Here is a 56633-nt window from a genome sequence, read left to right as displayed (position 1 = left end):
GATCACCAGCGCGTCCGCGTCCTCCACCCCCGCGAAGCCATCCCCCAGCGCGGCGGAGACGAAGCCTTCGCGGAGCGCCGCATCCACCGCCGCGCGGTCGCGGTCGTGCCCGAGCACGCGCACACCGAGGGCGGCCAGGTCGCGCGCCACCGATCCCCCGATCAGCCCCAATCCCGCAACGGCGACCGTCCGGATCGAGCCCGGGTCCGTAAACGCCGGGTCCTCGCCGCTCACCGAAGGCAACCGGGCTGGCCGTGCACCGTCACCCCTCCTCCATCTGCGCGCGGCGGGAGAGCCCGATCAGGTGCCAGAAGATGTAGCGCACGTCCTCGTCGCCCAGCCCCGCCTCGCGCGCCAGCTCGCCCGCGCGGCGCACGACGGCGGCCTCGCGCGCCGGGTCCAGCGTCGGCAGCCCCAGCTCGTGCTTGGCGATCCCCACCTCGCGCGCCAACCGCACCCGTTCGGCGATCAGGCCGATGATGGAGCGGTCGATCTGCTCGATCTGCACCCGCAGCTCGCCGAGCCGTTCCGCCGCGGGCGGGGCGTCCTGCGCCATCACGCCGCCTCCCGCAGCGCCGCGGCGCCGGGGAGCGGCAGCTCGCGCCCGGCCGCGAGCGCGAATGGCCGCAGGCCGTGCATCATCCGCCCGAACGCGTTGAGCGTGAGCGACTGGTCGCCATCCGACAGCGCGCCCTGGGGGTCGGGGTGCACTTCAATGATCAGCCCGTCGGCGCCCGCCGCCACGGCCGCGAAGGCCAGCGGCGCGACGAGATCCGCGCGGCCACCGGCGTGGCTGGGGTCGACCACCACGGGCAGGTGCGTCTCGGCCTTGAGCACGGGGATCGCGGCCACGTCCAGCGTGTTGCGGGTGATGGTCTCGAAGGTGCGGATGCCGCGCTCGCACAGGATCACGTCGCGGTTCCCCTGCGCCATCACGTACTCGGCCGCCATCAGCAGCTCCTTCACCGTGGCCGAAAGTCCGCGCTTGAGCAGCACGGGCCGCTGCACGCGGCCCAGCTCGGAGAGGAGCGCGAAGTTCTGCATGTTGCGCGCGCCCACCTGCAGCACGTCGGCGTGCTCGGCCACCAGCTCCACCTGGCGCGTGTCCATCACCTCCGTCACCACCGGCAGCCCCGTCTCGGCGCGCACCTCGGCCAGCATCCGGAGCGCCGCCTCGCCCAGCCCCTGGAAGGCGTAGGGACTAGTGCGCGGCTTGAAGGCGCCGCCGCGCAGCAGCCCCGCGCCGGCGTCGCGCACGGCGTACGCGGTCTCGCGCAGCATCTCGCGTCCTTCCACCGAGCACGGCCCCGCGATCACCGCCAGCCGCCGCCCGCCGATCGCCGCGGCGGCGCGGTCGCCTACGCGCACCACCGACGGGTCGGCGGCGAACTCGCGCGCCGCCAGCTTGTACGGCTTCATGATCGGCGTCACCGACTCCACGCCGGGAAGCGAAAGAAGCGCGGCCTCCTGGACCAGCGCTTCGTCTCCGATACAGCCGATGATGGTGCGGCGCTCGCCGCGCGACACGTGCGTGCGCATCCCGAGCGTCTCGATGCGCTCGCGGATGTGGTCCAGCTCCGCGTCGGTCACGTTCGGACGGGTGACGATGATCATGTGGTTCTTCTCCTGCAGGGGGACGGGTGCTGCGGCATGGGGGAGAAAGCGAAGAGGGCCCCCGAAGCCGCTCGGGAGCCCTCCGTGATCGCCTTCGGTGGCGGCCGCTCAGCCGCGCGCGACGAATCCCGGACTCCCGTTACAGGGCCGGTAATAGAAGTAGAAGCGGCTGAAGCGCGCGGCGTCGAGGCTCATGGGTTCAACGGTAACCCCGCCGTCCGGAAACGCGCAACCCCCCTCGTCAAGATTTCGTCGTGAAGTCACAGTTCGCCCCACACGGACCGGCCGAAGCGGGACGGGGAAGTGGCGCGCGCGGCCGCGTCGCGTCGATGTATGAAATGCCGATCTGGTGCGCATCGTCACCACTCGCCCGCGCCCTGTCCTGATCGTGGCGGAGGCGGCATTATCCCGCTTTCGATCTCCTGTCCAACAGCTCCGGCGAAGATGCCCGAACCCCTGATCCTGAGCTGGAGCGGCGGCAAGGACAGCGCGCTGGCGCTGGACGCGCTGCGAGCCTGCGGCGCGTACGATCCCATCGTGCTGCTCACCAGCGTCACGGGCGGGTACGAGCGCATCGCCATCCACGGCGTGCGCCGCGGGCTGCTGCGCGCGCAGGCCGACGCGCTGGGGCTGCCGCTGCACGAGTTCGAGCTGCGCCCCGCCTGCTCCAACGACGAATACGAGGCCGCGCTCGCCGCCGCGCTGGGTGACGTGCGTGGCCGCTTCGGCGCGACGCGCATCGCGTTCGGCGACCTGTTCCTGGAGGACGTGCGCCGGTACCGCGAGGAGCGCGTCACCCCCCTCGGCTTCGAGCCGCTCTTCCCGCTGTGGGGACGCGACACCGCCGCGCTCGCCCGCGAGTTCGTGGCCCGCGGCTTCCAGGCGCGGCTCGTCTGCGTCGACACCACGCAGCTGGACGCGTCGTTCGCCGGGCGCGCGTACGACGCCGCGCTCCTGGCCGATCTCCCCGCGACCGTGGACCCCTGCGGCGAGAAGGGCGAGTTCCACACCTTCGTCACCCACGGCCCGGGCTTCCGCTCCCCCGTCGCCTGCGACATCGGCGAGGTGGTGATTCGGGACGGCCGCTTCGCGTACTGCGATCTCCTTCCCGCGCGCGAGCCAACCATGCGCTGATTGGCCGCGAGTGCAGCGAGCCTCCGTCCCTCCCCCGCGCTGTTCGGGGGAGGGACCGGCGCGAAGCGCCAGGGTGGGGGCTCGCGGGCGCGGCCGTCGGGACGTGAGCGGAGATGGGAAAACGGGCGGGAGATGAAACCAAGCTCCGCGCGCGGCGGTATCTCAGCCGGGCCGGGACCAGCCTGGCCCGCCTCTCTCCATCCCCGTCCCGGGAGCCGCACCATGAAGAAGCTCGCCCTGAAGCTGGAGGAGCTGTCCGTCACCTCGTTCGCCACCACCGGAGTGCCGAGGCTCCGTGGTACCGTCGTGGGCAACGACGCCACGCGTGGGAACACCTGCGCGGACACCTGCGGGTTCAGCTGCGCGCCCACGTGCGAGATCAGCTGCGTGGCGAGCTGCATCTCCACCTGCGACGTGAATCCGTGCGTGCCGTTCACGATGGATCCCTGCTGACCGATCGCCTTTCCGATGGCACGAAGGGCCTCCCCGCGGGAGGCCCTTTCGCGTTCACGCCGGCCGAAGAAGCGCGGTCCGCGCTGCGACGGAGTCATGCGCGGATGTTGCATCTCCCCCGCCGTTCGCGGTTTCTGCGTTGCAACGACGACAGGGGGAGGACGGGATGGAGAGGCTGGACGACGCGGGGCTCGACCTGCTGTTCCGCGAGGCGCGCACGCACTACAGCTGGCTGGACCGGCCGGTGGACGACGACACGCTGCGCGCGCTGTACGACCTGGTGAAGTGGGGCCCCACCGCGGCCAACTCCGGCCCCGCGCGCTTCGTGTTCCTCCGCACGCCGGCGGCGAAGGAGCGCCTGCGCCCCGCGCTCGCCCCGGCGAACGTCGACAAGACGCTGACGGCGCCGGTGACGGTCATCGTCGCCTACGACCTCCTCTTCTACCACAAGCTGATCAAGACCTTCCCGCACAACCCGGGGATGGCGAACCTCTACGCCAACAATCCGCAGCTGGTGGAGACCACGGCGCGGCGCAACTCGTCGCTGCAGGGCGCCTACCTGATCATCGCGGCGCGAGCGCTGGGGCTGGACTGCGGGCCGATGTCGGGGTTCGACAACGCCAGGGTCGACGAGGAGTTCTTCGGCGCGGGGAAGGAATGCGAGGGGTGCGACCAGGAGTTCTTTCCCCAGGGCCACGTGAAGTCCAACTTCCTGGTGAACCTGGGCCACGGCGACCCGGAGAAGCTCTTTCCGCGCCTCCCGCGGCTCGCGTTCGAGGAAGCCTGCACGCTCATGTAGCGCGTCGCCGCGGCCCATTCCACCCGCACCCGGACCGCATGCCCGTCGTCGAGAGCTCCGCGGAGATCCGCGCCCCGCGCGAGGCGCTGTTCGCGCTGACGCAGGACTACTACATCCGGCTGGAATGGGACCCGTTCCTGCGCGGCCTCCGCTTCCTGGACGGCGCCACCGGGCCGGCGCCGGGCGTGCGCGTGTGGGTGCGCGCGAAGAACGGGCTGAGCATGCTGGTGGAGTACGTCACCGTCGTCCCGCCCGAGCGCGTGGCGGTGAAGCTGGTGCGCGGCCCGTTCTTCTTCGAGAGCTTCGCCGGCGCATGGATCTTCCACGAGGCCGGAGAGGGGCGCACGCGGGTGACCTTCCGCTACAGCTTCCGCACGCGCTGGCGCGTCCTCCGCCCGCTGCTCGACCGCGCCATCTCCGCCATCTTCACCCGCGACATCGCCGCGCGCGTCCGCGCCCTGAAGCACGCGGCAGAAGAGACGGACATCCTCGGCCGCATCGCCCAGCCCTGCTGATTATCTAAAAGGAATGCCTCACGCGGAGACGCGGAGGCGCGGAGAACTCAGCGCCGGCGCTGAGTTCTCCGCGTCCGATTCCAGAATGGCTCCGCAGGCTCCCCGCCCGACTCGATACGGACATTAAACATATTGCGCGGAGTCGGCCGAATGCCCAGATTGCCCATGGGCGCGTGATCGACGTGCCATCCCGCCTCGTCTTCCTCTCCTGCCCGCACTCAGCCAACCTCTCGACACCCGGGTCCGAACCATGGCTCTCGTCACCTGCCGCGTCTGCCAGCGGCAAGTCTCCGACGCCGCGCACGTGTGCGTGCATTGCGGCAGCGCGTTGTGGGCGCCCGCCGCGCCGCCGCGCGAAACTCCCGCTCCCTGGCCGGCGCACCCCGGTGCGGCGGTCGCGCTCGAATCGCCCTATCTCGCGCCGCCGGCCGCCGTGGCGGAGGACGAGCTGCACCCGCTGGCCATCCACAAGCTGGTGCTGCTCTCCATCTTCACCCTCGGGCTGTACGAGCTCTACTGGTTCTATCGGAACTGGAAGCGGGTCCGCGCGCGGACCGGCGAGGACATCAGCCCGTTCTGGCGTGCGTTCTTCGCGCCGTTGTGGGCCTACTCGATGTTCGAGGAGGTCGACCGCCAGGCGCTCGCCCAGCAGATGGAGGTGGGGTGGAGCAGCATCGCGCTCGGGGCCGCCTATTTCCTCCTTTCGGCCGCGTGGCGGCTCCCCGATCCGTGGTCGCTGATCACGTTCGTGGGCTTCCTCCCGCTCCTCCCCGTCCAGGCGAGCATCAACGCGATGGCCGCGCGCCGGGGCGTCCGTGCCGACGACTCCTTCGACGGGCGGCACTACGCCGCGTTCGCGGTGGGCAGCCTTCTCCTCCTCCTGGCGGTGGCCGGCACGCTCCTGCCGCAGTGAGCCCGCGCGGGGCGATCACCGGATCCACACCTGAACGCTCGAGGGGGCCCGCGGTCGCAGGCCCCCTCTGCCGTCGTCCAGTCTTCGCGCGACGCTCACGCCGGCCGGTACACGCCCCACACCTCGCGCAGGGCGTCGCTGATCTCGCCCAGGGTGACCATTGCCTTCACGGCGTCGATGATGTGCGGCATCAGGTTGTCGGTGCCGCGCGCGGCGGCGCGGATGGCGTCCAGCCGCGCGCGCACCTCGGCATCGTCGCGCACCCGCTTGATCTCCGCCAGCTGCGCCTTCTGTGACGCCTCCAGCGCGGTGAAGTCCGGCTGGCCCAGGTCGACCGGCTCCTCGTCGGCGGACTGAAACTTGTTGACGCCGACGACGACCCGGTCGCCGCGCTCGATGGAGATCTGGTGCTCGTACGCGGCGCGGTGGATCTCCTCCTGCATGTAGGCGATGGCCTCGGCCGCGCCGCCCATCTCCTCGATCTTCTCGAGATATTCCCGCGCCTGGGTCTCCACCGCGGTGGTCAGCGACTCCACGAAATAGCTGCCGGCGAGCGGGTCGACCGTATCCCCCACCCCGCTCTCGTACGCCAGCACCTGCTGCGTGCGCAGCGCCAGCGTGGCCGCCTGCGCGGTGGGCAGCGCCAGCGCCTCGTCGTAGCCGTTGGTGTGCAGGCTCTGCGTGCCCCCCAGGACGGCCGCGAGCGCCTGCACGGTGACCCGAACGACGTTGTTCAGGGGCTGCTGCGCCTGCAGGGTCACGCCGCCCGTCTGCGTGTGGAAGCGCAGCTTCGCCGCGTCGTCGCCCGCGCCGAAGCGCTCGCGCATCAGCCGCGCCCACAGCCGGCGCGCGGCGCGGAACTTGGCGACCTCCTCGAACAGGTCGTTGTGGCTGGCGAAGAAGAAGGACAGCCGCGGCGCGAAGCGGTCGACGTCGAGCCCCGCGTCCAGCGCGCGGCGCACGTACTCGAGCCCGTCGGCGAAGGTGAACGCGATCTCCTGCGCCGCGGTCGCCCCCGCCTCGCGGATGTGGTAGCCGGAGATGGAGATGGTATTCCACTTCGGCACCTCCGCGTTGCAGAACGCGAAGATGTCGGTGATCAGGCGGAGCGACGGCTCGACGGGATAGATGTACGTCCCGCGGGCGATGTACTCCTTGAGGATGTCGTTCTGGATGGTCCCGCTGATCCGGTCGCGCGGGATCCCGCGCTCGTCGGCCACGGCGATGTAGAAGGCCAGGAGGATGGCCGCCGTGGCGTTGATGGTCATCGACGTGCTGACCTTGTCCAGCGGGATGCCGTCCAGCAGCCTGCGCATGTCCGCCAGCGAGTCGATAGCCACGCCGACGCGGCCCACCTCGCCCATCGCCATCGACGCGTCGGAGTCGTACCCCATCTGCGTCGGCAGGTCGAACGCGGTGGAGAGCCCCGTCTGCCCCGCCTGCAGCAGCAGCTTGAAGCGCGCGTTGGTCTCCTCGGCCGTGCCGAAGCCCGCATACTGGCGCATGGTCCAGAAGCGCCCGCGGTACATGGTCGGCTGGATGCCGCGTGTGAACGGGAACTCGCCGGGATACCCGAGGTCACGCGGATAATCGAGCCCGGCGACGTCTTCCGGCGCGTACAGCCGGTCGATCTCCACCCCGCTGGTGGAAACGAACGCCTCGCGCCGCTCCGGGTGCCTGGCCAGCGCGGGCGCCACCGCGCGTGCCTCCCACGCCTGCTTGCCGTTCGCGGCCGCGCCGGTGCTGCCGCCGTCCTCGCCGATGTTCGCCGCCGCCAGTGTATCGCTCATCGCCAGTACGAAAGTACAAGAGTCTCGAAGTACGGAACTGCGTCAGGGCGGCAAACATAACGCCGACGGACGCGCGCGGCATCCGAGCGCGCCGGGATGTTCAGGACGAATTGCCGAGGACGACGCCGATGTCCTCCCACACCATCCAGTGGCGGTTCAGCTCCACCGCTCCCTGGCGCCGGTAGAACGGCCGCGCGGCATCGTCGCCCACGTCCACGCAGATGCGGCGGGCCCCGTGCTCGACGAACCAGGCCGCCAGCAGCGCCAGCAGTCTAGACCCCACGCCGGCGCGACGGTAATCGGGAACGACGTAGATCCACTGCAGCTCGCCCTGGCATCCCAGCCGGCGCGTCAGGTGCCCGGCGATGTAGCCGGCCGGCGCATCCTCCGCCTCGGCCATCCACAGCACGCGGAGGGGCAGCGCCTGCTGCGGATGATGCTCGCCGGCCAGGTACGCCAGCATCCGCGGGTCGCCGCCAGCCTCGCACCGACGCGGAAGCCCGACCAGCCGCGGCACGTCCACCAGACCCGCCTCGCGGTAGAGAATCCCGGTCACGTGCTCTCCTTGCGCGTAGGGCGAACACAGGGCCGAGCGCTGCGTTCGTCATCCGTGGAAGCAAAACAGCTCCCTGTGGTACATGTTCTCGCGCTGTTCCCAAGCGGAGCGGCGGCGATCGAAATAACGCCGACGGACGCGTGGCATCCGTCGGCGGAACTCTCGATCGACGCAACCAGCCGCGGACGGGCGCGTCAGAGCGGGAGGAAGGACGCGGCTAGGGACGCACGCAGGGCGTACACGGCGAACAGCCAGACCACGCTGTGCCCCACGAGGAGCGGAAGCGCGCCCCACTCCCGCGTCCGCCGTGGCCGGTAGCCCACCAGCCTGCGCCCGCGGAGATACCGGCCGGACTCGGAGAAGCCCAGCGCAGCCTCGATCTGCGCCAGGTCCGTGCAGCGCTCGGCGCGCGCCCGCGCGGCCAGGAGCAGGTACAGGGTCGCGAACGCGCCGAACAGGAGCATGGCGGTCACGAGCACGCCATGGACGCGCGCCGGCACCGGCTTCTGGAGAAGGAATCCGGGGGCCAGCAGCATGGCGCCGGCCGAGGCCAGCGAGCCCCTGAACAGGCGGTCCTCCCAGCGGGCGATGCTCTCCCGCGCCGCGTTGTGGGCGGCGATCAGCACGTGGGCCTTCTTCTCGTCGCGGAGCGTGAGCGTGGTGACGGGCGGCGCGGCCCGCTTCCGTGCCCGCCGTGCGTACGTGCCGGAGCGCGCGATCCCGGTGAACCGGAGCACAGCCGGCAGCCGCCGCGCCGAACGCGTCGCCCATCGCACCCGCGTTCCGATCGCCAGCCGCCACGGTGGCGGCGCCTCGGGGAAGAGGATGGCGGTGGAAGCCTGCCCGATTCCGCTCGGCGAACCCGGCGCCAGCTCGGCGAGAAGCAATTCAACCGCCTGGCGGGAAGATTCAGCCGCTTCGCCGGGAGACTCGGTCGCTTCGCGGGGAGATGCGTTCCCGTCGGGCGCGCCCGGAGCCGGCCCGGCGGAGAGGACGACCGTGCCGCTGGGACGGTTGGAGCTCGAGCGCCGCGTGCGTGCCATGGATCGCCTCCCGGATGATGGGTGTCCGCAGAAGGATGGTCCATTCATGCGTTTGCGCCCGGTTCAGGTCAAAAGATATCCAGACGGGCTACCCTGACGGGCGCCGGTGCATGAAGGTTGGGCCGCCATACAGCAGAAGGCGCGCCGCTGGAAGCACACCGCTGCCGACTCCTCCGCGACGGAATCTTCGGAAACATCCTCCACGCGCATCAGACGCGAACAGGCCCGGCGACTGGCCGGGCCTGCGCATCGCTCGCTGCCGGCGGGCGTCAGCTCGCCACGCCGCCGCCGCTCACCCGCACGAGGCGGGGCCGGTGAGCTCGATGCAGGGGCAGTCGCGCGTGCGCCCGGTCGGCGCGAACTCGAATGCGTTCACCGTCCCCTGCGCCTGCTCGATCTCCATCTCGAACGACTCGACCGCCAGCTCGCTCATGCTCAGCTTCACCTTCTCCATGGAGCCTCTCCCTGTGGCATCCGTTCTCGCGCCGTCCCCGAGTGGGCGGCGACGCTCGGAGAATAGCACCTGTTGCAGTTCAGGGGAACCGCTCCGGACTGCTTCTAATCAACCGTTTATGAAACGATCGGGCTACCGCACCGTCACGCGGAAGCGCGCCGAATCGGCCGGCGGCGTGGTCTCTCCCGGGCGCAGGTAGGCGAGGGCGACCACACCGTTACCGGGACCGTCCGAACGGAAGACCCAGCGCTCGGTGCCTCCGGCGCCGTCGCGGTCGCGGTCTAGGCGCGGGATGGTGTAGTCCTTCGAGACTAGGCGCAGCCGGCCGAGCGCGGCCGAATCCGCCAGCACCCACTCGTAGCCCGTGCTGTGGTTCGCCTTCAGCGCAAGCGTGAACTCGCTCCCCGCGCGCACCTCGACCGGCTGCGCAGGATCGTCGAAGCTCGCGCGGCGGTCAGCGCGAGCACAGCCGCCAGGAGGATGGGATGGATTCGGGTCATGATCGAGAAGGATGTAGGAAATCAACCATCGTGGCGCAGCATCATAGTTTTAGGACAGGAAGACTCAAAGCCTCACGATCACGCGCTCGAAGCGATGGGTCTCTAGCAGCGGCTGATTCTTCCGCGAGATGTTGATCCCCCACTCCGGTTCGCTCTTCAACCCCTCATAATCACGGCTGACGAGGAGTTGGTTCGGTGCGAGCCACGCCGTGATCGGGATCAGGTACAGTTCAGGCTCTGAGTCCTGATGCAGTACCACGACGGCTACCAACCGGTGCGGCGCGATTGGAAACTTCTCTTTGGGGATGAAGATGTAGTTGTAGCCTCGAACAGACTTCACTTGAACGTCGTAGAACTGTCCGCCGTCACGCCTCACAACGAAATCCACGCAGCGGTCGTCAACCTCCGAGGTGTACACCTCAAAGCCGTACAACGTGAATTCCATCTTAGCCGGTGCTCTGGTTCGACTCCAGCGCGATGTCGAACTCCGCCCCGCGCGCCATCTCGATCGGCATCGACGGGTCGCTGAAGGACTCGCGCGCCGTGCACCCGAACGCCGCCAGGAGTGCCACCGAGCCAGCCACGAAGCCGATACGTTGCATGATCGCAGGAGGGATGAGCCGTTGAAGTCCGCGAAGGCGGACTGTGTGTCGTTGTAGCCGCGAGTTCACTCGCATTGTTCCGCCTCTCCCAACCAACGCACCTGCATCACCCCTCCGCGAACCTCACCGCGTGAGCAGCCCCGCATCCACCACCAGCCCCGCGCCGGTGACGAAGCGCGCGCGGTCGCTGGCGAGGAAGACGACGGCCTCGGCCACGTCCTCGGGCTCGATCCAGGGGACGGGGAGGAGGTTGCCGGCGCTGGCCTCGGCGATCTCCTCGACCGTCTTCCCCTCCAGCTCGGCAAGGCCGTCGTTCATCGGCGTGTTGACGCCGGTGGGGTGGATGGAGACGACGCGGACGCCGTGCGGCGCCAGCTCGATCGCCCAGCTCTTCGTCAGCCCGACCAGGCCGTGCTTGCTGGCGGCGTAGTGGCTCAGCCGGTTCATCCCCCGATATCCCGCCACCGACGAGTTGTTGATGATCACGCCGGACTTCTGCCCGATCATCACGGGGATGATGCGGCGCGCGACCATCCATGGCCCCTTGAGGTTGACGTTGAGCATCGCGTCCCACTCGGCCTCGGAGAGCTCGTGGGCCAGGCCGTACGCGCATATCCCCGCGTTGTTGAACAGGATGTCGATGCGCCCGAAGCGCTCGAGCGTTCCCTCCACCGCGGCGGTGATGGCCCCATCGTCGCGCACGTCGCCGGCGAAGGCGACGGCGCTGCTCCCCGCGGCCTCGCACTCGCGCACGAGCGAGTCCAGCTCCTCGCCGGTGCCCATCCCGTAGCCGGGATACGCCAGCGGCCGCGCCACGTCGAACGCGGCGATGCTCGCGCCCTCCTTCGCCAGCGCCAGCGCGGCCGCGCGCCCCTGCCCGTGCGCCGCGCCAGTGACGAACGCCACGCGCCCACCGAACTCACCCATGCGCCCCGATCCCTTCCGCCGCGGGGTGCTTCCGGTACGGCTGGAGATAGTCGTCCAGCGGCACCTGCAGCACGTTGTTGATCACGTTGGTGGCCACCATCAGCGCCCCGAACGCCGTCAGCGCCACCATCTGCTCGTCATCGAAAAACGCCGCCACGGGCGCATAAAGAGCGTCGGGGACGCGGTGCGGCGTCTGCGCCAGCGCGCGGCCGAAGGCGACGACGGCGGCCTCGCGCTCGTCCATCTCCAGCGCATCGGGGTTCTCGCCGCTGTCGACGAGGATGCGGCGGAAGAAGGTCGAGCAGATCAGGCAGTCCGTCTCGGCCGACACCGCGTGCGCGAAGAGGGTGGTCAGCCGCTCGCCCAGGAACGGCCGCACCGTGTCGCGCAGGCGGTACCAGGTCATCAGCGCGTCGAACGCCGGCACCGAGTGCAGCAGCGTGCGCTTCATGTTGGTGATGCGCGCGACCTCCAGGTGCTCGTCGTGCGCCGCGCGCGCGTCCGGCGGCATCTGCTCGTATTCCAGCGGCTCGATTCGCGGCATGCGGGTAGTGCTCGGGAGGATTCGACGATCCGGCGACGGGAGAATCTAGACCGGAGACGCACCCGACGGGAAGCGGGAGGAGATCGCCACACCTTCAGGTGTCGTGGTCTCGTCTTCCATCCCGGAGACACGAACGCCGGCGGACGCGTCTGTGCGTCCGCCGGCGCGGCCCTCTTCATCCCCCGCACCATCCCGCGCCACGCGGCTAACGCACGAAGCCGTACTCCCGCCCGGACGGGGAGATGTGGAAGATGCGGTATCCCGCGTCCCGCAGCGCGGCGACCGCCTGCTCGGTCCGCGACTTCCCGATCGTCCTGAAACGGTGATGGAACTCGACCAGGATCTGCTCCGCATGCAGCTTGCGCTCGAGCATGTCGTGCAGCACCGCGTACTCCGCGCCCTCGATGTCGAGCTTCAGCAGGTCGATCCGCTCATGGCCCAGCGACGCGCCGAGGCTCGCCAGCCGGCGGACGGGAAGCGACACGCGCTCGCCGCCCGCGTCGTTGCCGGCCAGGGTGGTGTAGTGCGTGGCCGTGGAGCGGGCGCCGAACTCCGCGGTCCCGTCATGCGCGGCAACGCCCACGGGGTGGAACACGAACCCGGGCGGAAGCCGCTGCGCGCGTACCCACTCGACGGCCACCGGCGTTGGATCGAAGGCATGCACCTGCAGCCCGAAACGGTCGATCAGCGCCAGGTCGAAGTCGATCTCCGTACCCACGCCCACCGAGTAGACGATGCTGTCGCGGCCCAGCGCGGATGCGATGATCGCCCAGGTGCCGAACTTCTCCACCCTGCAGCGGATGTCCCTGAAGTGCCGGGCCTCCTTCCCGGTGAGCTGACGGATGCGCCGCTTGACGAGCCGGACCGCGGGAGCTGTTTCGACCTTGCGCCACGACTGCCTGACCGACGAAAACGCGGGAACGTGCACCGATACCGTACCAGCCGACGAAAGTGGGTTCGCGGCACGTCACGCGCGACGTGCCCTACCGCCGCGGCGATGAGGCCGCGGAGCGGTAAAACTATTGTTTATCTGACTTCGTGGCGAGTGGCGTCGGGCAGCAGAATGTGATTCGATTCAAGATTCAATGAGGAATCGACGTATAGGATCGACCAGGTTCGATGGAATAGCGAGCGCGGGAGAAAACGAAGAAGCTCGCCGCACCGCTGGGAATGGAAGTCTCACGCGGAGACACGGAGGGCACGGAGATGTTCCTCCGCGCCTCCGCGCCTCCGCGTGAGGCCAATCTCTTGTAGATCGTCAGGCCGGGCGCAGCCGTGGCGGCTCGTGCGCGATCATCCTCGGCCGCGGCTCACGGGCGGCAGCATCGGATCGCTCCGCGTCGAACTTGGGCCAGAGGCCGAAGAACGCCGCGGACGGATCGACGCCGCCGTAAGGGTCCGCGGGCTCGCCGGGGCCGTCCATCTCAGTTCAGCCCCTCGATGTCGCGGGCGGCGCGCTCCAGGATCTCGCGGGCGCGCTGGATCCACTGCTCGTCGCCCTGGTGGCGCATCGCCGCGCGGAACGTCGACCGCCCCAGGTTGCCGAACGCGCGCCCCAGCCCGTGCATCACCGGCCCGATGAACGCGCCGAAGTCGTCCACGCGGTCGAAGATGTCGTCGATGGTGGAGCGGTTCTCCTCGAGGTACTTCCGCCCCTCGTCGGTGATCTCGAACACCTTGCGGTTCCCCTCCTCGGTCTGCGAGCGCGCGTATCCCAGGTCCTCCAGCAGCGACAGCGTGGGGTACACGGTGCCCGGGCTGGGCGAGTACGTGCCGCCGAAGCGGTCTTCCAGCTCCTTGATGATCTCGTAGCCGTGGCGCGGCTTTTCGGCCAGGAGCCTGAGGATCACGAACTTCAGGTCGCCGTGGCCGAACATGCGGCCGCGGCCGGGCCCCCCGCCCCACTGCCCGCCGGGGCCGCCCCACGGCCCCGCGCCGAACCCGAATCCCCAAGCGCCGCCGCCGCCGCGCGGGCGCGGCCCGCAGTGCCGCGGCCCGCAGTGATGCCATCCGAACATGCCGCCTCCCTCGTCTCCCGGATTGGGACAGGACTACCTCGAACGATTCAAGATATAACGCACGATATATCGGTCGTCAAGATATATCGCAAGAACTATCGCAAGATAGATCGGGAGATGGGACGTTCTTCATATTCGTCTGGCTGTTCCCCACGTCTGATCCTCGAGCTGACGTCATCCTGAGGCCGGCCAGACCGTAATCAGAGACCGCGCAATGGTTTGCAGGCCGAAGGATCTATAACCGCGTCGGCACGCGATCCGGCCGGTCGCACCAACTCTTTCTCTGGATTTGGAATTACGCTGATCAGGGGGATGAGAGTACCCGACCGGCCGCAGCACGAGTTACGTAATAGGAAATCCGGCCGGTAGATCGGTGCGTCTCGCCGAATCGCGTGCCGGATCGGCGATAGATCCTTCGGCCTGCCAACTTCTTGCGCAAACGCTGATTATGGTCTGGCCGGCCTCAGGATGACGTCAGCGTTGGATCGGTCTGGATGCATCAACAAAATTTCCAGATTTCGTATCAGTTCAGGAGATGCCGCGCGGCGTCTCCCCCGCCCTCCAGCGCGCGAAGACGCCGTACGCCGCGAGAGCGATCCCGAGCCCCAGCATCCCTCCGACGGCGGCGCGCCCCAGCCGCGGCGCGAACCCGCGCGCGAAGAGCGCGTTGATGCCGCCAGCGAGCAACGTCACCGCCGCGACGAACGCGGCGACGCGCAGCAGCCGCGCGCGCTCACCCGGGGGCATCCGCCGCGCCTCGGCGGGATGGCGGCGCAGCTCGCGGCCGATCCAGATCGCCACGATCGCGCAGCCCACGACGGAGCTGATGTGCTGCAGCACCGAAAACCACGGCAGCCACCAGAGTCCGAATGCCGGCCGCTCCAGCGCCGGAATCAGCGCGACCGCCCAGCCACCGGGATGCGTGAAGCCGTCCCACAGGATGTGCGTGGCCGCGCCGATCAGCGCCGCGAACACCGCCAGCGGGAGCACGTCCGAGTGTCGCCCGGGCGGCGGCGCCTCTGCCGCGCGGCGGAGCGCGGGTGGCAGCAACTGCGTCAGCGCCGGCCGGATCAGCGCGCGCCAGACCGCCCACAGCACGAGGGTGGCGGGAAGGCAGAAGACGACGAGGCCCGCGGGCGTGTGGCCGAACTTGCCGCGAGCCTCCAGGTGCAGCACGTACTCCAGGTCCGGCGCCCACGTGCCGATCACCAGCGCCGCCAGCGGCAGCCGCGGCATGGCGCGATGGAGCGGCCAGGCCGCGGCGGCGTGTGCGGGCGTGACGGGCATCTGCGTGGCGGAGAACGAAGAAGGGCGCCGGTCCGGCGCCCTCGCGTCAGGCAGAAGTCACGCCATCGCAGGCTTACGCGATCGGTGTGGATGGCTGGAGAATATATGTCGCAGAGGCGCGTGGGTGCGGCGTGATCGAAGTCCGCGAAGGCGGACTGTGTGTTTTTGTAGCCGCGACTTCAGTCGCATCCCCCCCGCGCCATCCCTGCCCGCATCAACCGTCACGCAGATGCGACCGCATCGCCGATCCCCTGTCCCTGTCCCCCTGCTACTCGAAGACGATCAGCGTCGCGCCCTTGTCCACCGTCTGGCGCTCCTGGACCAGCACCTTGGCGACGACGCCGTCGGCGGGCGCCTTCAGCTCGTTCTCCATCTTCATCGCCTCGACGATGATCACGCCCTGGCCGGCCTTCACCGTCTGCCCCACCTCAACCTCGATCTTCACCACCAGCCCGGGCATCGGCGCGGCGACCACCTTCTCCACCTCGGCCTCGTCGCCGCCGGTCATCTCGCGGATGGCGCGGGTGCGCTCGTCGACCGCGTCGACCGTGAAGCGCTCGCGGCCCAGCGCGATCTGCCACCGACCGCGCCGGTCGCCGGGCTTCGCGGCGAGCGTGTGGCTGCGGCCGTCCACCGTCAGGCTGCGCACGTGGGTGCCGGGAAGCAGCGCCATCTGCGCCTCCACGGGCGTGCCGTCCACCACCGGCGTGTGGCCGGTCAGGTCCACCTCCACGGTGCGGCCGGCAATCGTCACGAAGTAGCGCATCGGCGCGGGTCGGGGTCGCGGGAGATCGGGTCGCCACGGAACGCGGCCAACCTGCCCCTCCGGTGCCGCGTCCGCAAGACCGCGGCTTCGCCAGGGTCTTCCGGCTGGCCGCGCCACGGTGAGCAGGAGCAACCCCTCGATATGCGATGAATGCGCTACGAAGCAGCCGCCAGCAGCACGACGGTTTCCACGTGCGCCGTCTGCGGGAAGAGGTCGAACGAGCGGACGGACTCGAGGCGATACGTCTCGCCGATCCGCTTCAGGTCGCGCGCCAGCGTGGCGGGGTTGCAGGAGATGTAGATCACGCGCGCGGCCGGCATCTCCGCCAGCGCCGCCGCCACCTCGGCATGCACGCCGGCGCGCGGGGGGTTGAGGACGACCAGGTCCGCCGGCAGCTCCGCGCGGATCAGCTCCTCGACGGGCCCCTCGACGAAGCGCGCGCCCTCCGGCGCCGCGCGGACGGCCTCCTCCACCGCCTGCGGGTCCAGCTCGATCCCCACCACCTGCGCGCCCGCGCGGGCGAAGCGGCGGGCGTGGAAACCGACACCGCAGTACGCGTCCACGATCCGCATCCCCGCGACGTCCCCCGCCAGGTCGGCGACGTGCGACTCCAGCAGGGCCGCCGCGCCGCGGTTCACCTGCAGGAACGCGGCACCGGAGAGCTCCACCGTCTCGTCGCCCCACGTCTCGGGCAGCCCCGGCGCGCCGGCGATCAGCTCCGGCGCCGCCTCGCCGGGGCGGTGCCAGATGGAGACGAGGCCCGGCACCGCGCCGATCAGCTCCTCCGGCCGACCGGGCGAATAGCCGCCCTCCACCAGCAGCGACACCTCGCCCGCGGCGTTCGCGCGCAGCGTCAGCCGCAGCCTCTCGCCACTCGGCAGCCGCTGCGCGTCCGGCCCCCACGCCGCCCGCAGCGCGTCCCACACGCGCGCGATCGACTCCTCCGGGAGCAGGCACGATCCGTCGAGGTCCACGATCTCGTCCGGCGCGCCGAGCGCGTGGAAGCCCGCCTCCACCCGCCCGTGCTCCGCCCGCCGCAGCGCGAAGGAGACGCGGTTGCGGTAACGGAACTCGGAGGGAGATGGCACCACCTCCGGCGGCTCCGTCGCCATCCCGCCGATGCGCGTCAGCGCGTCCGCCACGATGCGCGCCTTGGCGCGGAGCTGCGCGTCGTAGGAGACGTGCTCCAGCGTGCACCCGCCGCACCGCGCGTAGAACCGGCACGGCGGCTCGCGGCGATCGGGAGACGGCTCGACCACGCGCAGCAGCCGTCCGCGCGTCCACCTCTCCTTCCGCTCCGTCAGCGCGATCTCCGCCAGGTCCCCCGGCGCGGTGCGGTGCACGAAGGTCACGCGCCCGTCCGCCAGCCGCCCCACGCCCTCGCCGCCCGCGGCGATGGAGTCGATGCGCACCCGCTCCGATCGCGGCGGTCGGCGCGGTCCCCCGCCGCGATCGGGTCTCCGCGGCCCGCCGGGGCGGCGCTCCCTCACCGCCCTCTCCACCCCATCTGCCGCCACCCGCTCGCACCTGTCGACGGCGCGGCGCCGGACGGCTTCGCGACGGTGCGCATCTGCCGGCGCTCCTCCTCCAGCAGCGCCGCCGCCAGCGCGGCCACGCGGACATCGTCGTCCGACGGCGCGGCGGAGAGGAGACCGTCGTGCTTCTCCAGGTACCTGATGTCCAGCCGCCCCGCGCGGAAATCCGGCTCGTCCATCACCCGCAGGTGGAAGGGGACGCTGGTGTCTACGCCGTCCACGCGCAGCTCCAGCAGCGCGCGCTTCATCCGCTCCACCGCCTCGATGCGCGTGGGCGCGTACACGATCAGCTTGGCCAGCATGGGATCGTACGAAAGCCCCACCTCCACCCCCGTCGCGATCCCCCCGTCCCAGCGAACGCCCGGCCCGGAGGGCAGCGTCAGCTCGCCGATGCGGCCGGTGGAGGGGAGGAAGGAGTTGAACGGGTCCTCGGAGGTGATGCGGCACTCGATGGCGTGGCCGGTGAAGCGCACGTCATCCTGCGTCCACGGCAGCTTTTCGCCCGCGGCGATGCGGATCTGCCACTGCACCAGGTCGATCCCCGTGACCAGCTCGGTCACCGGGTGCTCCACCTGGATGCGCGTGTTCATCTCCAGGAAGTAGTAGGCGCCGTCCTGGTACAGGCACTCCACCGTTCCCGCGCCCTCGTAGCCCACCGCGCGGGCCGCGGCCACGGCCATCTGCCCCATCGCCGACCTCTCCTCGGGGGTGAGCACGGCCGACGGCGCCTCCTCGATCAGCTTCTGGTGGCGGCGCTGGATGGAGCACTCGCGCTCGCCCAGGTGCAGCGTGGTGCCGTGGCGGTCGGCCAGCAGCTGGATCTCGATGTGGCGCGGCCCCTCGAGGAACTTCTCGATGTAGACGGACCGATCGCCGAACGCCGCCTGCGCCTCGTTCCCCGCCGCCTCGAACGCGCGCTCGATCTCGTCCTCGGTCTGGACCACGCGCATCCCCTTCCCGCCCCCGCCGGCCGCCGCCTTCAGCAGCACGGGATACCCCACCTCCGCCGCCACCCGCCGCGCCTCGGCCGCGTCCCGCAGCGGCTCCGCGGTGCCGGGGACGACGGGGACGCCCGCCTCGATCATCCGGGCGCGCGCCGCCGTCTTGTCGCCCATCGCGGTAACGGCGTCGGGCGACGGGCCGATGAAGACCAGTCCCGCGTCGCGCACCGCCTGGATGAACGGCGCGCGCTCGCTGAGGAAGCCGTAGCCGGGGTGGATGGCCTGCGCGCCGGTGCGCCGGGCGACGTCGATGATGGCGTCGCCGCGCAGGTAGCTCTGCGCGCTCGGCGCCGGGCCGATGCACACCGCCTCGTCGGCGGCGAGCACGTGCGGGCTGAGGCGGTCGGCCTCGGAGTACACGGCCACCGCGCGCACGCCCAGCTCGTGCGCCGCGCGGATCACCCGCAGCGCGATCTCGCCGCGGTTGGCAACCAGGATCTTGTCGAACACGCTCGCTCCCGTCTCATGTCCGATTCGGGTGCCCAGCTGCGGCATCCATGCTGAACCCCGAACCGACGTCATCCTGAGGCCGGCCAGACCGTAATCAGCGTCTGCACAGGAGCTTGCAGGCCGAAGGATCTATCGCCGACTCAGCACGCGCTTTCGGTAAAACGCACCCGATCTCCATCCGGATTGGTCGTCATCCACCGGCCGGTTGGGAAGGCGCGCAAACTACAACCGGCCCGCGGGTTTCGCGAGCCGGCGAGGGTTCTCCGCGTCCCCTTCTCCGGAAGCTCGACCGCGATTCCGGAGCGTGGGATGAAAAGGCTTGCTCGCGCCGATGCGGACGACCTACTTGCGTGATGGCCGTCTTCCGCTCTCTCCCGGAGCGACCCGACAATGCGCCTCTGCCTTCAGTGCTACTTCGACGTCGGCGCCACCTACGGCCTCGACGACAGCTTCTTCCGCAAGAGCGCCGTCCCGGACATTCGCAAGGTGGGAATCTGGAACGCCCTCGGCGAAGGCGTGCGCTTCAACCTGGCCACGGAGCGCCCGCGCATCCTGGAGGTCTGGCGCGCGGAGGCCGTGGCCAAGGTCGAAGATCCGGACATGGAGCTCGGCTTTCTGGCCGAGTCCGCCCTCCCCGAGGAGAACGAGACTCGTCGCAAGCGCTTTCTTGCCCAAGCGCGCGCGGCGGTCGAGGACGTCGAGATCGCCCGCTGCGACGTTACCCTCTTCGCGATCGGCACCGCGTTCCTGGACCTGGAGCTCGGGCCCACGATCCCGCTCCCTTTCCTTCGCGCCGTCCACCGCTGCTTCGAATACGCGGCGTACATGCCGGCGATCTCGTCGGCGCTCGTTGCGTTCGCGCGCGAGAAGCTGGACGAGGAGGCGCGGGGCGCCGGCGGCCAGGCACTCAAACGCCTGCAGACGCTCACCCGGCGGCCGGAGCCGAAGACGCCCGCCGACGAGAGCGGGTACGAGGAGTGGCACCTGATCACCGGCTTCACGCCGGTCGCGCTGTGCATCGATCCCTCGGACCGGCCCGACGCGGTGCTCCGCGCGGTCGAGCCGCTCGCCACGCCCGGCGCGGGGGGCGAGCGCTTCGTGCCGGTGGTGTTCGAATACCACGGGACGCTGCACTACAACTGGTCGGCGTGCGTCGTCGAGCCTCGCCCGGCCGAGAACCGCATCGACGAGCCCCGCGACGAGATGGAGCGGATCCTCGAGTGCATCCGCATCGCCCACACCTTCCTGGGCACCTGCGAGGCATACGAGAACCTCGTGCTGGCGGAGACGATCGAGAAGGCGGGCGCCTTCCTGAGAGACGAGGCGGGCGGGCTCGACACCCGCGCGCTGAACCGGCTGCGCACCGTGGCGCTGGCCGTGGTGGGGCTGACCAGCTTCGCCCCCATCACCCAGTCGGGCGAGGACCAGGCCTACTTCGCGCTGTTCGAGGCGAATGCCCGGATCGCGGCGAAGCACCGCCTGATCCAGGACCGCTGCGACATCCTCTACAACGTGCAGAGCGCCGAGACCGCAGCCGAGGAGTCCGCCCGCGCCGCGCAGGACGAGCGCCAGCAGCGGCGGCTGAACGCGGTGCTGCTGGTGCTCACCAACCTCACCTTCATCAGCATCCTGGCCGATTCCTATACCTTCCTGGAAAGCGACGAGCACCACCTGATCCCGAGCATGACCACGCGGTCGCTCGTGCTGGTGGGCGTGGTGGTGGCCCTGCTGGGCGTGTTCGCCGGGCTGCAGCTCCTTTTCCGTTCCGGACGCGCACGCTGATTCCCTGCCCCGGCATCCTCCCCCGGCTTTGAGTACACGGCCACCCCCGTGACGCCCAGCTCGTGTGCCGCGCGGATCACCCGCAGCGCGATCTCGCCGCGGTTGGCAACCAGGATCTTGTTGAACACGCTCGCTTCCGTCTTACGCACCGGCCGATTTGGAAGACCCCCAAACGACAACCGGCCCGCGGGTCTCGCGAGCCGGTCTTTCCTTATTCAGCTTGGCCGGGCTGTTCTATATCAGGATACCGCCAAATCTCAGGAGCGAACGAAGCTAGACGCTTCTGACGTTCCTGCACGGTGTCCCAGTTCCATTCTTCATAATTCAGCAAGTCTCGCGTAACGAGAAGGTTAGACTCTTGATACCTTGGCTTCTTCGTTGGAAAGTCTGCATTCCGGATCGCGGTGTTTAGGCTTCGCGCGAGTAACGTGAGGTTCCCAATTCGGTTTAACGCAGAGAAATGGTTCTCCCACCGTCGATCTGCTGGTGGATTTTGCGGATAGACGTGTTCTACGTGCACTCGGCTCGGTGTGGCCACAGTGAGTTCCTCGGTTTCTCGGAGGAGCAGTTCGATCTCCTTCAATACGTACCGGGCGAAAGCTGTCTTGGGCAGGCTCGCGCCCTCGAACATTCGGATCAACAACTCATCGTCCGGAGCAAAATCACGAAGCCAAGCGACTGCAGCGGCTGGTGTGAGATCATCATCCAACCTGCGCGAGATCTCGTAAACCACAGTCTCAAGTTGGCTATTATCCAAGCCGCCGATGACGCTATGGCGAACGAACGTAACAAGAAGAGCGCGGAGCACCATCTTGAAATCACCCGGCTCAAGTCGCTCATTGGCGCTCATGATTGCTGGATACAACATCGTCGCGCCAAGTGCGTTCACGTCAGCCAGCATGGCACGAACATCTTCATCATCATCCTTTGCATTCACGATATCACGATACACAAGCGACGAATCGTGTAACTGCCGTGATAGCGCCAAACTGTCAATGTTTTGATCGATAACGGCATCACGCATCTCTCGGTAAAGACTCTGACTCTTGACATCGCCCTCGCGAGAGATCCAATAGTGCCGTAGGAATGTGTTGAGCTTCGCATCGGCTTCAATCTCGAGCACAACTCTCCAAAGCTCGATGATCTCGTCGCGCTGATGCTCCGCGGCGCGCCGAAGCAGTAGATTCCGAACGAGATCGGGTGTAGACAGCCCAATCCCTCTATCGTTCAAGGTTTCAAAAACCGTCGATGCGTTCTCCTCATCAGTCGAGAAAACGGCCACCACAGATAGATGATGGATCAGGACCTTTTGGATGCGAAGTGCCCATCGCTGCGCGGCCTCTCCATCCCGCAACTGGTCATAATGCTGCTGAAATTGCTTTTCGAAGAATTCCCGCGCCTTGCGGATAAGCCGATGTGATTCGAGTTGTGGATTCGGAGCTACGTAGTCCGCATCGCGGTACTCAAGGATTTCTCGCCGAAAGAAGTCCCGATCGTACCTGTTTAGGGTCAACTTGTAGATGTTCCGATTCTGGGCATCATCATAATCCATCAAATACCGCGTGGATGTCCGGAGCGCTGCATCCTTGCTGTAACGTGCGAGAAAGTCGCGAATTACCGATAACAGGATTGCGGCGGTCGCGAGGCGCTGCTGGCCGTCAAGGAGCAAGTGCGTTGTGTTCTGATCAACAATTACGAGCGAGCCAAGAAAATACTCTTGATCTTCGATGTTATTATCTGGATAAAGACGGTCAAAGCCCAGTAAATCTTTCCAAAATGTTTCGACTTCCGAAACGGTCCAACTGTAGTTCCGTTGCCACTGCGGAACTACAATCGGAGGATTCGTCATCGTGAGCAGCTGACCAATGGTCCGCTTTTCTGGATTGTAGAGAGCCGGCATAGGCGCGCTTGGATCCTGATGAGGAAAGAAACGATCATAGGGGCAGGATAAAATACACAGAAGCCCCTCACCCGGCGAGCGCCGTAGATCGTAACAGCTGGGGTTCACGATGCGAATTCAAACCCTCACGCCGCCCCGTGCCCCGTCTCGTCCGGCCTCCCCGCCGCTACACGCCGCGACGTGATGGCCCACTCCGCGTCCGGATCCTCCATCTCCAGGTGGCGGATGCCTTCGGGGAAGCGGCCCTGCAGGCGCTCGTACTCGGCCTGGTAGTGCGGATCGGGATGCACCCAGTCGTGCAGGAACCACACGGCCTCCACGTGCGCCTGCAGCAACTCCTTGGTGCAGCCGAAGCACGGGCGCATGGTCGTATAGACCGTTGACCCCTCCACCGCGATCCCGAAGCGCGCCGCCGCCAGCAGCGCGTTCTGCTCGGCGTGCACGCAGATGCACAGGTCGTAGCCCGTGCCGCTTGCGTACTGCTCGCGATGCGCGCAGCGGTGGCAGCCGCCCTCGCTGCAGTTGGGCATGTTCTCGGGCGTGCCGTTGTAGCCGGTGCTCACGATGCGCCGGTCCTTCACGATTACCGCGCCCACACGGTTGCCGGTGCAGTCCGCCCGGCTGCGCACCGCCAGCGCGATCCCCATGAAGTACTCGTGCGTCCCCGGCCGCCGGTGCTCAGGCATGGCTCGCGTGGTGGAGGGAGATGGAGATGAACGGAAGGGAGATGCGAGATGCGCCCGCGCCGGCGACCGCCAGCGCGGGCGGACGATCGTCACGACTGGCCGAGATAGCGCTCGCGCAGGATGCGCACGTGGTGGTCGACGTGCCCCGCGATGATGTACGCGATGGCGCGCACGGAAACCTCGTTGCTGCTCGCGACCCCGCGCCGCCGCGCCTGCTCGGGCGTCAGCGAGCGGAAGAACGCCAGCGTGGCGCGGCGGACGCTCTCCAACTCGTCCACCAGCGAGCCGTAGGCGCGCGCGCCGAACTCGCCGGCGGGCACGTACAGGTTCTCGTCGAAGCTGGCCAGCGGCGTCTGGTCGCCCCGCGCGATCCGCAGCGCGCGGTACGCGAAGATGCGCTCGGCGTCGGCGATGTGGCCGATCACCTCCTTGATGCTCCACTTCCCCTCGGCGTAGCGATGGTCGTGGAGATCCGAGGGGATGCCGCGCAGGAACGCGATCGTCTCGCGCGCCTGGCGGTCCATGTGCTCCACCACGTCGCCGTCGGGGACAAGGTCGGTGTACTTCGAGTAGTACGGCGCATGCTCGTCGGGCGCGGGGCGCTCGACCACGGGTGCGGCGGCGGTCGTCGTCATCGTCGGGCTCGTCGGAGGGGGTGGATCGGCTTGCGGATGCGAGGGGAACGATAAGCCATCGCGGTGCATCGAGCGATGGCTCCGCCGGACCGTCGAGCGCAGTCCGCGCTGGTCCATCGAACCCCTAGCGGGGACGTGAATAGTGCAATCACTGATTGCACTATTACACTGAGAACACCTGCGGTCGGTCCAGCAGGGCGAAGGCGCGCACCGGGAAGGTGCCGAACGCCTTCACCTTCACGGGGACGGCGAAGAAGCGGAAGCCGGAGTCCGGCACCAGTTCCAGCCCGCGCATGTGCTCGCAGATGGGGATGTCGGCGCGCAGCAGCGTGCTGTGCACCGGCCGCGTCCCGTCGTCCATGTCGTCGATGTTGAGCGTGTCGATGCCGACGAACCCGGCGCCGGAATCGCGCAGGTGCTCGGCCGCCGCGCGGGTGAGGAAGGGATGGCCCTCGAAGTACGCGTCCGTCCCCCAGTGCCGCGCATGGCCGGTGTGCACCAGCACCGCCTTCCCCGCCACCTCCACTCCGGCGAACGCCTCCACATCCACCGCGCGGCCGGCGCGCTGCGTGGCGCGAACGACGACGGCGTCGAGGTTGGCGAGCGACTCCAGCGGTAGCTCGGACAGGTCCTTCCCGTCGGCGTAGCGGTGGAACGGGCTGTCCACGTAGGTGCCGGTGTTCGCGATCATGTCGATCCGGCCGATGTGGAACTCCGTTCCCTCGGCGTATACCGCCCGCGACGCCTCGCGGCTCAGGTAGTCGCAGATGATCGGCGCGGGATACCCCTTCAGCGTCACCATCCCGTGCTCGATGGTGTGGCTGAGATCGATCAGCCGCGCAGTGCCCGCCTCCCACGTTTCGCTCATCTCCCCTTCCCCCTGGTCCCCGCGGCCGATGATGGCGAAGCATCCCGGACCTACAGGATCTGCCCGTCCAGGAGCAAACCCAGCCTCGGAGGACCGTTGGCGAACACGATGCGTTCGGCCGGGGCGTACCGGTCGTCCATCATGGGCATGTAGACGTCGGCATGGTCCCTCAACTCGAGGTCGTGCCCCGCAATGCCACACGCGACGTTGAAGGGTTCCCGGTTGTAGAAGCTGTCGCGCATGTAGCCCGGGAAAGGGTCCACGGGCGGTTCAACCTGCTCCCTCAGGGCACGCGCCGCGGCACGCGCCGCCTGCGGGGCGTAGCCGTGGAACACGCGCAGGCAGTCGGCAACGATTTCCCAGTAGGCGTCTTTCAGCGGCTTGCTGTCCATGAGATCACGCGCGCGCTGGAGTTCAGTGCGGCCTCTGCCGCCTCGGTGTGGAAGCTGATCTGGTCGGAGTCCGACATCGCAGCGCGCTGTTTCCAGAACGCAGCGATCGGACCGACTACGACGTCGTACAGGCCGTCCGCATGGCTCGTTCGGCCGTGGTCCACCGCACCGTTACGGCAGTGGACCACGAAGCTCCAATAATCCGCAGCGTGGAAATCCCCACGCACGAACATCAGCGTCGCGAGGGAAGCCAGCGACTCGCGAGCGAGATCAAGCTGAACCACCGCCGCCGACCTGGTCCGACCGCTTTCGCGGGCGACCTCGAATGCCCAGTTCCTCGCCTGACGCTGAAGTGTCGTCGTGTAGAAGCCGCGCCCGAAGTCTCGCTCGTCACGACCCCGGGAGATGGCTATGCCGCTCTGGACGATCTCACGCGCGGCGTCCGCAGTCGTCCCATGGTACAACCGGATGACCGGGTTCCTCCACCGCGCAGGCGGATAGAGCATCCGGCTTCTACTCTGCTGCTCCATCTCTCCTCCTCCCCCATACTGCCCCGTACGTCTGTCTCGTCGCCTGTCGCTTTTCTACAAAGCTGCCACCCCGCAGACCGGATATCAACCCTTTTCGCCCTTTACGCGTGAAAGCGGCCACCGGCGTCACAGATATCCGCGAGATCTTTACGCGAAACGCGGCGAACGGGAGGAAGATCCTCCGCGTCCGCCGCGCCTCTTCAGGTATTCCGGATGTGCTGCTACAGCGGGATGTTACCGTGCTTCTTCGGCGGGTTGGAATCGCGCTTGTTGCGGAGCATCTCGAAGGCGCTGACCACGCGCGCGCGCGTCTCGCGCGGGTCGATGACGTCGTCCACGTAGCCGCGCGCGGCGGCCGCGAACGGGTTGGCGAAGCGGTCCTCGTACTCCTTCTGCTTCCCCGCCGCCTCGGCCGCGGGGTCCGCGGCCGCGCCGATCTCGCGGCGGTACAGGATCTCCACCGCGCCCTTGGCGCCCATGACGGCGATCTCCGCCGTGGGCCACGCATAGTTCACGTCGCCACGGATGTGCTTGGAGCTCATCACGTCGTACGCCCCGCCGTAGGCCTTGCGGGTGATGATGGTGACCTTCGGCACCGTGGCCTCGCAGAAGGCGTAGAGCAGCTTGGCGCCGTGGCGGATGATCCCCCCGTGCTCCTGCGCCACGCCCGGGAGGAAGCCGGGGACGTCCTCGAAGGTCAGCAGCGGCACGTTGAACGCGTCGCAGAAGCGGACGAAGCGCGCCGCCTTCACGCTCGCGTCGATGTCCAGGACGCCCGCCAGGACGGCCGGCTGGTTGGCCACGATGCCGATCGACCGCCCGCCCACGTGCGCGAAGCCGCAGAGGATGTTCCCCGCGTAGTCGGCGTGCACCTCGTAGAACTCGCCGTCGTCCACCACGCGGCGGATGACGTCGTGCATGTCGTACGGCTTGTTGGGGTTGTCGGGAACGACGTCGAGCAGCTCCTCGTCGGCCCGGTCCGCGGGATCGTCCGTCGGCTTGAAGGGCGGGTCCTCGGCGTTGTTCTGCGGGATGAACTCGAAGAGGTGGCGGATGCGGTGCAGGCACTCCACCTCGCTCTTCACCGCGAAGTGCGCCACGCCGCTCCTGGCCGCGTGCGTGGCGGCGCCGCCCAGCTCCTCCATCGTCACGTCCTCGTGCGTCACCGTCTTCACCACGTTGGGCCCGGTGACGAACATGTAGCTCGTCCCCTGCACCATGTAGATGAAGTCGGTGATGGCGGGCGAGTACACCGCGCCGCCCGCGCACGGGCCCAGGATGGCGCTGACCTGGGGGATCACGCCGGACGCGAGCGTGTTGCGCAGGAAGATGTCGGCGTAGCCGCCGAGGGAGACCACGCCTTCCTGGATGCGCGCGCCGCCCGAGTCGTTCAGTCCGATCACCGGCGCGCCGTTCTTCAGCGCCAGGTCCATGATCTTCACGACCTTCTCCGCGTGCGCCTCGCTGAGCGAGCCGCCGAACACGGTGAAGTCCTGCGAGAAGACGTAGACCAGGCGCCCGTGGATCGTCCCGTAGCCGGTGACCACGCCGTCGCCCAGGTACTTCTCGTTGGCCAGCCCGAAGTCGGTGGCGCGGTGCACCACGAAGCGGTCGAGCTCCACGAAGCTCCCTTCGTCCAGCAGCACGTCCAGCCGCTCGCGCGCGGTCAGCTTGCCGCGCTCGTGCTGCTGCCTGATGCGCTTCTCGCCGCCGCCCATCTCGGCCTGGCGGCGCAGCTCGTCCAAGTGCTCCAGCTTTTCCCGCATCGACATCGGGCGCGTCCCGGTTCGGTTTTCTCGTGTCTTCGGATCGGAATCGAAGCGCGGGAATCTAAGCCGAGTGCGACGGGACGAAAGTCCGGGAGGCGATGGAGGTGAAGGACAAAGCGGAGACGGGCGCACCTTCCCGGCACGCCCGAATCTCGGTCTCGAACGATCAGAAGCTCTGAGGGTGGTTGGAAGCGGTGCCGGTTCCGCCCACCGTGGTCGGTCAACGCACCCCTCGGCGCTGACCCGTGCTCGCTCCCCTTTCGCTTACTTCGGCGGCTGGGTCGCTGGCAGCTGTCCTGAGACGTCCAGCGCTGTTCGTCCGCTGACAACAGGACAAGGCACCGTGATCGGCGACTGGGTGTGAGCTACCACGGAGTAAATCATCCAGGCGTTGTCGATCCGTTCCAGGTAGTACGTTTGTTCCTGCGTCACGGTAGGCAGGGCTTCGGTGCATACACCGGAGTCGATCTGCTCGAATTGCCCCTTCATTGTACGTGTGACGCGGACTTCTGCACGGAGTGGATCGCGCGTGAACGACATCGGTCCAAATACGACTCGACCGATCTGCCGCTTGAGGCGGACATGAGCAGACCTGAACCTCAGAACCTCGCCGACCGTGGTTCGGAGCGCCTCGCCCGAAAAGATCTGTGAAAGGAGAAGCGTATCGGAATTCAGGTAGGCAACTGTACCGATCGAGAAGGACCGCTGAATTGCCGCTTTTACCTCGGGACCATAGGTCGTCACCAGAACATCAGCTGGTTCCGTCTCCTTTGGGTCACCGCCAGACAAACTCGCGTATACGGGAATCGCGGCGACAATCACCGTAACGACGGCCCAAACCGGCCAAGGAACATTCTTGGGCTCTGCCATAAGGCACCTCTCGTTATGGGAACTCCGGGACTGAGCGTGCTGGGTTTTCGTAAGCGATCAACATCCATCTTCCCTGCGACAGATACACTGGCGATGACCTGACAGGATGGTATTCCTCATGGCCTAACTGGGACGAATATCGGTTGTGAAACGAGTGCAACACAAGAGAAATGATTGGTGCTATGAACAACTGAAAGAGGCGGGCGCGCCTTCCCGGCACGCCCGCCTCTTCGTCACCGCGGATGCGGTCAGTACGACACCAGCATGAACTCCACCGGCACCGTCACGCGCGAGCGCACCACCTCGCCATCCACCTTCGCCGGCGTGAAGCGCATCGCCCGGGCGAGGCCGCGCGCCACGTCGCCGAACTCGCGGCGGGATGCGTCGACCACCGCCACCTGCTCCACCTGGCCGTTCGTCCCCAGCGTCAACTCGAGCGTCACCATCCCCGGGACGCCGGAGTCGAGGAGCTGCCGCGGATAGCTGTGGGAGATCATCCGCCCCACGGCCTGCGCGTTGACGAGGACGGGCTTCTGCGTCACCTGCTCGGCGTCCCAGATGCGCTTGTCGAGCGGCGCCATCTGCGCGTGCACGGGGGAGGCGGCAAACGCCAGGGCGAAGGTACCGGCCAGCGCGACCATGCGGCCGGCCCCGCGAATCGCCTGCAGCGGCGAGGAGTTGATCATGGCTCTGTCGTAGATCGGGGTTGGCGCCGCTCCACCGAGCGGCATCGCGTAACGCCTACGACGAGTAAGACGAGTGATTCACCCGCTGAGGTTCAAACATCTGTATCCCCGAGTCCCGTCGCTGCACGCCAGGGCCAGGTGGCAGCGACGACAAACCCATGTGGTTCTATCGACTTACAGATTTCATTAAGAGAAGATGAAGACGAGCTTCGACTAGCGCGGATATGGTCGTGCGTCGGCGGCGGAGGGCTGCGACTCGAAGGTGACCGGCAGGATGCCGCGGACGCGGACGGGATGGCCGTCCTGCCGCGGAGGCGTGTACCGGCTCGCGCGCATGACCGCCAACGCGGCGCTGTCCACCGCCGCGTTTCCGCTGGAGCGGGCGACGACAAGGGTGGACGGCGTCCCGTCCGGCTCGATGATCACCCCCACGTCGACCCGCCACTGCTGGTCGGGGCCGCGAATCACCCGCCGCATCTCGTTGCCCATGACCATGCGGACGTGCGGCCAGTTCCGTAGCCGTGGCTTCGGATTCATCTGCTCGAATTCCACCGTCGGCACCGAATCGGCCGCGGCGGAATCGGCGGCGGCGCTCTGCGCCGGCGCTCGCGAAGCAACGAGCGCCAGCCCGGCGGCGGCGGTGATGAGAATGCGGCGCATCGGAGGATTGAATGGAGATTCGGGATAACGGCGGAGGAATGCGACCAAGCTACTCGCGCACGATTCGGCGATCCAGCCCCGAATTGCGCTGATGGAGTCCGCGAAGGCGGACTGCGTGTCGTCGTAGCCGCGAGTTCACTCGCATCGTCGCGAGCGATGGCGGACGCGAAAAAGGGGTGGAGAGCTTTCGCTCTCCACCCCTCGTCGATCCAGCCGACCCGCGGAAGGCTCAGCCCTCCTCGGGCTCCGCGACCGGCGCCTCCTCGGGCGCGGTCTCGGAGGCCGGAGCCTCCTCGGGCGCGGCGGCCTCGGGGGCGTTCGCCGCAGCGTCGGCCTCCGGAGCGCTCTCCGAAGTCTCGGCCTCGGGAGCGCTCGCCGCGGCCTCGGCCTCGGGGGCCTCCGGCGCGTCGGCCTCGGGCGCGGCGGCGGGAGCCTCGGGCTCCACCGCCTCGCCCTGCGTGCGGAAGATCGGCTCGCCGCCCTCGAACTTGGGCACGCGCGTCACCTCCAGCACGATCCGGCGGTTGCCGGCGTCGACCTCGGTCACCCGCATCTCCAGCTCGTCACCCTCGACGAACACGTCGGCGGGGTTCTGCAGCCCGGTGACGCCCAGCTGCGACACGGGGACGAAGCCCTCGACGTCGTTGCCCAGGTCCACCGCCACGCCCTTGTCCTGCAGGCGCGTGATGCGGCCGTTGATCTCCTGGCCCACGTGGAACTGCGTGGCCAGGTAGTCCCACGGGTCGTCCTGGGTCTGCTTGAGGCCCAGGCTGATCCTCTTGTTCTCGGCGTCGACCGCGAGGATCACCACCTCCACGTCGTCGCCCTTCTTCACCACCTCCGACGGGTGCTGGATCCGCTTGGTCCAGCTCATGTCGGAGATGTGCACCAGGCCGTCGATGCCGGGCTCGATCTCGACGAAGGCGCCGAAGCTGGTGAGGTTGCGGACCTTGCCGGTCAGGCGCGTGCCGGTCGGGTACTTCACCGGCAGCGCGTGCCAGGGGTCCTCCTCGATCTGCTTCATGCCGAGGGAGATCTTCTCGCCCTCGGGGTCCACCTTCAGGATCACCGCCTCGATCTCCTCGCCCAGCGAGACGATCTTCGACGGGTGCCGGACGTTGCGCGTCCAGCTCATCTCCGAGATGTGGACCAGGCCCTCGACGCCCTTCTCCAGCTCCACGAAGGCGCCGTAGTTGGTGATCGACACCACCTTGCCGCGGACGCGGGCGCCCACGGGGTACTTCTTCTCGACGTCCTTCCAGGGGTACTCCTGGAGCTGCTTGAGGCCCAGCGACAGGCGCTCGCGCTCCCAGTCGATGTCCAGGACCTTGACCTCGAGCTCGGCGCCGATCGACACCACCTCGCTCGGGTGGCCGACGCGGCCCCACGACATGTCGGTGATGTGCAGCAGGCCGTCCATCCCGCCCAGGTCGATGAAGGCGCCGAAGTCGGTGATGTTCTTCACCACGCCGGTGCGCACCTGCCCGACCTCGAGCTCCTTCTTCAGCTTGTCGCGCTTGATCTCGCGGTCGGCCTCGAGCAGCACGCGGCGGCTGACCACGATGTTGCGGCGGCGCTTGTTCAGCTTGATGATCTTGAACTCGTAGGTCTCGCCCAGCAGGTCCTCGATGTTGGGGACGCGGCGGAGCGCGATCTGCGAGCCCGGCAGGAAGGCGTCGACGCCCATCAGGTCCACCGTCACGCCGCCCTTGATCTTGCGGGTGAGGGTGCCCTTCACCGGGGTGCCGCTCTCGTGCGCTTCCTTGATCTTCTCCCAGACGCGCAGGAAGTCGGCCTTCTTCTTCGAGAGGACGACCACGCCGTCCTCGTCCTCGAGGTTCTCGAGGAAGACCTCGACCTCGTCGCCGATCTGCAGGTTGTCGGGGTCCTTGAACTCGTCGCGGGCGACGGCGCCCTCGCTCTTGAAGCCCAGGTCGAGGATCACGGCCTTGTCGGTGACGCGCAGCACGCGCGCCTTGACGATCTCACCCTCCTCGATGTTGGTGAGGGTGTCGTCGTACATCTCCAGCATGGCCTCGTACTCCTCGGCGGAGTACTCGTCCTCGTCCCACAGGTCGGCGCGGATGTTCAGCGCGCGGGCCTTGTCGGCGATCTCCTGGGTCGACATGGGGCGGCGCTCGGCCACCGCCACGCTTCCCTCGTCGTTCTGCTCGGGGGTGAACTGCTCGGTCTGGTCGGACATGTGGAACGGATCTCCTGAACGTCCCGCCGGGTGGGCCGCAAGTGCTTCCGCGGACGGGAGTTGAGGGTGAATGGTGGTCCGGGAGGTCGGTATCCCGGGGAAACGTAAAAACTTACGGAATCTTTTCGCCCCGGTCAACCCCCGCGGGCGCGCGCCAGGCGCACGATCGCGTCCACCTGGTGGGCGAAGTCGAGCGCGGTGGTGTCGAGCTCCACCGCGTCGGCGGCGCGGGCCAGCGGGGCCACCGCGCGGGTGGAGTCGATCTCGTCGCGCCCCTGCAGCCGCGCGGCCTCGGCCTCCACGTCCTCGGGAGAGGGGGATGAGAAGCCCTGCTCCAGCAGCCGCCGGCGCGCGCGCTCGCGGGGATCGGCGACGAGGTAGACCTTGAGCTCGGCGTCGGGGAAGACCACGGTTCCGATGTCTCGCCCGTCGGCCACCAGGCCGCCGCGCGCGCCGGCCTCGCGCAGCGCGCCCATCAGCCAGGTGCGCACGGCGGGGACGGCGGCCATCTGCGACACGTGCGCGTTCACCGCGGGCGAGCGGATCTCCTGCATCACCTCGGCGCCGCCGACGGTGAGCGTGTACCCCGCGCCGCCGGGGCGGCCGTGCACGTCCAGCGCGTCGAGCTGCGCGGGAGCGAGATCGCACCACGTCTCGACTGGGATTTCAGCCTGCAGCGCGGCCCAGGTGATGGCGCGGTAGAAGGCGCCGGAGTCGAGGTGGCGATACCCCAGCGCCGCCGCCACGGCCTTGGCGGTGGAGCTCTTCCCCGACCCCGCCGGCCCGTCCAGCGCGACGATGATCCCGTCCGGGTGCCGTCTTCCTTCGGTCATGCGATCGAATCTTCCGTAGATCTTGAATCCCGTCGTGGCCTCACCCAGCGTGGGCCCTCACCTGAAAAAGAGCGACGAAAACTGCCTCGTCGCTCTTTTTCGACCTCTCCCAAAACAGCCTGGGAGAGGTAACTGCAACAACAACTTACGCCGCGACGCCGTTGCAGTTCTCCCCCTTCTCCCGTGCTGTTCGGGAGAAGGGGGTCGGGGGGATGAGGGGCCTCGCGAGCGCCAGCGAGCCCCCGCCGTTTACCGCCCCAGCTCCTCGGCGACGATGCGCGCGAAATCCTCCACCATCGCGCCGAGCGGCCTCGTGAGCGCGCCGCGGGCGCTGGAGTTCACCTGCATCGCGACGGCGAAGTCCTGCCGCGGATAGTAGCGCACGTCGGTGAAGTAGCCGGGGAAGAAGCCGCTGTGGCCGTAGCTGGTGCCCAGCGGCCCTTCGCGCACGATCACGCCCAGCCCGTACTTCGTCCCCGCACCCAGCATGGGCGCGGCGACGCCGTCCACCACCTGCGCCAGCATCGCCTGCGGGATCTCCTTCCCGCCCCACAGCAGCGCCGCCCAGCGCGCCAGGTCGGACGCCGAGGTAGCGTATCCCCCGCCCGCCCACTCGAGCTGCGGGTTCACGATGAAGCGGCCGTCGCGGATCATCCGCGGCTCGTGGCCGAAGTCGTTGTCCGGACCCGCGTACCCCTGCACCACGCCGGGGAGGACCACGGTGTCGGACGGGATCACGTCCGCGAAGCGATTCGGCTCCAGCACGCGGCGGCGGATCTCCTGCTCCAGCGTGCTGCCGGTGATGCGCTCGATGATGGCGCCCAGCACGATGTAGTTCGTGTCCGAGTAGTCCCATCCACGCCCCGCCTCGAACGGCGCCTGCGTGCCGAGGAGATACGAGATCCGCTCGGCGGGCGTCCAGCGCTTCATCGGGCTCGCGTTCAGGTCGCGCAGGAAGGCCGGATTGAACTCGTAGCGCACCAGGCCGCTGGTGTGGTTCATCAGCATCCGCACGGTGATCGCCCGCGCGTTGGGCAGGCGATCGAACCACGGCTCCGTCCCCAGCCAGGTCGAGATCGGCTGGTCGAGCCCCAGCTTCCCCTCGCGCACCAGCTGGAACGCCACGGCGGCGACGAACGTCTTCCCCGTGCTCCCCGCCAGCATGCGATCGCGCGGGCGCATGGCGACGCCGCTGCTGTCCGCCAGCCCCGTGCTCAGCGCCAGCGTGCGCCCGTCCGGCAGCGCGACGCCGAGCGTGGCGCCGGGGAAGTGCCCCGTCGCGTGCAGCGAATCGAGCTTCGCTTGCAACCGCGCCGTCAGTCGATCCGTCGCCGGCGCGGGCTGGGCGAGCCGCGGCGCGCATGCGGCGGAGACCGCGACGGCGATGGCCACGCTGCCGGGGAAAACCGTGGATCTCACGAATAATCGACGTATCGCGTGACGCTTCATCTGTGGCTCAGAAGATGTTCAAGGACCAAGGATTACATCTCTCGATGTCATCCTGAGGGAGGCGCCGCCCCCAACTCTCGACCGCACGGGTGTTTGGGCGCCGACCGAAGGATCTACTTGCCCTGCGGACAGGCCCGTCTTCCGCGCGGATATCCATCCCGCCATGCAAGATCCTTCGGGCGCGCAGACGTTCGGGTGGACGCAGCTTCACTGCTCCGCGCCCTCAGGATGACACCCTGACGCGCGTCTCCCAGCTTACTTCGGCAACGCTCAGGACTGCCGCACGAGCGAGGAAATCGTCTCCCAGAAGCCGGGGAAGCTCACGGCGACGCAATCGCGATCATCGACCGTGATGTCGTTGCCGGGGAGCACGGCGAGCACGCCGAACGCCATGGCGATGCGGTGGTCGCCGTGGGTGGCGACGGTACCCCGCAGCGGGCGGTCGGAGCCGCACACGACCAGGCCGTCGGCCAGCTCCTCCGCCTCGCCGCCGATGGCGCGGATCGCGGCCACGATGGCGGCGATGCGGTCGCTCTCCTTCACCCGCAGCTCGCCCGCGCCGGTGATGCGCGTCTCGCCCTCGGCGCGCGTGGCCATCGCGGCGAGGACCGGCACCTCGTCGATGGCGGCGGGGATGTCTTCGGCGCCGATCTGCGCCGCCTTCAGCCGCGACGGGCGGACGACGAGGTCCGACACGGGCTCGCCGCCGGCGGCACGGCCCCGCTCCCAGCTCACCAGCCCCATCATCAACCGGGCGATGGAGAAGAAGCCGGTGCGCGTGGGATTCGCGAGGACGCCGCGGATGCGCAGCTCGCCCGCGTCCGCCATCAGCGCCAGCGCCGCCAGGAACGCCGCGGACGACGGATCGCCGGGGATGCGGAGATCGAGCGGCGGCAGCGGCGCGTCCCACGCCCCCAGCACCGCGCGGACGCCGTCGCCCCCCTGCTCGGTCCGCACCGGCGCGCCGAGCGAGGACAGCATCCGCTCCGTGTGGTCGCGCGAGAGCACGGGCTCGGTGACGGAGACGGGGACGCGCGCACCCACGCCCGCCAGCAGCACCGCCGACTTGATCTGCGCGCTCGCCTTCGGCGAGACGTAGTCGATCCCGTGCAGCGCGCCGCCGGCGACCACGATCGGCAGCCGGTCGGGCGACTCGAGCTCGCGGAAGCGCGCGCCCATCTCCGCCAGCGGCGCGGTGATGCGCCGCATCGGGCGGCTGCGCAGCGACGCATCCCCCGTCAGCACCGATGCGAAAGGGCGCGATGCGAGCCATCCCATCATCAAGCGGGACGTCGTTCCGCTGTTGCCGCAGTCCAGCGGCTCCGCGGGCGCGCGCCACGCGCCGATCCCCCGCCCGCGCACGACGATCTCGCCCGCGTCGTCCGGCGGCGCGGGGACGTCGCAGCCGAGCGCGCGGAGCACGGACGCGGTGCTGCGGCAGTCCTCGCCGGGGAGGAGGCCGGAGAGGCGGCTGTCGCCCTCGGCCGCGGCGGCCAGCATCAGCGCGCGGTGGGTGATCGACTTGTCGCCGGGGACGGTGACGTCGCCCGAGATGCGGAGGCTCATTCGCCTGCGTTCGAAATCGTGGACCGGGTGCGGCGGCGAAACGTATCTTCTCGGGAGCGAGGCGCAACCAGATCACGCCGTGCTCCTTCATCCGCGGGCCCTTATCGCAACGCACCCCTCACTCTCCCCGGCCATGAACGCATCCCGCTGGCACATCATCGCTTGCGCGGCCGCCCTCTCGCTGGCCGCCGTCCCCGCGCACGCGCAGCGCGTCACCGTCACCGGGCAGGTGACCGACGGCACCGGAGAGCCCATCCCCGGCGCCATCGTGAAGGTAGGCGACGAGGAGCACGTGGCCGTCACCGACGCGCAGGGCAACTTCGCGGTGCGCGGCGTGCGCCCCGGCGAGCGCACGGTGTGGGCGAACGCGCTGGGCTACGCCATGTCCGCCGGCACGGTGACGGTGACGGAGACCGGCGCCCCCGGCGTGGACCTGGTGCTGGACCGCGCGCCCATCCTGCTGGAGGGGATCACCGCCACGGTCAACCGCTTCGAGGCGCGGCGGCGGGCGTACGCGCACTCGGCGCGGGTGATGAACGAGGGAGAGATCGCCACCAGCGGCGCCGCGAACATGCGCGAGTTCGTCGAGGCGCGCGCCGGGCTCTATCGCGTGGCGTGCGGCGGTTCGCGCGGCGGCGGGCTGAACTGCGTCAACATCCGCGGGCGGCCGTCGCAGCCGGTCGTCTACGTGGACGAGGTGAGGTGGCTCGGCGGGCTGGACATACTCTCCTACTACCGGCCCGCGGACGTGGCGCGCGTGGAGGTGTACAGCGGCGGCCAGCAGGTGCGGGTCTACACGCGCTGGTTCATGGAGTGGGCCGCGCAGCACAACTACCAGCCTTGGCCGATCCTCATCTCCGGATACTGAAGGGTGTTGCAGAACCTCCGGCTTCGGAACTCCTCTGGTGTCATCCTGAGAGAGGCGCCGCACCGAACTCTCGCCCGCACCGAAATCTGGCGCCGACCGAAGGATCTACTCGACCCGCGGGAGATTCCGGTTCCTCCGGGCAAACATCCGGCCCGCCATGCAAGATCCTTCGGGCGCGCAAAGTTCTGTATGAACGCGACTCCAGTGCTCCGCGCCCTCAGGATGACATCCGTGAGGGCGCCGCGCGGCGGCAGACGTTCGCGGGATGCAGGCCACGGTCACACTTCGTCGCATGGCGCGGAATCGGGGCGAATCCGGAACATGCCGTGCACCTCTATCCCGCCGACCGAGTGAGACGCATCACCCTCCACCAGCCTCTCCGATGAACGCATCCCGCTGGTACAACATCGCTTGCGCGGCCGCCCTGGCCGCCGTGGCGCTCGCCGCCGGCCCCGCGCGGGCGCAGCGCGTCACCGTGAGTGGACAGGTGACCGACGCAGACAATGGACAGCCCGTGGCCGGCGCGTTCATCCACGTGGACGACGACGACCGCGAGGTGATGACCGACGTGCAGGGCCGCTTCACGCTGCGCCGCGTGCCGCAGGGCGACCGGGTGATCTGGGCCACGGCGCTGGGCTACGGCGTGGAGGCGCAGCCGGTGACGCTGGGAAGCGGGTCGGCGACGGTGAACCTGGCGCTGCGGCGCGACCCCGTGCGGCTGGCGGCCATCACGGCGACGGTGAACCGCTTCGAGTCGCGGCGGCGGTCGTTCGGCGGCAGCGCGCGGCTGATGACGGATCGCGAGATCACCAACTCGGCCGCGCGCGACATGCGCGACTTCTTGCTGGTCCGTGCCGGGCTGAGCCGCGTGCAGTGCGTCGGCATCTCCGCCGGGGGATCGGGTGGGTCCGACTGCGTGAGCCTGCGCGGGCGCCCCGCGCAGCCGGTGGTGTACGTCGACGAGGTCCGCTGGGGTGACGGACTCGGCGTGCTGGCAACGTACCGCCCCGAGGAGGTGGCGCGCGTGGAGGTGTACGGCGGCGGCCAGCAGGTGCGCGTCTACACGCGCTGGTTCCTGGAGTGGGCCGCGAACCACAACTTCCATCCGCTGCCGCTGGTGGTGAGCTGAGGCCATCGCCGAAGATCGCAGGGCCGCGCCGGAATCCCGGCGCGGCCCTGCTTTTTTCCGAGTGATCATACCATGCTCACCGGCAGCTGCAGGAGGATGATCACCCCGCCGCGGCCCGCAGCGCGTCGGCCAGGGCGGTGCAGTCGTCGGGCGTGTTGTAGACGTTCGGCGCCACGCGGACGGCGTCGCCGCGGAGGGAGACGGAGACGCGGCGCTCGCTGAGCGCCGCCTGCAGCCGCGCGGTGTCGGCGCCGGCGGGGGCGCGCAGGCCGAACAGGTGCGCGCCGCGCCATGGCTCGTCCTCCACCGTCCAGCCCAGCCCGCGCGCGGCGGCGATCAGGTCGCGGGTGAGCTCGCGCGTGTACTCCTGCACCGCGGCGGGCGTCCACGCCAGCACCTGCTCCAGCGCGGCGATCAGCATCGGCATGTTGGCGAAGCTGCTGCGCTCGCCCACGTCGAAGCGCGCGGCCGTCGGCTGGTACTCGTCCTCGTAGTCGACCAGCGCGGTGAAGTCCTCGCTTCCCAGCCGCCCCATCCACGTCTCCTCCAGCGGCGCCCAGCCGTCGCAGCGCTCGCCGAAGTACGCCGCGCCCAGGCCATACGGTCCCAGCAGCCACTTGTATCCCGCGCACGCCAGCACGTCGGGCCGGACCGCGGCCACGTCGAAGGGCATCGCGCCGACGGACTGGGTGCCGTCGACGAACAGCAGCGCGCCCACCTCGCGCGCGCGGGCGCCGATGCGCTCCAGGTCGAAGCGCGTGCCGTCGGCCCAGTGCACGTTGCCGAGCGCGACCAGCGCCGTGCCGCCGTCGATCGCCTCGACCAGCCGCGCGTTCCAAGCCTCGCCTCGTCCGTGGACGGCGTCGGGGGGATCGACCATGCGCAGCGTAGCGCCGGCCTCGGCGCAGAGGCGCCGCCACGCGTACACGTTGCTGGGGAACTGCGCCCGCGCGACGACCACGTTCTGCCCCGCGCGAAGGTCCAGGTTCCTGGCGACGGCGGCGGCGGCGTACGACACCGCGGGAACGATGGCCACGCGCTCGGCCGCGCAGTTCACCAGCCGCCCGAACAGCCCCCGCGCGCGGTCGGAGTCGGTGAAGAAGTCCGCGGCGGTGATGCTGGTCGGGTCGCGCCGGCGCTGCACCGCCGCGATGCCCGCCGCCTCGACGGACTTCAGCAGAGGGCCCATGTACGCGCAGTTGAGGTAGTGCAGCCCTTCGGGAAGATGGAACAGCTCGCGCTGGCAGCTCGGCATGTCGAGGCCCCGGCTGAAGGGTGATGCGTGAATCTTCGCCCTCCCCCGCCCCGCTGCAATCCCGCTGGCGTCGCGGAGACGGAGAACTGCAGATTCTCTCACAGAGGGCACGGAGGTCACAGAGGACGAGATGGTTCTCCGTGTCCTCTGTGCCCTCCGTGAGAGGCCATTCTTTCAAGAAAATGGGGGATGATGGAGATCAGGATCGATGCGCGGATCGCCGAGGCGGCGCCGGGGCTGGTGCTGGGATGCGCGCGCGCGGCGGTGCGCACGGAGCCCGGCAGCGACGCGCTCTGGGCGGAGATGCAGGACGCCGCGCGCGAGGCGATCGCCGACCCGGCGGAGCCGCCCGCGCGCCCGGCGATCGCCGCCACGCGCGAGATGTACAGGCGGCTGGGGAAGGAGCCGTCGCGCTACCGCGGCTCGCCCGAGGCGCTGCTGCGGCGCTCGCGCGCGGGAAAGGAGCTGTACCGCATCCACAACGTGGTCGACGTCGTCAACCTGGTCTCCCTGCGCACGCTGCTGCCCATCGGCCTGTACGACGCGGCGAAGGTGCGGCCGCCCGTCACCCTGCGCCGCGGCGCGCCGGGCGAGGCGTACGACGGCATCGGCAAGGAGCAGCTGAACCTCGACGGCCTCCCCGTCCTCGCCGACGCCGCCGGCCCGTTCGGCAGCCCCACCAGCGACAGCCTCCGCACGATGGTCACCGGCGACACGCGCGAGGTCGTCGCCGTCGTCTTCGGCGTCACCGGCCGCGCGAGCCTGGAGCCCGCGATGGCCCTCCTCGCCACCCTCCTCCGCCGCCACTGCGGCGCGACGGACGTGGAGACGTGGTTCGTCGGAGATTCGTAAGAATCTGTTGCTGTTGCAGTTACCTCTCCCATCAGTTTGGGAGAGGTCGAAAAAACGAAGAGCCGAGACGGCAGTTTTGTCTCGGCTCTTCGTTTTTTCGGGTGAGGGCCTCACCGGCTGGCGGCCCCTCGATTACCTCCCTGACGCACCAGTGCCCAGGAACCGCGCTGAGTTCCTGGGCACTGGGCACTAGGCACTAGGCACTGGGCACTTCGGTCAGAACGTCTTCAGATACTCGATCAGCGCCCACTTCTGCTCGTCGGTGAGCTGCGTGCCGTAGGTGTGGCCCTGGTTGCCGTTCCCGGGGACGGTGGTGTCGAGCTTCCACCCGCCGCGCTCCGCATCCGGCCCGGTGGTCACGTACCCCACGTGCACCGGGTCGTACACGTCGAAGCCCGTGTAGAACGACTTCGGGCGGTTGGCCGGCGGCTGCAGCAGGTCCCACAGCGTGGGCACCGAGCCGTTGTGCAGGTACGGCGCGCGCGCCCAGATCCCGTCGATGGGCGTGTCGGTGTAGCCCTGCGTCTTCCGGTACGCCTGGAAGCGGAAGGGATACTCCTCCACCGCGTGGAAGCGGTCCACCAGCCCCTGCGTGAACGAGTCCAGCCGGTGGCGGTCGGTGCCGATCTCCTCGATCGGCGTCACCTGGCCCACCTTCGGCGCCCCGAACGAGTGGCAGCTGCTGCAGTTCTGCTGGTAGATCGCCTCGCCCTGCGCGGCCTTCGCGCGGTCGACGGGGAACGGATACGGCGCCGGCTTCAGCTCCAGCGCGAAGTCGAACACCCGCTGGAAGCTGGGGAGGATCACCGAGCGCGGAGTCGCACCGACGGCCATCGCCGCGGCGAGGTTGCGGTCCTCGAGCCGGTTGTTGTTGCCGTCCCAGTGCAGCCACAGGTTGCGGCGCAGTGCCTGGTTCCAGATCTGCGGCAGGTCCACCGTGCCGATCGTGCCGTCGTCCGGCATGTGGAAGACGTTGATCTTCGTCGGGTTGAACGTGTCCGTCCGCCCCGGGCCCTGCACCGGCCGGCTGTTCTGCCACGCGTAGTCGCGCTTCTGCTTCAGCAGCGAGCTCTGCGTCATGGGGAGGATCACGTAGCGGTACTGCAGCTTCTCCGCCGCCGACAGCGGGTGGTTCTTCTCGATCGCGGCGATCAGGTTGTCGGCCGTGAAGCGCGGGTCGCCCGCCACGCCGTAGAGGAAGCGCTGCATCGCCTGCAGGTCCAGCAGGTGCGCCGGCGCGCCGGGGATGATGCGCTGCGGGCTGTCCACCGCGGCGCGGTAGCTCCCCGTGTGGCAGAGCGAGCAGTTCGGCTCCACCGCGGGGAAGCCCGAGTCGTGCCGCGCGAAGCCGATCGGCAGCGGGTTCCCCTCCTCGTACAGCAGCCCCAGCGCCTCCATCCCCGGGCGGCCGTTCTGCGGCAGCAGGTCGGGGAAGAGCGTGGGCAGCACCTCCCACACGTACAGCGGCACCCGGGCCGACGGGTTCATCCCGATCGCCCCGTGCTTGTAGTGGTCGAGCGGCGAGTCGCCCTGCACCCCGCCCGCCTGCTGCGCGGGGCGCACCTCGCTCCCCACCGCCACCGTCCCCAGCACGCCGATGGCCACCACGGTCAGCACCGACGCGGCCAGCGGCTTGATCCCCGACAGCGCCTGCCAGACGGGGTGCCTGTCCGCGCGGTAGGCCAGGGCCAGGAGGACCAGGAGGATGACCCCGTAGCCGAAGTCGGAGAGGAAGTTCACCAGGTAGGCCGACTGGTACGGCGTGCGGAACACGTTGTACCAGAAGATCCCCACCGCCACCCGGTTCAGCGCCATCAGCAGCGGCATCGCCGGGTTCCGCTTCGGCCCGATGGCCGTGGCCACGTAGGCCAGGGTGAGCGAGAGGAGGATCACCGCCACCACGTTCAGCCACACGTGCGAGAACATGGTCTGCCCCGCCCCCAGCTGCGCCGCCAGGAACCCCTTGAAGAAGAGCGCGGGGACGATGAACAGCGCCACGTTGGTCGTGATCCCCACCCAGGTGACGATGCGGAACCACTTCCACGCCGTGTTCTCGCCCTGGCGCGACTGCTTGAGCGCCGCCAGCTCCGCCTTGATGTTCGCCGGCGTCGGCTTCAGCCCCGCCGGGGCGAAGAACAGCAGGACGGCGTGCGTAACGAAGAGCACCGCCTCGACCGCGAAGAAGAGCCGGAACACGTGCCGCGTGGGCGACAGGATCGCCACGCCCCAGTACGCCGCGAGCAGGAGGTGGCCCAGGGTGAAGGTCCACACCTGCCAGCGGTACTGGTCGGGCCGCCCGGCCACGGGGAAGGAGAAGAGCGCCCAGACCAGCGCCAGCATCCCCAGGTTGGCCACCCACACGTAGCTGAACTCCACCCATTCAACGCCCAGCATCACGCTCAGGAAGTCGGGCGCGAAGACCGAGAGCGCGCCGAACAGCACGTACGGCAGCGTCCCCAGCCCCACCGCCCAGCCGAGCAGCTTCTCGGATCGGCTCATGGCTCAGTTCCCCGCGGGTTCGGGTTCGCCCGGCGTGGCCGCCTCGGGCGTGGCGATCGCCGCGAACTCCACCGTGGCGCCGGGGAGGGTGGCGGTCTTCTCCAGGTGCGCGAGGATGTGCGGATACACGTCCTTCGCCGCGTCCTCGCCGTAGATGCAGTCGATGTGGCCGTAGCCGGGGATCACGTGGCGGCTGTACAGCTCCGCCCCGTTGGCCGCGGACAGGTTCTTCACCGTCAGCTCGGTGCTGACCGGCAGGAAGCAGCGGTTCTCGGCCCCGTGCACGAACTCGATGGGGATGGCCATCCGCTCCAGGTTGGGGAAGTAGACGTCCTTCCCGTCGGCCGCCACCACCTTCTTCTTCCGCACCATCAGCGCGAGGTGCTTGAACTGGGCGATGGCCGCCAGCCCGAACATCTCGTGCAGCACGTTGTGCGTGTCGGGGTTCAGCGTGGTGTGCTTGTACAGCGGCCCGTAGAGGAAGCTGATGCGGTGGCAGACGGGGTCGTGGCAGCGCCCCTGCGCCACGAAGTACGCGTACATGGCGGCGAAGCGGTCGAACAGCTTGCCGATCCAGCTCTCCCGCTTGTCGGTGTACGCCGTCAGCGTCTTGAAGCCGAAGACCTGGAGGACGTTGGGCAGGTGCATCGCCGACTTGATGGCCGTCAGCGCCGGCGTCTTCACGTTGGTGCTGATCTGCGAGATCACCGCCGAGCGCACGCTGTCGCCCAGGTGGCCGCCCAGCATGGCCATGGTGAACGTGGTCGCCCCGTAGCAGTGCGCCACCATCTGCACGTTCGGCGCGCCGGTCACCTTCTTCACCGTCGCCACCGCGGCGGGATAGTCGTACTTCGCCACGTCGTCTCCGGTGGACTGGAGGCGCGCGTCCTCGGGAAGGGCGATGCTGCTGCGGTAGTCCAGCAGCCAGCAGTCGTACCCTTGAGCGTACAGGTACTCGAGCAGGTTGGTCTGGATGGTGTCGACCGAGAAGATCAGGCTCGACACGCCCAGCCCGTGCGAGAGGATCACCGGCCCCTTGGCCCCGCCGCGGTAGCGGGTGAGGCGCAGCTTGACCCTGTCCTCCGTCCAGAAGTCGTGCACCTCGGGCGCGCCCACCCGCAGCGGGCGGCGCTTGCGCGGGCTCTCCTCGTACTCCAGGTGGGTGAAGGCGCCCACCACGCCGCCGTACTGGTCCCACAGGTTGCCGGCGAAGAAGCGGCCGAACTTCTCCATCCACTTCAGCCGCTCCTTGAACGACGAGGCGTTGGTCACCTTCATCGTGGTCATCTGCCGCGCGAAGTCGGCCGCAGCGATGGTCAGCACGCCCTTCCCCAGCACCGGCGCCGCCTCGTTGTCGCCGTCGCGGACGGTGACGTAGAGCGTCGTCGTCTGCGGCCAGGCGTGGATGGCCGAGCCGTCGGTCATCTCCTTGAAGCCGGAGAAGAACCAGGCGCGTCCCTCCTCGCTCCGCATCACCATCCGGTAGATCATCTGCTTGGCGCCCGCCTGCTGCGCGTCGTCCACGAACAGGTGGAACTCGCCCTGGCTGACGGCGAGCGCCTTCGGCGACAGCGCGGGGCAGATCACCGTGCCGATCATCGTGGCCCGGTGCGCCGGGTCCTCGATCATCGCCTGCACGTCGTCGCTCTGGATGGTGAGGGTGAACTCCAGCCGGTCGCCGGCCGTCTTCCCTTCCGCGGCCGCGTGCTGGTAGTCGAGCCCCGCCGTGCGCGACCAGAACCCCTTCATCGTCTCGGTGAAGCGGATCCCGGGCTTCGGCTCCTGCCAGTCCGCCGGCTTCTGCGACGGCAGCGCGTAGTCGATCGTCCATCCCCGGTCCGCCGCGAGCAGCGCCACGTTGCGCTCGGAGACGGCGGAGATGGTGAAGAGCGGGTTCACCCCCAGCGAGGTGGGGATGACGGAGCCGTCGGTCACGTACAGCCCCTCGTGCACCGCCGTCCCCGTCGAGCCGCTGAAGACCTGGCCCTTGTGGTTCACCACGCCCTGCGACGCGTCGTCGGCCATCACGCAGCCGCCCAGCGGGTGCACGGTGATCAGGTTGGAGCCGAGCGCCGGCGCCCAGACGGGGTTCTCGATGTAGCACCCGTCGAGCGGCTCGGTGGACTCCTTGAGCTCCTGGTTGATGGACTGGAAGACCGGCTTCTTTCCCACCCCCGGCCAGCGGATGCGGATGCGGTCGTCCTCCAGCACCAGGCGCCCGTCGCTGCCGTCGTGCGCCATCACCAGGTACGTCTGCGTCTTGCGGTCGGCGCCCACGCGCGGGCCGAGGACGATGCTCTCGATGGTCTGCTCGATCTCGCGCAGCTTGTGGTGCACGCCGGCGTGCGTCTCCTGCCCCACCGCCGCCTCGGCCGCCGCGAACGCGACGGGAAGGAGGTCGGCGATGGCGCCGGGGATCGAGCCCTCCTCGATGATCGACCCGTCCTCCACCTTCGCCGTCTTGGTCCGGTCGATCACGGTGGTGATGCAGGGGCCGCACGGCCGGTCGGCCTTGGGCTTCCTGTGCCCGTAGCCGATGCCGTCGATGTTGTCCTTGCAGTCGTAGGCGAAGCCCAGGACGTCGCCGTTGCCGGAGAAGTGGTCGCCCACGCGGTCGCTGGCGGGCAGCCCCTTCGCCCGCGAGCGGAGCATGATCTCCGTCGACCCCAGCGTGCCGGCGGAGATGACGACGACGTCGGCGCGGACGAAGAGCTCGGGCGCCTTGAACTCGCCGCGGCCGCTCCCCACCCAGTCGAAGTGCACGGTCCAGGTGCCGTCGGGCTCCTTCTCCACGTACTTCACCGCGCACTGCGTGAAGATCTCCGCCCCGTGGTTGCGCGCGTCGGGGAGGTAGTTCATCAGCGTGGTGTTCTTCGCGCGGACGTTGCACCCGCTCACGCAGTCGCCGCAGTTGTTGCACGGCTTCTGGATCGTCCCCACGTGGTTCGGGCCGTCGACCGTGAAGTTCACGTTGATGTCGGTGCGGCGGAACTCGGCGGGCTGGTCGGGATGGATCTTCTTGAGGTACGCGGCGGACACTTCCTGCGCCGTGAGCTTGGGGAGCGGCGGGTACCCCTTCGTCCCCCCGGGGGGATACGGATTGGGGCGCAGCATCTTCCACGCGCGCTGGTACCCCTCGTCGAGGACCGAGCGGTCGCGCAGCTCGGCCGGCCAGCGCGCCTGCGCGAACACCCGCTCGTCGGGGACGATGGAGACGTTCGCGTTGATCAGCGAGGTGCCGCCCAGGCCGCACCCCACCAGGGCGCTCATGTCGGGGTGCACGTGGAAATCGAACAACCCCAGGCGGTTGCCCACGTGCCCCTCGTTCAGCAGGGCCTGCATCTCGTGCGCGGCCTCGGGAAGGGTGTCGGGGTACTCGCCCGGCTGGATCTCGCGGCCACGCTCCAGGAGGCAGACCTTGCGGCCCGCGCGCGCCAGGCGCGACGCGGCGATGCCTCCGCCGTAGCCGGATCCCACGACCACCACGTCGTAGTGGTCGCGCATCTGCTCGACGGGACGGGAAAGACGGTCCATGCGGCGGTCCTGCCGTGTGTGCGGCGATGGAGGGAAAACGGGGAAGTCCCGCAGCGGGGTCGGGACGGGGAAAATCTTTGCGGAACGTGGTGCGGAAACGGTGAGTTGCGCCGGGTGTGGGGAAACATCGGGCGCGACAGGGTATGATGCGTGGGGAATCACCCCCTGTCAACACCTTTTGTGACGAAAGGATGTAGCAGAATCACCCTCCGATCTCCCGCCTGCGCCGCCGCGGAACGAGTGGATGGCGCCGGGGAGACTGCATCAGTTTCCGGCGCTCACTGCGGCACGTCCGCGGCGAAGAAGCGGCGCAGCGAATCCGCCGTCTCGCGGGGCGCCTCCTCGGGGAAGAAGTGGCCGGCGTCCACGCCTTCGCCACGCACGTCGGCGGCCCAGCCGCGCCACCGCGCGAGCGGCCCGCCCTCGAGCGGCGGCCCTCTCCCGCCCCACTGCGCGAAGATCCGTCGTCTCGCCCCTGTCGATCTCCGCCGCGGCTCCACGCGAGCTCAGGGCAGCTACTTCATCTCCCGGATCGTCGCCGGAATGCCCTCGCGGACGCTGGGGTACCTGGGCGTCCAGCCGCTGGCCTCGCGGAGCTTGCGGTTGGAGATGCGCTCGCTACGCGACAGCAGCTCGCCCAGCGACCCCGCCAGCTTCGCCACCCAGCGCGGGAAGAGCTTCGGCACGGGCACGCCGAGCGCGTTGGCGATCACCCGCGCGAACTCCAGCCGCGTCACCGGCTCGTCGTCGGTGGCGTTGTAGAGCCCCGCGGGCACGCCGAGCGCGGCGATCACCGCGCCCGCCGCGTCGTCGTGCGAGATCGACGAGACGTACGCGTCCGGCGCGCCGAGAAGCGGGAAGCGCCCCTTCCGCACGAACTTCACGAAGTCCACCGTCTGCATCGCGTCCGGCCCGTAGAACGCGCCGAAGCGGAGCACCACGCCCTGCCGCCCGTCTCCCGTGAAGCGGTGCGCCGAGGCCTCCGCGTCGAGCGAGGTGCGGTTGTAGCGCGCGGGCTTCACCGGCGACGCCTCGTCGATCCAGCGGTCGCCCGCGTCGGCGTAGAGCGGCGCGAACGCCTCCTGGATGAAGCGCGTCGCCCCGCCCGCGATGGCCGCGTCGACGAGGATGCGCGAGCCGTCGCGGCGCACGCGGTCGTTCTCGCGCCAAGTGCCTGGGAGGAACATCTTCGTGCTCGACGACGGGATGTGCGTCGCCAGGTTGATCACCACCTCGTGCCCCGCCACGGCGCGTTCGACGGCGTCGGAGTCGAACAGGTCGAGCACCACGGGCGTGGCGCCGGCGCGCTTCAGCCGCACCGCCTTCTCCGTCGTCCGCGCCACGGCGGTGACCTCATGGCCGAGCGCGATCAGCTGCGGGATCACCCGCTTCCCCACCACACCGGTCGCGCCGGTGACGAATATGCGCATCTCCCGATCTCCTTCTCGGAATTTCAGTGACAGTCGGATGCGGGCCGGGGCCGCCTTCGAGACGAGATTCGCCCCCGCCGTGTGACAGTATTGCAGAATAGCACGACCGGTCGTATACTACCGTCTATGGGAAAGGGAAACCAGAGCCGCGAACGGATCGTGACCACCGCGCTGAGCCTGGCCAGCATCGACGGGCTGGAGGGGCTCAGTCTCGGCCGCCTGGCCGACGAGGTGGGGATGTCGAAGAGCGGGCTGTTCGCGCACTTCCGCTCCAAGGAGCAGCTGGAGCTGGCGGTGATCGACGAGGCGGCCGAGCGCTTTACGGAGATGGTGGTGCGCCCGGCGTTCACCGCGCCGCGCGGCGAGCCGCGGATCCGCGCGCTGTTCGAGCGGTGGCTCCAATGGACGGGGCAGGAGAGCCTTCCCGGCGGATGCGTGTTCGTGCACCTGGGCGCGGAGCTCGACGACCGCCCCGGCCCCGCGCGCGACGCGCTGGTGGCCCAGCAGCGCCGCTGGTTCGAGGCGCTGGCCGGCGCAGCGCGGCTGGCCATCGACGCCGGCCACTTCCGCGCGGACACCGATCCCGAGTTGTTCGCCTTCCAGATGCACGGCATCTTCCTGACCTACAACCACGTGCAGCGCGTGCTGGGCGACCGCAACGCCGAAGCGCGCGCGCACGGCGCATTCGACGCGCTGCTGGCGTCCGTCCGCGCGGACGCGGCCGCCGCGAGCCGATCCCCATCACCCTGACCGCAGGAGGAGCACCATGCCCGCACGCCGAGCGACTCAGAAAAGCACGACCGGTCGTACTCTCCTGCACCTCTTCTTCGGCACGGCCTCGCGCGTGGCGCCGCGGTGGACGGAGCGGCGTGCGGCGCGGCTCTTCCTGACGCCGAAGCGCCGGCGCCGCCCCGTGCCCGCGCCGCCGGAGTCGGCCGCCGGCGTGATCTCCCGCCCCTTCGTGCTGGAGATGGACGGGCTGCGCGTTCCCGCCTGGAGCTGGGGCGCGGGGCCGATGGTGCTGCTGGCGCACGGCTGGGCGGGCGGCGCGGCGGACATGGCGCCGCTGGCAGGCGCGCTGGCCGAGGCGGGATACCGCGCGGTGTTCCTGGAGCTCCCCGGCCATGGCGACGACGGGCGGCGGCACACCTCGATGGCAGAGTGGCTGCGCGCGCTGCGGGGGATCGTGGGGCTGCTGGGCCAGCCGTACGCCGTCGTCGGCCACTCGATGGGCGCGGCGGCCGTCGCGCTGGCGCTGGACGAGGGCGTGGAGCCGCGCGGCGCCGTGCTCCTGGCGCCCGTGGTGGCGCCGATGGCGTTCGCCGACCGCTTCGCGCGTTTCATCGGCCTCCCGCGCGGGCGGATGGCGGGGCTGACGCGCGAGCTGAACCGCATCGTCGGGCGCGACGTTTATTCGTTCGACGTGCGGCGGGTGGCGCGCGGGACCGCCGTCCCCGCCCTGCTGGTGCATGACCCGGCGGACCCCGAGGCGCCGTACCACGAGCACGCGAGGGAGATCGCCGCGGCGTGGCGCGGCTGCGAGGTCGTCGAGACGCCCGGCCTCGGCCACCGCGGGATGCTGGCGGACCCGGAGACGATCGTGCGCGCGGTCCGCTTCGTCGACGGCCTGCGCCGCGGCGCCCGTCGCGTCACCGTGCCCGCCGTGCGCCTGGCGACGGGCACCGACGGCGACTGATCCCAGAACAGAAGGGCTCACGCAAAGTCAGCAGGGTCAGCGGTTAGTTCACTGCTGACCCTGCTGACTCTGCGTGAGCCCAATTTTTTCCTCTGTTACGGCGGGCCGCCGCGCAGGCGCTGAATTCGGGCCACAGACGACCCCGGTTGGCACCTCCAACCGGGGATTTTCCTTGATTCCACGGGCGTAATGCGCACCTCTCGGGTCGCAGAAGACACGAAGTTGACAGACCGAACATGACACGCTAGCATTCGGCCCTCCCATGAACACTCCGATCATGTACCGCCACGCTGGAGCCCGCCCATGCTTGCCACGGTCACCGCCGCAGCCGTGCTGGGAATCGACGCGTTCCTGGTCACCATCGAGGCCGACGTATCGAGCGGCCTCCCCGCCTTCTTCATGGTGGGCCTGCCGCAGGGCGCGGTGAAGGAGGCCCGCGACCGCATCCAGGCCGCGCTGGCCAACAGCGGGTTCTACATCCCACCGCGCCGCATCACCCTCAACCTGGCCCCCGCCGACGTCCCCAAGCAGGGGAGCGCCTTCGACCTCCCGCTCGCCGTGGGGATGCTGGCCGGCTCGGCGCAGATGCGCTCCATCGACCGCCTCGCCGAGTACATGATGGTCGGCGAGCTGGGGCTGGACGGCGCGCTGCGCCCCGTGCGCGGCGCGCTGCCGCTGGCCATCGCCGCCAGGGACGCGGGGTTCCGGGGGATCGTGCTCCCCGCGCACAACGTGGCCGAGGCGGCGGTAGTGGACGGGCTCGACGTGCGCGGCGCCGGCACGCTGAAGGAGATCGTCCACTTCCTCGAAGGCTCGGCCGACCTGCCGCGCACCACCATCGACCGCGAGGCGCTGTTCCGCGCCGCGTCGCTCGCCGAGCTCGACTTCGCGGACGTGAAGGGGCAGGAGCACGTCAAACGCGCGCTGGAGGTGGCCGCGGCCGGCGCGCACAACATCCTCATGGTCGGCCCGCCGGGCTCGGGGAAGACGATGCTCGCGCAGCGCCTCCCGGGCATCCTCCCGCCGCTGACCTTCGAGGAGGCGCTGGAGACGACGAAGATCCACTCCGTGGCCGGCCTGCTCGGCGGCACGAAGGCGCTCGTCGCCACGCGGCCCTTCCGGAATCCCCACACCACCATCTCCGACGCGGGGCTGATCGGCGGCGGGCCGCATCCGCGCCCGGGCGAGGTCTCGCTCGCCCACCACGGCGTGCTCTTCCTCGACGAACTCGCCGAGTTCCGCCGCAACGTCCTCGAGGTTTTGAGACAGCCGATCGAGGACGCCCGGGTCACCCTCAGCCGCGCGGCAGTCTCCCTCACCTACCCCTCGCGGTTCATGCTCGTCGCGGCCATGAACCCCTGCCCCTGCGGCCACCACGGCGACACCCAGCGCCGCTGCACCTGCGCCCCGCAGGCGGTGCAGCGCTACCTCGGCCGCGTCTCCGGGCCGCTGCTGGACCGCATCGACCTGCACGTGGAGGTGCCGGCCGTGCGCTACCGCGACCTCTCCGACCGCCGCGCGGGCGAGCCCAGCGAGGCCATTCGCGAACGCGTGGCCCGCGCGCGCGAGGTGCAGCGCGCGCGCTTCGGCGACCGCGCGGACGCGCACGCCAACGCGCACATGGGCGCGCGCGACCTCCGCGAGCACTGCCAGATCGGCGACGGCGGCGAAGCGCTGCTCCGCACGGCCATCACGCGGCTGGGCCTGAGCGCGCGAGCCTATCACCGCGTGCTGAAGATCGCCCGCACCATCGCCGACCTCGACGACGGCGGCGACATCACCACCGCGCACGTGAGCGAGGCCATCCAGTACCGCTCGCTCGACCGCGCCAGCGCCGCCGCAGCAGCCGCAGCGGCGTCCGGGTGAGCGGACGAACTCGATGGTTTTGAAGGGAAGAAATGTCCCTTCTTGAAAAAATGTTAAAGGAGACATATATTCAACCTGAGCCCGCGTCGAGACGCGAGAAGGAACCCGGTGGCGTTCGCACTGGAGGCGCCCGAGCCATGGGCCAGCGGCGGATGGAAGATCAAAATCCTGGACCGCGAGTGGGGCGAGGAGCCTCACTTCAACTTCATCCACAAACGGGCGATGTGGAGGTTCGGGCTGCGCAGGCGGGAGTTCATGGACAGGGACCCCGACCCGCGCGACGTCCCGGCGGATCTGGTCGGGTTCGCCGTGGGCAGGCTGCCGCTCCTCGTCGAATGCTGGGACGCGGCGCATCCACGCAATCCGGTAGGAGCGAGCGAGGACCACGATGAATGATGCAATCCTGCTGCTCGGCCCCGAGCGCGAAGGTGCGGAGGCGCTTTCCGGCCTCGGGGCCGTGCGGGTCCAAACCCGCGGTCAGATCCGGGCGGCGGTGGGCGACTGCCTGGTCGAGCACCTGTGGGTGGCGCCGCGCGCCGACGACCTGCTGCCGCTGGTGTCGTTCCTCGGCACCGACCGCTGCGCGCGCCGCGCCCTCCGCAGCCAGAGCGTCGTCGTGCTGGAACCGCTCTCCTCGGCGCAGCGCGCCGTGTATCCGGAGCTGTTCCGCCGCATCCTGGCGCCCGCCGAGGGTGTCCGTCTCCTGCCCACGGAGGAGCTCGTGGACGTGCTGGCCGCGCCCGACGCGGGCGACTATCTCGCAGGCGTGGCCGTCGACGCGGCCAGCGGCGTGGTGGTGCTGTACCGCGGCACCCTCGAGCCGCTCATCGTCCCGTTCGCGTGGTTCCAGCGGCCGGGGGGCGGCACCGCCCCCGACTTTTCGGACTTCGGCGTGGGCGACTACGGCCAGACGGTCCGCTTCGGCAGCTACGAGGCGGCGGCCAGCGCCATCCTCTACGAGTTCGACCCCGAGTACCGGAAGCGGGCCAGGGCGCGCGAGCTCGGGCTGGACCGCTCGATCGGGGGATCGGTGCGCAGGCTCCGCATCTTCCGCGGGCTCCGCCAGTCGGACTTTCCCGGCATCTCCAGCAAGGAGATCGGGCGGATCGAGCGCGGCGACATCCAGAAGCCGCACGCCGCCACGCTCGCGGCCATCGCGGCGCGGCTGGGTGTCACCGTCGACGAGCTGCGGAGCTACTGACGGCAGATCTGCCGTCGGCCGAGGGCAGCGGAAGGGCGCTCGAGAGGGCGCCTTTCTGTCCTGGTCGTGCGTGGGGCTGGGTATTTTCGCCGAGATTCGCTAGATTGATCGTCTTCTCGCGCGGTGCGCGGTGGGTCGTTGGGCGCACCGGCCCCTGATCGAAGTGTTGGAGGACGCCCGCCTGGACGCGCGGAGACACCGCGGCCGAGGCGAGTCGTCCCTGTTTTCGCCTTTACGGAAGGAATCATCGTGGTCGAGGTTCAGCTCGCGGAAACCGATCGCCTGGACTGGGCGCTGAAGCAGTTCCGCCGCCGCATGCTTCGCTCGGGAATGTTCCGCGACATGCGCCGCAAGCGCTTCTACGAGAAGCCGAGCGAGGCGCGCAAGGCCAAGGCGAAGGCCGCCGAGCGCCGCCGGCACAAGGACCGCAAGCGCGCGCGCCGCGGCGAGTTCTAGCCGCGGCACTCAGGACCCATCGATGACCACAGCACCGGGGGCGGCGTCCAGCCGCGCCCCCGGTGCTGTTTCGTGCGCCCATCCGAGAGATCCCCCGCTCCATTCCCGAATCGACCACAGCGACGGATGAATCGCGCTGTCCTGCGACGCGTCGATCCCCGCTCGCGAAGCCTGATCCCCCGTCGCTGATCTCCCCACTCGCTATCTCCGGCCATCCCTCGAATGCGGTGCGATTCTCCCGACACCCGAAGCCGACGCAACTCCGCAATTTGAAGGCGGCAAGACGGAAGTGTCCGGAGGATTCGTTGCCGGTCGCCGCGTACCTGGGTTCAACGCGGAGCGTCGGAGGCGGGTCCTTCGGGCACCTCCGTTCCGGTCGCCCGTCTCACCGGATGCGCAGGCCGGCTTCGGCGGCGCGGCCGCGCGGGAGGGTGGGGGCGTAGAAGAAGACCCATACGCGGTAGACTCCGCGCGGTACCTGGCGCCCTTCGATGTCGCGCTGGTCCCACACGATCGTGCGGACGACGCTCGCGCGCGGCGGCAGCGTGAGGACGCCGCGCTGGAAGCCGGTATCGAAGTCGCGGCGCAGCCACACGACCAGGCCGCCCCCCGCGATCACGCGGACGAGCCAGTCCGGCGGCTGGTTCGGCGGAACGCGCAGCGTGACGGGGCGGTCCAGCCGGTTCGTGAGGCTCACGCGGATGGGCACCGGCCGCCCCGCGCGCACCGTCGCGGGCACGGCGACCGACACCTGCACGGAATCGGTCAGCTGCGCCGCCGCGCCGTCCGTCATCCCCCCGACCGCGAGGGCGAGCATCGCACCCAGCCGGCGCACCGTTCGCACTCGAATCTCCTGCCTGATCGGTTCACCTGCAGTTCGAACTCCCCCTGCCCCACCGGTCGATCGCCCGCTGGACGACCGGCCGCACGATGTTCCCGTGCAGCACGTCGCGGACCCGATTATCGTTGCTCGCGGGACATCATCTCCAACCCGACGCGAGCGATGAGCGACGACGAGCTGAGCAGGGTGCGGCGTATCTGCCTGGCGCTGCCGGAGGCCACGGAGCAGGTAGCCTGGGGCGAGCCGACGTGGCGGGTGCGCAAGAAGCTCTTCGCCATGTTCGCCGGCAACCATCACAACGACGGCCGGATCGCGCTGTGGTGCAACGCGCCGCTGGGCGTGCAGGAGCACCTGGTCCGCACCGAGCCCGAGAAGTACTTCGTGCCGCCGTACGTGGGCGTGAAGGGGTGGATCGGGATCATGATCGCCCGCGCGAGCGACGAAGAGATCGCGTCGCTGGTGCTGGACGCGTACTGCATGGTGGCGCCGAAGCGGCTGCAGGCACAGGTCTGACATCTCCCGTCCAGTGCGACCGGATACGGCGGCGCGGCTCACCGAAAACCGGCGGGCGGGAAGGCGGATCGCAGGAGCACGGTTCATGCAGTGCGACTGAGCCGTCTGAAGGTAGCAGATCTTGAAGCAGGCGAACGAGATAGGTTGGATCGCAGGGGATTTGATCGCCCGGCTGCGTTGAAGTGGCAACCCGCGTCGAAAGGCCTCGTACGTACCGCATCGCCCTCGCCATCGTGCTGGTTTCTGGTGCAATGCTGCACACGAACGCAGCCGCGCAGGCGCTGAACGCCGCCGACTCGGCGTCGCTGGCGCGCGCGGCCGCGGCCACGGTCGTTTCCGAGATCCTGTCGGACACCCGCGGGATCCCGGTGGAGCTGACTGCGCCCGTCTCGCGCTTCGATTCGCTGGTGGCGCGGGAGATCGCGGCCAGCGGGCGCCTCACCCGACCCGCCGCGTCCACGCAGCCGATGGAGGTGGGGACGCGCGGGATGCACATGGTGGCCAACCAGCCCGCCGTGATGATCGAGGTCACGCGCTGCGAGGGCTCGGGCGCGCGCCGGAGCTGCTGGAGCAGCCTGGAGATGTACCAGTACGCGCGCGACGGCGGCCGCTGGAAGCCCGTCGACCCCGGCTCGTAGCTCCCGCGGCGACGGCCCATCCGCGCACGAACAAGAGCGGGCGGCCACCACGGCCGCCCGCTTCGTCGTCTCCGCAGATGAGGCAGCGGCACCACATCCGCCGTGGCGTCCGCGTCCCCTCCTCCGGTCTCCCTAGCCGAAGAGGCCCCCGCGGCGGCGGCGCCTTCCCGTCCCCAGCAGCGCGCCCATCAGCCCGCGGGTGATCTGCGAGGCCACGGAGCGCGTGACGGGCGACTTCATCACCTGCTCGAACACGCCCGGGTCTTCCTTCGGCGCGCGGCCGCGGCCCCGCGCCGGCTCGGGGCGGTAGCTGTAGGCCGGCGGGCTGGCGGCCTCCTGCGCGGCCTGCCGCTCGTACTGGTATCGCGGCGGAGGCGGCACCCCCGGCTGGCTGGGGAGCGGCGGCGGAGATCCCATCTGCGCGGTGCCGGGCTGCACCGGGGGGAGCGGCGGCGGGGGCGGCCCGGCGGAGACCGGCGGCGGGGGCGGCGCGGCGCCGGTGACGCGCTGTTCCAGCATCTCCCGCGCGCTCTGGCGGTCGACGTCCTGCGCGTACTCGGCCACCTGCGGCGACGCGGCCAGGTGCTGCTGCAATTCGGCCTCGGTCAGCGGGCCCATGCGGCTGGCGGGCGGCACCATCCGGGTGACGAAGGGCGGCGTGGGCACGCCGTTGGGCGAGAGGGTGCTGACCAGGGCCTCGCCGATCCCCATCGTGGTCAGCGTCTCCTGGATGTCGTACAGCTGGGTCTTGGGAAACGTCCGCGCGGCCGCCCGCATCGCCTTCTCGTCGTCTTCCGTGAACGCCCGCAGCGCGTGCTGGATGCGGTGGCCCAGCTGCCCCAGCACGTCGGGCGGCACGTCCTTGGGGCTCTGGGTGACGAAGAAGACGCCCACGCCCTTCGAGCGGATCAGCCGCACCGTCTGCTCGATCTGCTGCAGCAGCGTCTTGCTGGCGTTGTCGAAGAGGAGATGCGCCTCGTCGAAGAAGAACACCAGCTTCGGCTTCTCCACGTCGCCGAGCTCGGGGAGCTGGCCGTAGAGGCGGGCCAGCATCCACAGCATGAAGGTGCTGAACGCCGCCGGCCGGTCCTGCACGTCGCGCAGCTCCAGCACGGAGACGAGGCCGCGGCCGTCGGGCGTGGTCTGCATCAGGTCGTCGAGATCGAACTCCGGCTCGCCGAAGAAGTCCTCGGCGCCCAGCTCCTCCAGCTCCACCATCTCGCGCAGCAGCACGCCCACCGTCTGCTTGCTCATCCCCCCGTACTCCTTCAGCTCGTCGGCGCCCTCGTCGGCCAGGTAGCGCAGCACGGCGCGGAGGTCGGAGAAGTCGAGCAGGAGCAGGCCCTTGTCGTCGCAGAACTTGAAGACCAGGGTCAGCACGCTGGCCTGCGTCTCGTTCAGCCCCAGCACCCGGGCCAGCAGGAGGGGGCCGAAGGAGGAGACGGTGGCGCGGAGCTGCGCGCCCAGCTTTCCCGTCAGCGACAGGTATTCGACGGGGAAGCCGGCCGGCTGCCACGCGAACCCCGTCTCCGCCGCGCGCCGGGAGACGCGGTCGCCGCCCTCGCCCGGCGCGGCGATGCCGCTCAGGTCGCCCTTCACGTCGCTCACCAGCACGGGCACGCCGGCGGCGGAGAGCTGCTCGGCCAGCAGCTGCAGCGTCTTGGTCTTCCCCGTTCCCGTGGCCCCGGCGATCAGGCCGTGGCGGTTCATCATCGACAGGGGAAGGTGGATGAGAGGCTCGGGCGCGCACTGGCCCTCGTGCACCACCGCGCCCAGCGTGACGGTGCCGGCGGACGGGGGAAAGGCGGCGCGCGCCGCTTCGATGACCTTGGGATCCATGCTCGCGGGCGATGCGGGTTCTGGATTCAGGGGGATGGAGATCGCGTGCGCGGACGGCGGCAGGCCCCGTGCCGCGCCGTCCGCGCTCCCCCGGGCGCGGGAAGATAGCGTTCTCCCGTCCCCGCCGCGAAAGTGAACGCGGCGCGTGTCTCGTTGATTTAGAAAAGTCCGGGGTTTGGTTGATTTAGAAATGTCCGGCGAAAGGTTCCTTGCTTGCGCCAGGGATGATCGGGCGCGGGTTTGTTGGGTTTGGAAGTTGTTTGATCCCTCTTCTCCCGAGGAGGAG

At 69.3% G+C, this 56633-nt stretch carries 57 protein-coding genes (1 of these 57 running past the window's edge); 17 read left to right on the top strand and 40 right to left on the bottom strand.

Annotated features, from left to right (window positions below; all coding sequences use genetic code 11):
* The 3 genes in view from VF092_10905 to aroF are tightly spaced (at most 28 nt apart) and all read right to left on the bottom strand, a layout consistent with a single transcriptional unit that may run on beyond the window.
* A protein-coding gene (locus tag VF092_10905; GenBank protein HEX6747790.1) for a prephenate dehydrogenase/arogenate dehydrogenase family protein crosses the window boundary here: on the bottom strand, window positions 1–234 show its beginning. The gene continues 624 nt to the left of window position 1, outside the view; the window shows 234 of its 858 coding nt (coding positions 1–234); its start codon is at window positions 232–234; its stop codon lies beyond the left edge, outside the window.
* 28 nt (window positions 235–262) lie between these two features.
* Window positions 263–556 carry a chorismate mutase gene (locus tag VF092_10900; GenBank protein ID HEX6747789.1) on the bottom strand — a complete coding sequence of 98 codons (294 nt, stop codon included), beginning with the start codon at window positions 554–556 and terminating at the stop codon, window positions 263–265.
* A complete protein-coding gene (gene aroF / locus VF092_10895) occupies window positions 556–1614 on the bottom strand; it encodes a 3-deoxy-7-phosphoheptulonate synthase (protein ID HEX6747788.1) in 1059 nt (352 codons plus the stop codon). Before aroF ends, VF092_10900 begins: the two co-directional genes overlap by 1 nt.
* A gap of 444 nt (window positions 1615–2058) precedes the next feature.
* Between aroF and VF092_10890 the strand changes: the two genes are divergently transcribed.
* From VF092_10890 to VF092_10870, 5 genes are all read left to right on the top strand, one after another.
* The gene (locus tag VF092_10890) at window positions 2059–2748 is read left to right on the top strand and encodes a hypothetical protein (protein ID HEX6747787.1); all 690 of its coding nucleotides are present in this window, start codon (window positions 2059–2061) and stop codon (window positions 2746–2748) included.
* Window positions 2749–2970: 222 nt separating this feature from the next.
* On the top strand, window positions 2971–3201 hold the full coding sequence (locus tag VF092_10885) for a hypothetical protein (protein HEX6747786.1): 231 nt from the start codon (window positions 2971–2973) through the stop codon (window positions 3199–3201).
* A 166-nt stretch (window positions 3202–3367) separates the two neighbouring features.
* Window positions 3368–4000 (top strand): malonic semialdehyde reductase, encoded by a 633-nt coding sequence (locus VF092_10880; GenBank protein HEX6747785.1) that lies wholly within the window; start codon window positions 3368–3370, stop codon window positions 3998–4000.
* Window positions 4001–4038: 38 nt separating this feature from the next.
* A complete protein-coding gene (locus tag VF092_10875) occupies window positions 4039–4515 on the top strand; it encodes an SRPBCC family protein (GenBank protein ID HEX6747784.1) in 477 nt (158 codons plus the stop codon).
* A gap of 250 nt (window positions 4516–4765) precedes the next feature.
* Entirely contained in the window at window positions 4766–5428 is a 663-nt protein-coding gene (locus VF092_10870) for a DUF4234 domain-containing protein (GenBank protein ID HEX6747783.1), read from the top strand.
* A gap of 95 nt (window positions 5429–5523) precedes the next feature.
* Here VF092_10870 and VF092_10865 read toward each other — a convergent pair whose 3' ends face one another.
* From VF092_10865 to accC, 16 genes are all read right to left on the bottom strand, one after another.
* A complete protein-coding gene (locus VF092_10865; protein ID HEX6747782.1) occupies window positions 5524–7218 on the bottom strand; it encodes a methylmalonyl-CoA mutase family protein in 1695 nt (564 codons plus the stop codon).
* A gap of 100 nt (window positions 7219–7318) precedes the next feature.
* Window positions 7319–7774, bottom strand: a complete 456-nt coding sequence (locus VF092_10860) for a GNAT family N-acetyltransferase (GenBank protein HEX6747781.1) — start codon at window positions 7772–7774, stop codon at window positions 7319–7321.
* A gap of 194 nt (window positions 7775–7968) precedes the next feature.
* On the bottom strand, window positions 7969–8817 hold the full coding sequence (locus VF092_10855; GenBank protein HEX6747780.1) for a hypothetical protein: 849 nt from the start codon (window positions 8815–8817) through the stop codon (window positions 7969–7971).
* Window positions 8818–9109: 292 nt separating this feature from the next.
* Window positions 9110–9271 (bottom strand): hypothetical protein, encoded by a 162-nt coding sequence (locus tag VF092_10850; protein HEX6747779.1) that lies wholly within the window; start codon window positions 9269–9271, stop codon window positions 9110–9112.
* 132 nt (window positions 9272–9403) lie between these two features.
* On the bottom strand, window positions 9404–9685 hold the full coding sequence (locus VF092_10845) for a protease inhibitor I42 family protein (protein HEX6747778.1): 282 nt from the start codon (window positions 9683–9685) through the stop codon (window positions 9404–9406).
* A 150-nt stretch (window positions 9686–9835) separates the two neighbouring features.
* The gene (locus VF092_10840) at window positions 9836–10216 is read right to left on the bottom strand and encodes a hypothetical protein (GenBank protein ID HEX6747777.1); all 381 of its coding nucleotides are present in this window, start codon (window positions 10214–10216) and stop codon (window positions 9836–9838) included.
* A 1-nt stretch (window position 10217) separates the two neighbouring features.
* Window positions 10218–10373, bottom strand: coding sequence for a hypothetical protein (locus tag VF092_10835; protein HEX6747776.1), 156 nt, complete (start codon window positions 10371–10373; stop codon window positions 10218–10220).
* Between the two features lie 123 nt (window positions 10374–10496).
* Window positions 10497–11300: a mycofactocin-coupled SDR family oxidoreductase gene (locus tag VF092_10830; protein ID HEX6747775.1), complete on the bottom strand. Its 804-nt coding sequence runs from the start codon at window positions 11298–11300 to the stop codon at window positions 10497–10499.
* Window positions 11293–11844 (bottom strand): hypothetical protein, encoded by a 552-nt coding sequence (locus tag VF092_10825; protein ID HEX6747774.1) that lies wholly within the window; start codon window positions 11842–11844, stop codon window positions 11293–11295. The genes VF092_10830 and VF092_10825 overlap by 8 nt, the downstream gene beginning before the upstream one ends.
* A gap of 205 nt (window positions 11845–12049) precedes the next feature.
* The gene (locus VF092_10820; protein HEX6747773.1) at window positions 12050–12634 is read right to left on the bottom strand and encodes an FkbM family methyltransferase; all 585 of its coding nucleotides are present in this window, start codon (window positions 12632–12634) and stop codon (window positions 12050–12052) included.
* Between the two features lie 468 nt (window positions 12635–13102).
* Complete coding sequence (locus VF092_10815) at window positions 13103–13267, bottom strand: hypothetical protein (GenBank protein HEX6747772.1); 165 nt, start codon at window positions 13265–13267, stop codon at window positions 13103–13105.
* Between the two features lies 1 nt (window position 13268).
* Window positions 13269–13862: a PadR family transcriptional regulator gene (locus tag VF092_10810; protein ID HEX6747771.1), complete on the bottom strand. Its 594-nt coding sequence runs from the start codon at window positions 13860–13862 to the stop codon at window positions 13269–13271.
* A 528-nt stretch (window positions 13863–14390) separates the two neighbouring features.
* Window positions 14391–15149: a DUF4184 family protein gene (locus tag VF092_10805; GenBank protein HEX6747770.1), complete on the bottom strand. Its 759-nt coding sequence runs from the start codon at window positions 15147–15149 to the stop codon at window positions 14391–14393.
* A 268-nt stretch (window positions 15150–15417) separates the two neighbouring features.
* A complete protein-coding gene (locus tag VF092_10800) occupies window positions 15418–15915 on the bottom strand; it encodes a biotin/lipoyl-containing protein (protein ID HEX6747769.1) in 498 nt (165 codons plus the stop codon).
* Window positions 15916–16070: 155 nt separating this feature from the next.
* Entirely contained in the window at window positions 16071–17327 is a 1257-nt protein-coding gene (locus VF092_10795) for a class I SAM-dependent RNA methyltransferase (GenBank protein HEX6747768.1), read from the bottom strand.
* 74 nt (window positions 17328–17401) lie between these two features.
* Window positions 17402–18901, bottom strand: a complete 1500-nt coding sequence (gene accC, locus VF092_10790) for an acetyl-CoA carboxylase biotin carboxylase subunit (protein ID HEX6747767.1) — start codon at window positions 18899–18901, stop codon at window positions 17402–17404.
* 390 nt (window positions 18902–19291) lie between these two features.
* On the opposite strand from accC, the gene VF092_10785 reads away from it, so the two are divergent.
* Window positions 19292–20683, top strand: a complete 1392-nt coding sequence (locus VF092_10785) for a hypothetical protein (GenBank protein ID HEX6747766.1) — start codon at window positions 19292–19294, stop codon at window positions 20681–20683.
* Between the two features lie 211 nt (window positions 20684–20894).
* On the opposite strand, the gene VF092_10780 is transcribed toward VF092_10785, so the two are convergent.
* The 14 genes from VF092_10780 to aroA form a co-directional block, all read right to left on the bottom strand.
* The gene (locus tag VF092_10780) at window positions 20895–22583 is read right to left on the bottom strand and encodes a DUF262 domain-containing protein (GenBank protein HEX6747765.1); all 1689 of its coding nucleotides are present in this window, start codon (window positions 22581–22583) and stop codon (window positions 20895–20897) included.
* Between the two features lie 125 nt (window positions 22584–22708).
* Window positions 22709–23269: a dCMP deaminase family protein gene (locus tag VF092_10775; protein ID HEX6747764.1), complete on the bottom strand. Its 561-nt coding sequence runs from the start codon at window positions 23267–23269 to the stop codon at window positions 22709–22711.
* Between the two features lie 89 nt (window positions 23270–23358).
* Window positions 23359–23904, bottom strand: coding sequence for a DinB family protein (locus VF092_10770; GenBank protein HEX6747763.1), 546 nt, complete (start codon window positions 23902–23904; stop codon window positions 23359–23361).
* A gap of 163 nt (window positions 23905–24067) precedes the next feature.
* Window positions 24068–24772, bottom strand: coding sequence for a cyclase family protein (locus VF092_10765; protein HEX6747762.1), 705 nt, complete (start codon window positions 24770–24772; stop codon window positions 24068–24070).
* A gap of 50 nt (window positions 24773–24822) precedes the next feature.
* Complete coding sequence (locus VF092_10760; protein ID HEX6747761.1) at window positions 24823–25164, bottom strand: hypothetical protein; 342 nt, start codon at window positions 25162–25164, stop codon at window positions 24823–24825.
* Window positions 25146–25694, bottom strand: coding sequence for a DUF3990 domain-containing protein (locus tag VF092_10755; GenBank protein HEX6747760.1), 549 nt, complete (start codon window positions 25692–25694; stop codon window positions 25146–25148). Before VF092_10755 ends, VF092_10760 begins: the two co-directional genes overlap by 19 nt.
* Window positions 25695–25915: 221 nt before the next feature.
* A complete protein-coding gene (locus VF092_10750) occupies window positions 25916–27466 on the bottom strand; it encodes an acyl-CoA carboxylase subunit beta (protein HEX6747759.1) in 1551 nt (516 codons plus the stop codon).
* 261 nt (window positions 27467–27727) lie between these two features.
* Window positions 27728–28333: a hypothetical protein gene (locus VF092_10745; GenBank protein HEX6747758.1), complete on the bottom strand. Its 606-nt coding sequence runs from the start codon at window positions 28331–28333 to the stop codon at window positions 27728–27730.
* A gap of 248 nt (window positions 28334–28581) precedes the next feature.
* Complete coding sequence (locus VF092_10740; protein HEX6747757.1) at window positions 28582–29019, bottom strand: energy transducer TonB; 438 nt, start codon at window positions 29017–29019, stop codon at window positions 28582–28584.
* 213 nt (window positions 29020–29232) lie between these two features.
* Entirely contained in the window at window positions 29233–29679 is a 447-nt protein-coding gene (locus tag VF092_10735; protein HEX6747756.1) for an energy transducer TonB, read from the bottom strand.
* 229 nt (window positions 29680–29908) lie between these two features.
* A complete protein-coding gene (locus VF092_10730; protein HEX6747755.1) occupies window positions 29909–31882 on the bottom strand; it encodes a 30S ribosomal protein S1 in 1974 nt (657 codons plus the stop codon).
* A gap of 134 nt (window positions 31883–32016) precedes the next feature.
* A complete protein-coding gene (gene cmk / locus VF092_10725) occupies window positions 32017–32715 on the bottom strand; it encodes a (d)CMP kinase (protein ID HEX6747754.1) in 699 nt (232 codons plus the stop codon).
* A 249-nt stretch (window positions 32716–32964) separates the two neighbouring features.
* The gene (locus VF092_10720) at window positions 32965–34134 is read right to left on the bottom strand and encodes a serine hydrolase domain-containing protein (GenBank protein HEX6747753.1); all 1170 of its coding nucleotides are present in this window, start codon (window positions 34132–34134) and stop codon (window positions 32965–32967) included.
* 300 nt (window positions 34135–34434) lie between these two features.
* The gene (gene aroA, locus VF092_10715) at window positions 34435–35730 is read right to left on the bottom strand and encodes a 3-phosphoshikimate 1-carboxyvinyltransferase (GenBank protein HEX6747752.1); all 1296 of its coding nucleotides are present in this window, start codon (window positions 35728–35730) and stop codon (window positions 34435–34437) included.
* A gap of 133 nt (window positions 35731–35863) precedes the next feature.
* Here aroA and VF092_10710 point away from each other — a divergent pair, with 133 nt between their 5' ends.
* Window positions 35864–36598, top strand: coding sequence for a carboxypeptidase regulatory-like domain-containing protein (locus VF092_10710; protein HEX6747751.1), 735 nt, complete (start codon window positions 35864–35866; stop codon window positions 36596–36598).
* Between the two features lie 382 nt (window positions 36599–36980).
* The gene (locus tag VF092_10705) at window positions 36981–37727 is read left to right on the top strand and encodes a carboxypeptidase regulatory-like domain-containing protein (GenBank protein ID HEX6747750.1); all 747 of its coding nucleotides are present in this window, start codon (window positions 36981–36983) and stop codon (window positions 37725–37727) included.
* 100 nt (window positions 37728–37827) lie between these two features.
* Here VF092_10705 and VF092_10700 read toward each other — a convergent pair whose 3' ends face one another.
* On the bottom strand, window positions 37828–38982 hold the full coding sequence (locus VF092_10700) for an aminotransferase class V-fold PLP-dependent enzyme (GenBank protein ID HEX6747749.1): 1155 nt from the start codon (window positions 38980–38982) through the stop codon (window positions 37828–37830).
* A gap of 192 nt (window positions 38983–39174) precedes the next feature.
* On the opposite strand from VF092_10700, the gene VF092_10695 reads away from it, so the two are divergent.
* Complete coding sequence (locus VF092_10695; GenBank protein ID HEX6747748.1) at window positions 39175–39834, top strand: phenylalanine--tRNA ligase beta subunit-related protein; 660 nt, start codon at window positions 39175–39177, stop codon at window positions 39832–39834.
* 216 nt (window positions 39835–40050) lie between these two features.
* Here the strand turns inward: VF092_10695 and VF092_10690 are convergent, their stop codons facing one another.
* The 4 genes from VF092_10690 to VF092_10675 form a co-directional block, all read right to left on the bottom strand.
* On the bottom strand, window positions 40051–42333 hold the full coding sequence (locus VF092_10690; GenBank protein HEX6747747.1) for a c-type cytochrome: 2283 nt from the start codon (window positions 42331–42333) through the stop codon (window positions 40051–40053).
* A gap of 3 nt (window positions 42334–42336) precedes the next feature.
* Entirely contained in the window at window positions 42337–45867 is a 3531-nt protein-coding gene (locus VF092_10685; protein ID HEX6747746.1) for an alpha/beta fold hydrolase, read from the bottom strand.
* Between the two features lie 278 nt (window positions 45868–46145).
* Window positions 46146–46367, bottom strand: coding sequence for a hypothetical protein (locus VF092_10680; GenBank protein ID HEX6747745.1), 222 nt, complete (start codon window positions 46365–46367; stop codon window positions 46146–46148).
* A gap of 15 nt (window positions 46368–46382) precedes the next feature.
* Window positions 46383–47297 carry an NAD(P)-dependent oxidoreductase gene (locus VF092_10675; protein HEX6747744.1) on the bottom strand — a complete coding sequence of 305 codons (915 nt, stop codon included), beginning with the start codon at window positions 47295–47297 and terminating at the stop codon, window positions 46383–46385.
* A gap of 159 nt (window positions 47298–47456) precedes the next feature.
* Here VF092_10675 and VF092_10670 point away from each other — a divergent pair, with 159 nt between their 5' ends.
* The 6 genes from VF092_10670 (at window position 47457) to rpsU (ending at window position 52516) form a co-directional block, all read left to right on the top strand.
* Window positions 47457–48047, top strand: coding sequence for a TetR/AcrR family transcriptional regulator (locus tag VF092_10670; protein ID HEX6747743.1), 591 nt, complete (start codon window positions 47457–47459; stop codon window positions 48045–48047).
* Window positions 48048–48063: 16 nt separating this feature from the next.
* Window positions 48064–48993, top strand: a complete 930-nt coding sequence (locus VF092_10665; protein HEX6747742.1) for an alpha/beta fold hydrolase — start codon at window positions 48064–48066, stop codon at window positions 48991–48993.
* Between the two features lie 303 nt (window positions 48994–49296).
* Window positions 49297–50859 (top strand): YifB family Mg chelatase-like AAA ATPase, encoded by a 1563-nt coding sequence (locus tag VF092_10660; protein ID HEX6747741.1) that lies wholly within the window; start codon window positions 49297–49299, stop codon window positions 50857–50859.
* Between the two features lie 108 nt (window positions 50860–50967).
* Window positions 50968–51255, top strand: a complete 288-nt coding sequence (locus VF092_10655) for a hypothetical protein (protein HEX6747740.1) — start codon at window positions 50968–50970, stop codon at window positions 51253–51255.
* Window positions 51248–52060, top strand: a complete 813-nt coding sequence (locus VF092_10650; protein HEX6747739.1) for a helix-turn-helix domain-containing protein — start codon at window positions 51248–51250, stop codon at window positions 52058–52060. The genes VF092_10655 and VF092_10650 overlap by 8 nt, the downstream gene beginning before the upstream one ends.
* A 249-nt stretch (window positions 52061–52309) precedes the next feature.
* Window positions 52310–52516 (top strand): 30S ribosomal protein S21, encoded by a 207-nt coding sequence (gene rpsU, locus VF092_10645; GenBank protein HEX6747738.1) that lies wholly within the window; start codon window positions 52310–52312, stop codon window positions 52514–52516.
* Between the two features lie 385 nt (window positions 52517–52901).
* On the opposite strand, the gene VF092_10640 is transcribed toward rpsU, so the two are convergent.
* The gene (locus tag VF092_10640) at window positions 52902–53360 is read right to left on the bottom strand and encodes a hypothetical protein (GenBank protein ID HEX6747737.1); all 459 of its coding nucleotides are present in this window, start codon (window positions 53358–53360) and stop codon (window positions 52902–52904) included.
* A 159-nt stretch (window positions 53361–53519) separates the two neighbouring features.
* Here VF092_10640 and VF092_10635 point away from each other — a divergent pair, with 159 nt between their 5' ends.
* Together VF092_10635 and VF092_10630 are read left to right on the top strand one after the other, a co-directional pair.
* Entirely contained in the window at window positions 53520–53870 is a 351-nt protein-coding gene (locus VF092_10635; GenBank protein HEX6747736.1) for an MmcQ/YjbR family DNA-binding protein, read from the top strand.
* A gap of 251 nt (window positions 53871–54121) precedes the next feature.
* Window positions 54122–54508 carry a hypothetical protein gene (locus VF092_10630; GenBank protein ID HEX6747735.1) on the top strand — a complete coding sequence of 129 codons (387 nt, stop codon included), beginning with the start codon at window positions 54122–54124 and terminating at the stop codon, window positions 54506–54508.
* A gap of 132 nt (window positions 54509–54640) precedes the next feature.
* Here VF092_10630 and VF092_10625 read toward each other — a convergent pair whose 3' ends face one another.
* Complete coding sequence (locus tag VF092_10625) at window positions 54641–56347, bottom strand: helicase HerA-like domain-containing protein (GenBank protein HEX6747734.1); 1707 nt, start codon at window positions 56345–56347, stop codon at window positions 54641–54643.
* Window positions 56348–56633 lie beyond the last annotated feature (286 nt).

This window comes from Longimicrobium sp., from assembly GCA_036377595.1.
GTDB lineage: Bacteria > Gemmatimonadota > Gemmatimonadetes > Longimicrobiales > Longimicrobiaceae > Longimicrobium.
This window is presented reverse-complemented; position numbering and strand designations above follow the sequence as displayed.

Coding starts and splice junctions, on each gene's coding strand:
- VF092_10900 (HEX6747789.1), bottom strand. CDS start 556: ATGGCGCAGGACGCCCCGCCCGCGGCGGAACGGCTCGGCGAGCTGCGG.
- aroF (HEX6747788.1), bottom strand. CDS start 1,614: ATGATCATCGTCACCCGTCCGAACGTGACCGACGCGGAGCTGGACCAC.
- VF092_10890 (HEX6747787.1), top strand. CDS start 2,059: ATGCCCGAACCCCTGATCCTGAGCTGGAGCGGCGGCAAGGACAGCGCG.
- VF092_10885 (HEX6747786.1), top strand. CDS start 2,971: ATGAAGAAGCTCGCCCTGAAGCTGGAGGAGCTGTCCGTCACCTCGTTC.
- VF092_10880 (HEX6747785.1), top strand. CDS start 3,368: ATGGAGAGGCTGGACGACGCGGGGCTCGACCTGCTGTTCCGCGAGGCG.
- VF092_10875 (HEX6747784.1), top strand. CDS start 4,039: ATGCCCGTCGTCGAGAGCTCCGCGGAGATCCGCGCCCCGCGCGAGGCG.
- VF092_10870 (HEX6747783.1), top strand. CDS start 4,766: ATGGCTCTCGTCACCTGCCGCGTCTGCCAGCGGCAAGTCTCCGACGCC.
- VF092_10865 (HEX6747782.1), bottom strand. CDS start 7,218: ATGAGCGATACACTGGCGGCGGCGAACATCGGCGAGGACGGCGGCAGC.
- VF092_10855 (HEX6747780.1), bottom strand. CDS start 8,817: ATGGCACGCACGCGGCGCTCGAGCTCCAACCGTCCCAGCGGCACGGTC.
- VF092_10850 (HEX6747779.1), bottom strand. CDS start 9,271: ATGGAGAAGGTGAAGCTGAGCATGAGCGAGCTGGCGGTCGAGTCGTTC.
- VF092_10840 (HEX6747777.1), bottom strand. CDS start 10,216: ATGGAATTCACGTTGTACGGCTTTGAGGTGTACACCTCGGAGGTTGAC.
- VF092_10835 (HEX6747776.1), bottom strand. CDS start 10,373: ATGCAACGTATCGGCTTCGTGGCTGGCTCGGTGGCACTCCTGGCGGCG.
- VF092_10830 (HEX6747775.1), bottom strand. CDS start 11,300: ATGGGTGAGTTCGGTGGGCGCGTGGCGTTCGTCACTGGCGCGGCGCAC.
- VF092_10825 (HEX6747774.1), bottom strand. CDS start 11,844: ATGCCGCGAATCGAGCCGCTGGAATACGAGCAGATGCCGCCGGACGCG.
- VF092_10815 (HEX6747772.1), bottom strand. CDS start 13,267: ATGGACGGCCCCGGCGAGCCCGCGGACCCTTACGGCGGCGTCGATCCG.
- VF092_10810 (HEX6747771.1), bottom strand. CDS start 13,862: ATGTTCGGATGGCATCACTGCGGGCCGCGGCACTGCGGGCCGCGCCCG.
- VF092_10805 (HEX6747770.1), bottom strand. CDS start 15,149: ATGCCCGTCACGCCCGCACACGCCGCCGCGGCCTGGCCGCTCCATCGC.
- VF092_10800 (HEX6747769.1), bottom strand. CDS start 15,915: ATGCGCTACTTCGTGACGATTGCCGGCCGCACCGTGGAGGTGGACCTG.
- VF092_10785 (HEX6747766.1), top strand. CDS start 19,292: ATGCGCCTCTGCCTTCAGTGCTACTTCGACGTCGGCGCCACCTACGGC.
- VF092_10780 (HEX6747765.1), bottom strand. CDS start 22,583: ATGCCGGCTCTCTACAATCCAGAAAAGCGGACCATTGGTCAGCTGCTC.
- VF092_10775 (HEX6747764.1), bottom strand. CDS start 23,269: ATGCCTGAGCACCGGCGGCCGGGGACGCACGAGTACTTCATGGGGATC.
- VF092_10770 (HEX6747763.1), bottom strand. CDS start 23,904: ATGACGACGACCGCCGCCGCACCCGTGGTCGAGCGCCCCGCGCCCGAC.
- VF092_10765 (HEX6747762.1), bottom strand. CDS start 24,772: ATGAGCGAAACGTGGGAGGCGGGCACTGCGCGGCTGATCGATCTCAGC.
- VF092_10760 (HEX6747761.1), bottom strand. CDS start 25,164: ATGGACAGCAAGCCGCTGAAAGACGCCTACTGGGAAATCGTTGCCGAC.
- VF092_10755 (HEX6747760.1), bottom strand. CDS start 25,694: ATGGAGCAGCAGAGTAGAAGCCGGATGCTCTATCCGCCTGCGCGGTGG.
- VF092_10750 (HEX6747759.1), bottom strand. CDS start 27,466: ATGTCGATGCGGGAAAAGCTGGAGCACTTGGACGAGCTGCGCCGCCAG.
- VF092_10745 (HEX6747758.1), bottom strand. CDS start 28,333: ATGGCAGAGCCCAAGAATGTTCCTTGGCCGGTTTGGGCCGTCGTTACG.
- VF092_10740 (HEX6747757.1), bottom strand. CDS start 29,019: ATGATCAACTCCTCGCCGCTGCAGGCGATTCGCGGGGCCGGCCGCATG.
- VF092_10735 (HEX6747756.1), bottom strand. CDS start 29,679: ATGCGCCGCATTCTCATCACCGCCGCCGCCGGGCTGGCGCTCGTTGCT.
- VF092_10730 (HEX6747755.1), bottom strand. CDS start 31,882: ATGTCCGACCAGACCGAGCAGTTCACCCCCGAGCAGAACGACGAGGGA.
- cmk (HEX6747754.1), bottom strand. CDS start 32,715: ATGACCGAAGGAAGACGGCACCCGGACGGGATCATCGTCGCGCTGGAC.
- aroA (HEX6747752.1), bottom strand. CDS start 35,730: ATGAGCCTCCGCATCTCGGGCGACGTCACCGTCCCCGGCGACAAGTCG.
- VF092_10710 (HEX6747751.1), top strand. CDS start 35,864: ATGAACGCATCCCGCTGGCACATCATCGCTTGCGCGGCCGCCCTCTCG.
- VF092_10705 (HEX6747750.1), top strand. CDS start 36,981: ATGAACGCATCCCGCTGGTACAACATCGCTTGCGCGGCCGCCCTGGCC.
- VF092_10700 (HEX6747749.1), bottom strand. CDS start 38,982: ATGCCGAGCTGCCAGCGCGAGCTGTTCCATCTTCCCGAAGGGCTGCAC.
- VF092_10695 (HEX6747748.1), top strand. CDS start 39,175: ATGGAGATCAGGATCGATGCGCGGATCGCCGAGGCGGCGCCGGGGCTG.
- VF092_10690 (HEX6747747.1), bottom strand. CDS start 42,333: ATGAGCCGATCCGAGAAGCTGCTCGGCTGGGCGGTGGGGCTGGGGACG.
- VF092_10685 (HEX6747746.1), bottom strand. CDS start 45,867: ATGGACCGTCTTTCCCGTCCCGTCGAGCAGATGCGCGACCACTACGAC.
- VF092_10675 (HEX6747744.1), bottom strand. CDS start 47,297: ATGCGCATATTCGTCACCGGCGCGACCGGTGTGGTGGGGAAGCGGGTG.
- VF092_10665 (HEX6747742.1), top strand. CDS start 48,064: ATGCCCGCACGCCGAGCGACTCAGAAAAGCACGACCGGTCGTACTCTC.
- VF092_10660 (HEX6747741.1), top strand. CDS start 49,297: ATGCTTGCCACGGTCACCGCCGCAGCCGTGCTGGGAATCGACGCGTTC.
- VF092_10650 (HEX6747739.1), top strand. CDS start 51,248: ATGAATGATGCAATCCTGCTGCTCGGCCCCGAGCGCGAAGGTGCGGAG.
- VF092_10635 (HEX6747736.1), top strand. CDS start 53,520: ATGAGCGACGACGAGCTGAGCAGGGTGCGGCGTATCTGCCTGGCGCTG.
- VF092_10630 (HEX6747735.1), top strand. CDS start 54,122: ATGCTGCACACGAACGCAGCCGCGCAGGCGCTGAACGCCGCCGACTCG.
- VF092_10625 (HEX6747734.1), bottom strand. CDS start 56,347: ATGGATCCCAAGGTCATCGAAGCGGCGCGCGCCGCCTTTCCCCCGTCC.